This window comes from Marinomonas sp. BSi20584, assembly GCF_002792415.1.
Classification (GTDB): domain Bacteria; phylum Pseudomonadota; class Gammaproteobacteria; order Pseudomonadales; family Marinomonadaceae; genus Marinomonas; species Marinomonas polaris.
Genome location: NZ_KZ454890.1, coordinates 1 through 57,671, shown reverse-complemented (window position 1 = coordinate 57,671; position 57,671 = coordinate 1). Strand labels below are relative to the sequence as shown.

Annotated in this window: 52 protein-coding genes and 2 tRNA genes (1 of these 54 running past the window's edge); 36 read left to right on the top strand and 18 right to left on the bottom strand. The window is 42.1% G+C overall.

Features of this window, described 5'->3' with window-relative positions; translation table 11 throughout:
* From ylqF to TY87_RS18095, 5 genes are all read left to right on the top strand, one after another.
* Window positions 1–38, top strand: the 3' portion of a protein-coding gene (ylqF, locus tag TY87_RS18115) for a ribosome biogenesis GTPase YlqF (protein ID WP_100188151.1). The gene continues 991 nt to the left of window position 1, outside the view; 38 of the gene's 1,029 nt are visible here — the last part of the coding sequence; its start codon lies beyond the left edge, outside the window; the stop codon is at window positions 36–38.
* 11 nt (window positions 39–49) lie between these two features.
* Window positions 50–430 carry a YacL family protein gene (locus tag TY87_RS18110; protein WP_100188150.1) on the top strand — a complete coding sequence of 127 codons (381 nt, stop codon included), beginning with the start codon at window positions 50–52 and terminating at the stop codon, window positions 428–430.
* An 87-nt stretch (window positions 431–517) separates the two neighbouring features.
* The gene (locus TY87_RS18105) at window positions 518–1,117 is read left to right on the top strand and encodes a hypothetical protein (protein WP_072837999.1); all 600 of its coding nucleotides are present in this window, start codon (window positions 518–520) and stop codon (window positions 1,115–1,117) included.
* Window positions 1,118–1,327: 210 nt separating this feature from the next.
* Window positions 1,328–3,697 (top strand): fatty acid cis/trans isomerase, encoded by a 2,370-nt coding sequence (locus TY87_RS18100; protein ID WP_100188149.1) that lies wholly within the window; start codon window positions 1,328–1,330, stop codon window positions 3,695–3,697.
* Window positions 3,698–3,908: 211 nt separating this feature from the next.
* A complete protein-coding gene (locus TY87_RS18095) occupies window positions 3,909–4,892 on the top strand; it encodes an LLM class flavin-dependent oxidoreductase (RefSeq protein WP_198432131.1) in 984 nt (327 codons plus the stop codon).
* 87 nt (window positions 4,893–4,979) lie between these two features.
* Here the strand turns inward: TY87_RS18095 and TY87_RS18090 are convergent, their stop codons facing one another.
* Window positions 4,980–5,906: a lysophospholipid acyltransferase family protein gene (locus TY87_RS18090; protein WP_100188147.1), complete on the bottom strand. Its 927-nt coding sequence runs from the start codon at window positions 5,904–5,906 to the stop codon at window positions 4,980–4,982.
* The gene (locus TY87_RS18085; RefSeq protein ID WP_100188146.1) at window positions 5,899–6,609 is read right to left on the bottom strand and encodes a 3-deoxy-D-manno-octulosonic acid kinase; all 711 of its coding nucleotides are present in this window, start codon (window positions 6,607–6,609) and stop codon (window positions 5,899–5,901) included. The genes TY87_RS18090 and TY87_RS18085 overlap by 8 nt, the downstream gene beginning before the upstream one ends.
* Before the next feature lie 107 nt (window positions 6,610–6,716).
* Here TY87_RS18085 and TY87_RS18080 point away from each other — a divergent pair, with 107 nt between their 5' ends.
* Complete coding sequence (locus TY87_RS18080) at window positions 6,717–7,727, top strand: glycosyltransferase family 9 protein (protein WP_100188145.1); 1,011 nt, start codon at window positions 6,717–6,719, stop codon at window positions 7,725–7,727.
* A gap of 18 nt (window positions 7,728–7,745) precedes the next feature.
* Here TY87_RS18080 and TY87_RS18075 read toward each other — a convergent pair whose 3' ends face one another.
* Complete coding sequence (locus TY87_RS18075; protein WP_100188144.1) at window positions 7,746–8,705, bottom strand: methylenetetrahydrofolate reductase; 960 nt, start codon at window positions 8,703–8,705, stop codon at window positions 7,746–7,748.
* A 163-nt stretch (window positions 8,706–8,868) separates the two neighbouring features.
* Here TY87_RS18075 and TY87_RS18070 point away from each other — a divergent pair, with 163 nt between their 5' ends.
* The 4 genes from TY87_RS18070 to ppnP all read left to right on the top strand — a co-directional run bounded on the left by TY87_RS18070 (window position 8,869) and on the right by ppnP (window position 12,281).
* Window positions 8,869–9,414, top strand: a complete 546-nt coding sequence (locus tag TY87_RS18070) for a DUF1285 domain-containing protein (RefSeq protein WP_100188143.1) — start codon at window positions 8,869–8,871, stop codon at window positions 9,412–9,414.
* A gap of 86 nt (window positions 9,415–9,500) precedes the next feature.
* Complete coding sequence (locus TY87_RS18065) at window positions 9,501–10,847, top strand: DEAD/DEAH box helicase (protein ID WP_100188142.1); 1,347 nt, start codon at window positions 9,501–9,503, stop codon at window positions 10,845–10,847.
* 182 nt (window positions 10,848–11,029) lie between these two features.
* A complete protein-coding gene (gene gcvA, locus TY87_RS18060; protein WP_332835625.1) occupies window positions 11,030–11,941 on the top strand; it encodes a transcriptional regulator GcvA in 912 nt (303 codons plus the stop codon).
* 49 nt (window positions 11,942–11,990) lie between these two features.
* Window positions 11,991–12,281 (top strand): pyrimidine/purine nucleoside phosphorylase, encoded by a 291-nt coding sequence (ppnP, locus tag TY87_RS18055; protein WP_100188141.1) that lies wholly within the window; start codon window positions 11,991–11,993, stop codon window positions 12,279–12,281.
* A gap of 84 nt (window positions 12,282–12,365) precedes the next feature.
* Here ppnP and TY87_RS18050 read toward each other — a convergent pair whose 3' ends face one another.
* Window positions 12,366–14,012 (bottom strand): lytic transglycosylase, encoded by a 1,647-nt coding sequence (locus TY87_RS18050; protein ID WP_100188140.1) that lies wholly within the window; start codon window positions 14,010–14,012, stop codon window positions 12,366–12,368.
* A gap of 54 nt (window positions 14,013–14,066) precedes the next feature.
* On the bottom strand, window positions 14,067–14,840 hold the full coding sequence (gene gloB / locus TY87_RS18045; protein WP_100188139.1) for a hydroxyacylglutathione hydrolase: 774 nt from the start codon (window positions 14,838–14,840) through the stop codon (window positions 14,067–14,069).
* A gap of 99 nt (window positions 14,841–14,939) precedes the next feature.
* Here gloB and TY87_RS18040 point away from each other — a divergent pair, with 99 nt between their 5' ends.
* The 3 genes from TY87_RS18040 to dnaQ are packed head-to-tail and all read left to right on the top strand — an operon-like array spanning window position 14,940 to window position 16,830.
* On the top strand, window positions 14,940–15,680 hold the full coding sequence (locus tag TY87_RS18040) for a class I SAM-dependent methyltransferase (protein ID WP_072838011.1): 741 nt from the start codon (window positions 14,940–14,942) through the stop codon (window positions 15,678–15,680).
* Window positions 15,677–16,120, top strand: coding sequence for a ribonuclease HI (rnhA, locus tag TY87_RS18035; RefSeq protein WP_232617181.1), 444 nt, complete (start codon window positions 15,677–15,679; stop codon window positions 16,118–16,120). The genes TY87_RS18040 and rnhA overlap by 4 nt, the downstream gene beginning before the upstream one ends.
* Window positions 16,117–16,830 (top strand): DNA polymerase III subunit epsilon, encoded by a 714-nt coding sequence (dnaQ, locus tag TY87_RS18030; protein WP_072838013.1) that lies wholly within the window; start codon window positions 16,117–16,119, stop codon window positions 16,828–16,830. Before rnhA ends, dnaQ begins: the two co-directional genes overlap by 4 nt.
* A gap of 94 nt (window positions 16,831–16,924) precedes the next feature.
* Here dnaQ and nhaB read toward each other — a convergent pair whose 3' ends face one another.
* Window positions 16,925–18,427 (bottom strand): sodium/proton antiporter NhaB, encoded by a 1,503-nt coding sequence (gene nhaB / locus TY87_RS18025; protein WP_100188138.1) that lies wholly within the window; start codon window positions 18,425–18,427, stop codon window positions 16,925–16,927.
* Between the two features lie 176 nt (window positions 18,428–18,603).
* Between nhaB and sohB the strand changes: the two genes are divergently transcribed.
* Complete coding sequence (gene sohB, locus TY87_RS18020) at window positions 18,604–19,647, top strand: protease SohB (RefSeq protein WP_100188137.1); 1,044 nt, start codon at window positions 18,604–18,606, stop codon at window positions 19,645–19,647.
* A 111-nt stretch (window positions 19,648–19,758) separates the two neighbouring features.
* Here sohB and TY87_RS18015 read toward each other — a convergent pair whose 3' ends face one another.
* Genes TY87_RS18015 through folX form a run of 3 tightly spaced genes read right to left on the bottom strand, consistent with a single transcriptional unit; the run spans window position 19,759 to window position 24,330 of the window.
* Window positions 19,759–20,529: a CsiV family protein gene (locus tag TY87_RS18015; protein ID WP_100188136.1), complete on the bottom strand. Its 771-nt coding sequence runs from the start codon at window positions 20,527–20,529 to the stop codon at window positions 19,759–19,761.
* A complete protein-coding gene (gene mfd, locus TY87_RS18010; protein ID WP_100188135.1) occupies window positions 20,526–23,954 on the bottom strand; it encodes a transcription-repair coupling factor in 3,429 nt (1,142 codons plus the stop codon). The genes TY87_RS18015 and mfd overlap by 4 nt, the downstream gene beginning before the upstream one ends.
* A 7-nt stretch (window positions 23,955–23,961) precedes the next feature.
* Window positions 23,962–24,330, bottom strand: a complete 369-nt coding sequence (gene folX, locus TY87_RS18005) for a dihydroneopterin triphosphate 2'-epimerase (protein ID WP_072838017.1) — start codon at window positions 24,328–24,330, stop codon at window positions 23,962–23,964.
* Window positions 24,331–24,772: 442 nt separating this feature from the next.
* On the opposite strand from folX, the gene TY87_RS18000 reads away from it, so the two are divergent.
* The 9 genes from TY87_RS18000 to sthA all read left to right on the top strand — a co-directional run bounded on the left by TY87_RS18000 (window position 24,773) and on the right by sthA (window position 33,408).
* Window positions 24,773–26,110: a Na(+)-translocating NADH-quinone reductase subunit A gene (locus TY87_RS18000; RefSeq protein ID WP_072838018.1), complete on the top strand. Its 1,338-nt coding sequence runs from the start codon at window positions 24,773–24,775 to the stop codon at window positions 26,108–26,110.
* Window positions 26,111–26,113: 3 nt separating this feature from the next.
* On the top strand, window positions 26,114–27,310 hold the full coding sequence (locus TY87_RS17995; protein WP_100188134.1) for an NADH:ubiquinone reductase (Na(+)-transporting) subunit B: 1,197 nt from the start codon (window positions 26,114–26,116) through the stop codon (window positions 27,308–27,310).
* Entirely contained in the window at window positions 27,303–28,103 is an 801-nt protein-coding gene (locus TY87_RS17990) for a Na(+)-translocating NADH-quinone reductase subunit C (RefSeq protein WP_100188133.1), read from the top strand. The genes TY87_RS17995 and TY87_RS17990 overlap by 8 nt, the downstream gene beginning before the upstream one ends.
* Entirely contained in the window at window positions 28,103–28,765 is a 663-nt protein-coding gene (locus TY87_RS17985; protein ID WP_072838021.1) for an NADH:ubiquinone reductase (Na(+)-transporting) subunit D, read from the top strand. Before TY87_RS17990 ends, TY87_RS17985 begins: the two co-directional genes overlap by 1 nt.
* Window positions 28,766–29,374, top strand: coding sequence for an NADH:ubiquinone reductase (Na(+)-transporting) subunit E (gene nqrE, locus TY87_RS17980; RefSeq protein WP_072838022.1), 609 nt, complete (start codon window positions 28,766–28,768; stop codon window positions 29,372–29,374). It abuts the gene before it with no gap.
* 42 nt (window positions 29,375–29,416) lie between these two features.
* Window positions 29,417–30,643 (top strand): NADH:ubiquinone reductase (Na(+)-transporting) subunit F, encoded by a 1,227-nt coding sequence (nqrF, locus tag TY87_RS17975; protein WP_072838023.1) that lies wholly within the window; start codon window positions 29,417–29,419, stop codon window positions 30,641–30,643.
* Window positions 30,644–30,706: 63 nt separating this feature from the next.
* Window positions 30,707–31,720, top strand: a complete 1,014-nt coding sequence (locus TY87_RS17970) for an FAD:protein FMN transferase (protein ID WP_100188132.1) — start codon at window positions 30,707–30,709, stop codon at window positions 31,718–31,720.
* 38 nt (window positions 31,721–31,758) lie between these two features.
* Complete coding sequence (gene nqrM / locus TY87_RS17965) at window positions 31,759–31,992, top strand: (Na+)-NQR maturation NqrM (protein WP_072838025.1); 234 nt, start codon at window positions 31,759–31,761, stop codon at window positions 31,990–31,992.
* A gap of 21 nt (window positions 31,993–32,013) precedes the next feature.
* Window positions 32,014–33,408 (top strand): Si-specific NAD(P)(+) transhydrogenase, encoded by a 1,395-nt coding sequence (gene sthA / locus TY87_RS17960; RefSeq protein WP_072838026.1) that lies wholly within the window; start codon window positions 32,014–32,016, stop codon window positions 33,406–33,408.
* Between the two features lie 69 nt (window positions 33,409–33,477).
* Here the strand turns inward: sthA and TY87_RS17955 are convergent, their stop codons facing one another.
* Together TY87_RS17955 and TY87_RS17950 are read right to left on the bottom strand one after the other, a co-directional pair.
* A complete protein-coding gene (locus tag TY87_RS17955; protein WP_100188131.1) occupies window positions 33,478–34,029 on the bottom strand; it encodes a hypoxanthine-guanine phosphoribosyltransferase in 552 nt (183 codons plus the stop codon).
* 37 nt (window positions 34,030–34,066) lie between these two features.
* The gene (locus TY87_RS17950) at window positions 34,067–34,927 is read right to left on the bottom strand and encodes a YihY family inner membrane protein (protein ID WP_072838088.1); all 861 of its coding nucleotides are present in this window, start codon (window positions 34,925–34,927) and stop codon (window positions 34,067–34,069) included.
* 330 nt (window positions 34,928–35,257) lie between these two features.
* Here TY87_RS17950 and TY87_RS17945 point away from each other — a divergent pair.
* From TY87_RS17945 to TY87_RS17910, 8 genes are all read left to right on the top strand, one after another.
* A tRNA-Arg gene (locus TY87_RS17945) sits at window positions 35,258–35,334 on the top strand.
* A 119-nt stretch (window positions 35,335–35,453) separates the two neighbouring features.
* Window positions 35,454–36,779, top strand: coding sequence for a trigger factor (tig, locus tag TY87_RS17940; protein ID WP_100188130.1), 1,326 nt, complete (start codon window positions 35,454–35,456; stop codon window positions 36,777–36,779).
* Between the two features lie 74 nt (window positions 36,780–36,853).
* Window positions 36,854–37,486 carry an ATP-dependent Clp endopeptidase proteolytic subunit ClpP gene (gene clpP, locus TY87_RS17935; protein ID WP_072838029.1) on the top strand — a complete coding sequence of 211 codons (633 nt, stop codon included), beginning with the start codon at window positions 36,854–36,856 and terminating at the stop codon, window positions 37,484–37,486.
* 16 nt (window positions 37,487–37,502) lie between these two features.
* Window positions 37,503–38,783: an ATP-dependent protease ATP-binding subunit ClpX gene (gene clpX, locus TY87_RS17930; RefSeq protein WP_072838030.1), complete on the top strand. Its 1,281-nt coding sequence runs from the start codon at window positions 37,503–37,505 to the stop codon at window positions 38,781–38,783.
* 214 nt (window positions 38,784–38,997) lie between these two features.
* Window positions 38,998–41,391, top strand: coding sequence for an endopeptidase La (gene lon, locus TY87_RS17925; protein ID WP_072838031.1), 2,394 nt, complete (start codon window positions 38,998–39,000; stop codon window positions 41,389–41,391).
* Window positions 41,392–41,517: 126 nt separating this feature from the next.
* Complete coding sequence (locus TY87_RS17920) at window positions 41,518–41,790, top strand: HU family DNA-binding protein (protein WP_012069435.1); 273 nt, start codon at window positions 41,518–41,520, stop codon at window positions 41,788–41,790.
* A 7-nt stretch (window positions 41,791–41,797) separates the two neighbouring features.
* Window positions 41,798–41,874: transfer RNA gene (locus TY87_RS17915), tRNA-Asp, on the top strand.
* Between the two features lie 76 nt (window positions 41,875–41,950).
* A complete protein-coding gene (locus TY87_RS17910; RefSeq protein ID WP_072838032.1) occupies window positions 41,951–43,774 on the top strand; it encodes a SurA N-terminal domain-containing protein in 1,824 nt (607 codons plus the stop codon).
* A gap of 79 nt (window positions 43,775–43,853) precedes the next feature.
* On the opposite strand, the gene TY87_RS17905 is transcribed toward TY87_RS17910, so the two are convergent.
* From TY87_RS17905 to TY87_RS17875, 7 genes are read right to left on the bottom strand one after another with little or no spacing between them, the layout of a single operon-like run.
* On the bottom strand, window positions 43,854–44,780 hold the full coding sequence (locus TY87_RS17905) for a Dyp-type peroxidase (protein ID WP_100188129.1): 927 nt from the start codon (window positions 44,778–44,780) through the stop codon (window positions 43,854–43,856).
* A 27-nt stretch (window positions 44,781–44,807) separates the two neighbouring features.
* The gene (locus tag TY87_RS17900; RefSeq protein ID WP_100188128.1) at window positions 44,808–46,643 is read right to left on the bottom strand and encodes a BatD family protein; all 1,836 of its coding nucleotides are present in this window, start codon (window positions 46,641–46,643) and stop codon (window positions 44,808–44,810) included.
* The gene (locus TY87_RS17895; protein ID WP_100188127.1) at window positions 46,637–48,400 is read right to left on the bottom strand and encodes a VWA domain-containing protein; all 1,764 of its coding nucleotides are present in this window, start codon (window positions 48,398–48,400) and stop codon (window positions 46,637–46,639) included. The genes TY87_RS17900 and TY87_RS17895 overlap by 7 nt, the downstream gene beginning before the upstream one ends.
* Complete coding sequence (locus TY87_RS17890) at window positions 48,397–49,425, bottom strand: VWA domain-containing protein (protein ID WP_100188126.1); 1,029 nt, start codon at window positions 49,423–49,425, stop codon at window positions 48,397–48,399. Before TY87_RS17890 ends, TY87_RS17895 begins: the two co-directional genes overlap by 4 nt.
* Complete coding sequence (locus TY87_RS17885; RefSeq protein ID WP_100188125.1) at window positions 49,418–49,915, bottom strand: DUF4381 domain-containing protein; 498 nt, start codon at window positions 49,913–49,915, stop codon at window positions 49,418–49,420. Before TY87_RS17885 ends, TY87_RS17890 begins: the two co-directional genes overlap by 8 nt.
* Window positions 49,915–50,826, bottom strand: coding sequence for a DUF58 domain-containing protein (locus TY87_RS17880; protein WP_100188124.1), 912 nt, complete (start codon window positions 50,824–50,826; stop codon window positions 49,915–49,917). The genes TY87_RS17885 and TY87_RS17880 overlap by 1 nt, the downstream gene beginning before the upstream one ends.
* A gap of 33 nt (window positions 50,827–50,859) precedes the next feature.
* Window positions 50,860–51,828, bottom strand: coding sequence for an AAA family ATPase (locus TY87_RS17875; RefSeq protein WP_100188123.1), 969 nt, complete (start codon window positions 51,826–51,828; stop codon window positions 50,860–50,862).
* Between the two features lie 273 nt (window positions 51,829–52,101).
* On the opposite strand from TY87_RS17875, the gene TY87_RS17870 reads away from it, so the two are divergent.
* The 5 genes from TY87_RS17870 to TY87_RS17850 all read left to right on the top strand — a co-directional run bounded on the left by TY87_RS17870 (window position 52,102) and on the right by TY87_RS17850 (window position 57,271).
* On the top strand, window positions 52,102–52,329 hold the full coding sequence (locus TY87_RS17870; protein ID WP_100188122.1) for a DUF2835 domain-containing protein: 228 nt from the start codon (window positions 52,102–52,104) through the stop codon (window positions 52,327–52,329).
* 107 nt (window positions 52,330–52,436) lie between these two features.
* Window positions 52,437–53,477: a quinone-dependent dihydroorotate dehydrogenase gene (locus tag TY87_RS17865; protein ID WP_100188121.1), complete on the top strand. Its 1,041-nt coding sequence runs from the start codon at window positions 52,437–52,439 to the stop codon at window positions 53,475–53,477.
* Between the two features lie 124 nt (window positions 53,478–53,601).
* Window positions 53,602–55,767, top strand: a complete 2,166-nt coding sequence (gene rlmKL, locus TY87_RS17860; protein WP_100188120.1) for a bifunctional 23S rRNA (guanine(2069)-N(7))-methyltransferase RlmK/23S rRNA (guanine(2445)-N(2))-methyltransferase RlmL — start codon at window positions 53,602–53,604, stop codon at window positions 55,765–55,767.
* A gap of 136 nt (window positions 55,768–55,903) precedes the next feature.
* On the top strand, window positions 55,904–56,764 hold the full coding sequence (purU, locus tag TY87_RS17855; RefSeq protein ID WP_100188119.1) for a formyltetrahydrofolate deformylase: 861 nt from the start codon (window positions 55,904–55,906) through the stop codon (window positions 56,762–56,764).
* Between the two features lie 246 nt (window positions 56,765–57,010).
* Entirely contained in the window at window positions 57,011–57,271 is a 261-nt protein-coding gene (locus TY87_RS17850) for a hypothetical protein (protein WP_012069448.1), read from the top strand.
* Window positions 57,272–57,671: the final 400 nt, after the last annotated feature.

The window sequence follows — 57,671 nt, the reverse complement described above, 5'->3', positions numbered from 1 at the left end:
CTATTCAGCAAGATGAGAGCACAGATGACAAGCAGTGAGGTTCACGGTCATGGATTATGAAATTGCCTTTGATCAGGACGAAAATGTTTATCGCATTTATACAGGGTACGAGTTTGCTGCAATTGGCGAATGGGTCTCTGAATACGTGCGGGATTTGGAAAGTATTCAGCGAGTACTAATGGCGGCTCGTTTGGCAGAAACTGAGAAAGAAACCACGGAGTTCAAACATGGTCCTTTTGATGTTGTTTTGAGCGAAGAGGGCGTGTCTGTATCTCGACAAGTAGATCTCGACTCAGCAGAAGAAGAAATAAAAGCGATGTTTGATACTCAGGAAAGTTTTTATCAGACCTCGACAGATGGTATTCAAGCAGAATGTGGCTTAGAAGATCTAATTAATATGATCGAAAATTGGCACGAAGTGTTGCAGTGATTCTAACGTGTTATGATGGTTGTTCCTTGCGCTGGCTGGGTTTAAACTAGCGCTTGTTTATTTTTTACGTTTTTTTAGGGAGCCGATATGCTCATCGAATTGGAAAAAGCCCGCACTCGAAATAATGTTGTTCGCATTTTTCGTGAAGAATTGGATGGACCAGATGGCTGGACTGACGGTTTTGTTGTGGATGCCAACGAAGAAATGGTTTTGCTCCAATTGGTGGATGATAGTGTTCGTCTTAATGGTTATCAAATTCTCTTTTTAGAGGACATTAGTGACTTCGCTCATCCGGCTCCCTTTAATGATTTCCAGAAAAAAGTACTAGCGCTTCGTGGTGAAGAAGTTGTTGACCCTGAAGTGGTGCTTGACGATTTAGCTGTATTGTTAATTGATATAAGTGAAGAGTTCGGTTTGGTCACACTTCATCGTGAAGAGATTGAACCGGATAGCTGTGAAATCGGTCGTGTTGTTCGTGCTGACGCCGTTACTTATGAGTTAGAAGAAATTGGTTCAGATGCGCGTTGGTTTGATGATACGTTCGAATATGATTTGTATGATATTACCCGTATTGAGTTTGGTGGCGCTTATGAAGATGCTTTGCTACTAGCAAATGATGACATGGGTGATGATGCTTATGAGTTGTCTGATGATTATCCAGATGATGGGGTTGTAGACGACGAATAATAGTGAATTGAGCCTTAGCTTTTTTTACGCTTTAATAAAAAACGCCTTATTGGGCGTTTTTTTATTTATATTAATGCCTTTATGAAATTATTTATTTTGTAAAGGTAGAATTGTTTTATTAAGTCTGCTTCTGTCTGGCAGTGATCTTGCAGAATTATAAGCATAAAGTGCTTTGCGAATAAGATGAAATGGAAAATGAGGAACCTTTTTATGTCTCGGTGGCTGACCCTTTTTTGTTCGCTATTGCTGATTTCTGGCTGCGCGGCTTATGCAACACATCAATTTGATAACGTTTTTGGGGCGCAAGATCCAGCGAATCGTGTTAGTGACATTAGTGATGAAGATAGTGCGTTTTATAATGAGCAAGTAAGACCTATTTTAGACAGTCGCTGTGTTTCTTGTCACGCTTGTTATGATGCGCCTTGTCAATTGAAGTTTACCGCTTCTGATGGTATTGAGCGAGGAGGATCAAAAGAGCTTGTTTATGATGGTACTCGTCTTTTAGCTTCTTCCCCAACACGTTTGTTTATTGATGCTAAAAGCACTGATGAATGGCGATCGAAAGGCTTTCATCCCGTTTTAAATGAGCGAGAGCAGTCACCTTCGGCTAATCTGCAGGGCAGTTTATTGTACCGAGCGATTGCGCTGCGTAAAACGCAAGGTGATTTCACTCAGCCTGTTTTACCGGACAGCTATGATTTCTCACTTGCTCGAGATCAACAGTGCGTTAGCATTGAAGAGTATCGGCAATTTGAGCAGGATTATCCTAATTGGGGTATGCCTTATGGTCTTCCTGCCCTTAGTGCCGATGAGTATGATGTATTGACGCGTTGGTTGGCGAAAGGTGGCAAGATGCCAGAAGCTAAGCCTTTACCTGTTAAGCTACAGCAGCAAGTGGCTTTGTGGGAATCGCGATTAAATGGAGATGACCTAAAAGGGCAGTTGGTTTCTCGTTATATCTACGAACACCTTTATTTATATAGTCTTTACTTGGGTGATAGAGAGTTTGATGACGGTAAAGAGATTCGCTTCCAGTTAGTTCGCTCTAAAACACCGCCAGGTGAGCCTATTGATCGTATTGCCACGCGTCGCCCTTATGACCCACCAGGTGTAGATCGTGTTTATTATCGACTCTGGGCTGACCCAGAAGTCAAAGTTCAAAAAAATCATATTCCTATGCAGTTGAATGAAGCGAGATATGTTCGCTGGCAGTCTTATTTTTATACTGATGATTATGAAGTAACAAGAGATCCTGGATATGCTCCTGAGGTCGCAACGAATCCTTTTAAGGCATTCCGTGAGATACCAGCTCACGGGCGTTACCGTTTCTTACTAGACCATTCGCAAAAAACGATTATGTCATTTATTAAAGGTCCGGTTTGTCGTGGACAGGTTGCTGTTAATGTGATTAATGAGCAATTTTGGGTGTACTTTATTGATCCAGAATTAATTTATAACAAAGGTTCTGCTGATTACTTAGAGGATCAAGCTCAGAATTTGGATTTACCTGCTATAGGGTCTAGTAATACTTTATCACCGACCTCTTGGGTTACCTTTTCTGATCAGCAAAAGTCATATTTGTCGGCGAAAGCGGCGTTAATTGAAAAAGAAGTTGGAGTTGGTGGCAAGGTTCCTTTGGATTTAAGTTTAATTTGGGATGGTGATGGCAACAATGATAATGCTGCGTTAACTATTTTTCGCCATTTTGATAATGCGTCGGTAGTGAAGGGGATGGTGGGTCAACATCCCAAAACTGCTTGGGTGATTGATTATCCATTACTGGAGCGTATTCATTATTTACTGGTGGCAGGGTTTGATGTGTACGGTAATGTTGGCCATCAGCTGGTAACCCGTTTATACATGGACTTTTTAAGAATGGAAGGGGAGATGAATTTTTTGCTTTTACTCCCTAAAGAAGATCGAGAGACAGTCCGAAAGTATTGGTATCGAGATGCGAATCAAACAATTAAAGATTATATTTTTAGTGACTATATAAAAGTTAATCGTCAAACCCAGATTGATTATGTGACGGACGATCATCAGTCTGAGTTATATGAAAAACTTCGAGAGAAGTTAGCTGCTGTACTAGATCATGGCTATGATTTGGAGCAAAGCAAGTTAACTGCTAAGCAGCGTAAGGCCTTGTATAAGCTTCAAGCGGTGCGCGGAGGCGGGTTGGTTTATTTGCCGGATGTTGCAACCATATTAGTGACTCAGCAAGGTGTGCCGCTGGAAGTCATTAGTTTGATTCATAATAAAGCCCACGCAAATATTTCCAGTTTATTGGATGAAGAAGCTGCGCGTTTGCCAGACGAAGATGGTGTGACTTTGGTGAAGGGGGTCTTGGGTGATTACCCTAATGTGCTGATGCAGGTCGAAGAAAGTGAGTTGATAGATTGGGCCGATCAAGTCGGGAGTCTTAAGACAAAAGAAGATTATTCGGCTCTTTTAGATAGCTTTGGGATACGAAGAACTCACCCTAATTTTTGGTTTGTTAGCGATGCGATTGGAAACCTAAATAAGCTGGATCGCCCAAGAGAAAGTGGGATTCTTGATTATAATCGTTTAGAAAATAGATAGCTGCTTTTTAAATGGAAAGTGGCTTTGGAAATGGATAGTGGTTTTAGCACGAGTATTATACTCGTGCTAAATAGTACAAAAGTATCAATAAGCTAATTACCTTTATAAATGACATGATGGACGCTTCTGCATTTAGTGCATGATTGAGTGCTTGTAACTGGCGACGATCAGTCTTAAATAGAGGGTATATTAGTTTTATTGGATGAATGTTATGGTTCCACTTTCGATACTTGATCTTGCTCCTATTGCTGAAGGCTGTTCGGTTGCGGACTCATTGGCGATGAGTCGTCGAATGGTTGTTGCGGCAGAAGAGCTTAATTACGCGCGTTTTTGGTTGGCGGAACATCATGGGATGGCTGGCGTTGCGAGTTCTGCAACTTCTGTTGTGTTATCTCATCTTGGTGCTGCTACATCCAAAATTCGCATTGGTTCTGGTGGTGTAATGCTACCGAATCATTCACCTTTAGTTATCGCTGAGCAGTTTGGTACTTTAGCTGAACTCTATCCTGGTCGTATTGACTTGGGGTTAGGTAGAGCGCCAGGGACCGATATGCAAACGGCAAGGGCATTACGACGTAATATGGATGCTTCTGTGGATAGTTACCCAGACGATATCTTAGAGTTGCAGCGTCTGCTTGGTGGTGGTAATCAGGGTGTTATGGCTGTTCCTGGTCGCAATACTTATATTCCTTTATGGATGTTGGGGTCTAGTTTATATAGCTCTCAAGTTGCAGCTGAATTTGGTTTGCCATATTCCTTTGCCTCTCATTTTGCTCCAGATCAATTAATTCAAGCGCTTACTGTTTATCGTCGTAATTTCAAAGCCTCCGAACAACTCTCCAAACCACACACAATGGCTGGTGTAATGGCTGTTGTTGCTGATACAGATGAAGAGGCGAAATATTTATTTACCTCTGCTCAGCAACAGTTTGTGAATTTACGTCGTAGCCGAAATCTTCCTTTTGCGAGACCTGTTGATAGTATGGATGGGATCTGGTCACCGAGCGAGAAGCATATGGTTGAGCATATGTTGCAATATGCTATCGTGGGTTCAAAAGAGTCTGTTGCCTTTCAATTATCTAGCTTTATTGATTTGACAAAAGTGGATGAGTTGATTATTTCTATGCCTATCCATGATTCTGAAGCAAGGCTGAAGTCATTGCGTTTGATGGCTGAGGTTAGAGATAGCCTGTAATCAGAAAATGTTATCTTCTTAAAAAAGAGCTACTGATAGTTTGAAGTGACCCCCAATAGTTGGACTGCCAATATTGGGGGTTCTTTTTTATTTATCGTAAGGTGAAGGGTCACCATGTATTGGTTGCGTTTTAAATCGACGATGCGTCCAATAATATTGTTCTTTTTTAGGCTCTATAACCTTTTCCATTAATTCATTAATTCTAGTCGCATTTTCAACATCATCTTGGCTTGGATAGTTTTCGACTTCTGTTAATTTTAGGAGGTAGCCGTTTTTTGTTCTGCCATAGTCGTAAAGCACAACTGGCGCATTGGTCATATTTGCGATGCGTCCAATGTGAGCAATAGTTGCGCATTGGTGGCCGTAAAAAGGAGCGAAGACAGAGTTTTTCCGTCCATAATCTTGATCGACAGCGTACCAGACAGCTTTGTTTTGCTTTAGCGATTTCAAAACTTCTCGCATATTAGTGCGTTCGATGGTTTTGGAAAAAATTGCTTTGCGTTGACGCTCCATTACCCAGTTCATCACCGGGTTGGTTTGTAATTTATAAATGGGATGAGCATCTATAAAGCGCGGCATTTGGCTTCCGCAAAAGTCGAGGGAAGAGAAATGGCCACTAATAAGAATGCAGCCTCGCCCTTTAGCTAATACTTTATCAACTACATCTTGTCCTTCAAAAGTGATTCGTGACTGAAACTTTTTCTGGCTTTGAAACCAAGAAGAAAATGTTTCAATTGTGCCTTTTCCCATGCTTTCAAAGTGTGCCTTTGTGAGGTTCTTTCGTTCAGTATCACTCATTTCTGGGTAACAAATTTTTAAGTTTACATCGCATATATGTCGACGTCTTTTGGCAATAGCGTGTAGTGTACGGCCAAGATACTTGCCTAGAACTTGTTGTAACGACCAAGGTAAAAAACTTAACACATAGGCGATTCCCATAGCGAACCAGCTTAGCCAATGTTTCGGTCCCATAAATTTGAAGATACTTTTATTTAATGTACTTTGTTTAGCCATGGTAACCCTCCAAAAAAGCCTGCCACTGCTCTTCAGATACATGAAAGTTTGAATATTTATTGGACTCTTTAGTTATCGAGCGTTTAAGGCGGTCAATGTTAGACCGCATCCAGTCTTGGTGAGGCTCTTTTTGTTCGCATTTGTCAAAATCAATGACCCAAACTTTGTGCTGATTATCTATCATAATGTTATGGCAATTTAGGTCGGAGTGATAAATGCCGTTGTTATGAAAACGTTTTATTACAGTGCCTATTTCATTCCAGTCAATCTCAGGTGATCGATGACTTTTGATAATATCAAATAAATCCTGTGCGTCTTTGATTGTCTCGGTCAATAGTTCAGCTTGATAGAAACCGTATTTAACCGCGAGAGCGCCGCCAATAGGTCGGGGGACAGGAAGAGATAGATTATTCATTTTTTCTAGTAAGCTAAGTTCAAGCCAAGGGCGTGTTTTTTCTAATCCAGTGAATAGAAATCGGCTTTTATTAAATTTTGCGATAAGTCCACCTCGACGATAACGTCGAATGACAAACTGTCCAAATTGACTGTTGATAAACCAGACAGCACCACGGCCATTTCCGGTACCGTGCAATGCTTGTTGTGACTGCCAGAATTCTGGGTCAAACCAAGCTGCTGATAGCGGTAATGTTTGGTCGCTTTTTAATAGTGTCGTATCAGGTGATATGTTGATGGTTTGTGGCATGTTACTCGCTTTATCAAGGTGTTCTTTGTAATGTCTACAAATTTGGACACATTCAAGGGTGTCTATTCTATAATACTTGCTGAGTTTAAGCAGCCCTAGAGGAAGACATGCAACAAGAGAATATTCAACATTTGGCCGTGGTTCGATTATCAGCATTGGGTGACGTGTGTCACGCAATGGCAGTAGTGCAGTCTATTATGAAGCGTTATCCATCTATCCAAGTGACTTGGATAACTTCTCCGTTAGAGGCAAATTTAGTGCGTTTGCTCGATGGTGTGCAAGTGGTTGTATATGATAAAAAAAGCGGTTTTTCTGGATTGTTGGCGCTGCGTTCTCTATTAAGTAGTCAAAAGTTTGATGTGTTGCTGCATTTTCAGTGGTCTTTTAGGGCGAGTGTAGTTTCTCGTCTGATTAAAGCAAAAAGACGCATTGGTTTTGCTTTGTCTCATTCTCGTGAAAAACAACATTGGTTTGTTAATGAGTACGCGCCTGAGCCTAAAGGTGAGCACGTTCTCGATTCTTTTTTATCTATTGCCAGTGTGTTGGGGGTTTCAGAGCCTACATTGCCTTGTGAGTTAATCTTGCCAGAACCAGACCTTGGTCTGCCGGATCATTATGTGGTTATTAACCCATCGGCTTCCAAGGAGGATCGTAACTGGACGGTTGAGGGCTATCAGGCGATCATTGAACGATTGTTAGTGAAGGGTATATGTCCTGTTATCACTGGCGGCCCTTCAGATAGAGAGGTGGCTTTTGCAAAGCAAATTATTGCAAACCGAGCTGAGCAGGTTATTAATCTGGTGGGGAAGACCCAGCTGAATGTAATGTTGGCTGTTTTAAAGGGGGCGTCGCTGGTAATTAGTCCTGATACTGGGCCTGCTCATATGGCAACTCTAGTTGGCACGCCTGTTCTTGGTTTGTACGCTCATTCGAATCCGCAGAGAACAGGGCCATATCGTGATTTAGATAAAGTGCAGAGTGTGTACGAGGAGCTAGTTGTGAAGGAGTATCAAAAGCCTGTCGCAGAGCTGCCTTGGTCAACACGTGTGCATGACCCTAAGGCCATGCAGCACATCCGTGTTGAATCGGTTTTAGCTATGCTGGATACGCTTATTTAGCGAGTCTATTTAGAATGACTATTTAGACAAAGACTGCTCAGCAAGCTTAAGATCTAGCGTCGCCTTTAACAGCTTGTAAAGCTGGATAGAGGCGTCAATTTCTTCTTTTCGGTTAGTTAAACTTTCGATGTTTAAACCAAGCGGAACGCCAAGAGGTAGCGCGGTTTCAATAATTTGTTCTAACGCATTACGGCAGATTTTAATGGACTCTTCTAGTGGTGCTTTAGCATCTAAAATGCGGTGCTTTGTTGCATCCGGCACGGAAATTCCCAACCACTCCATGAACTCAAGTGTTTTTGCACTGCCACATGGTGTGAATGTTAAAATAATGCGCTTAGGTGTTTCGCCCTTTTCTTTGCAAGTTCTCGCGTAGCGGCTGATTAAGTCAGCGGTCGCTTGGTGGTTGTAAACGGCTTGTGAAATAAAGAACTCACAACCTGATTCAGATTTTTTTAATAGGCGTAAATGCTCGTCGCCTTTTTTTGCATGACGTTCTGCAATGGTCACGCCGCCAAGATTAAAATCATGAGGTGATGCTTTTAGGGTTTCATAAGCTTGCGGCAATGGTAGCTTGATATCACCATTTGAAGAAGGTGAGCCAACCAATACTAAATCACGAATACCGTACTGTTCCCACGCCTCAGTTAGCCAGCCTGAAAACTCCTCTGAGCTACGGGATGAAACAGATTTGTAGGTAATTACCGGCTTGCCTGATTGCTGATGAAGGCGCTTTGACCAAGCTCGTGGGTCGTGAGTTTCCATGAAAGGAAAAGGGCGTGGCTTGTCAATTCGGCTAGTTTCGTCTTGAATGTCATAAACGATTAAACCATCGACGTCGATATTATCAAGGCGCTCAAGCAGTTTTTGGCTTACTTGTTCTAGCTGTACTTCTTCAAGAGAGGATTTTGGTGGTGTTGTACCAATGAAGTAAACACCTCGACTAGGATCTTGAAACTTTGTTGCTAATTCCGATTTCATAATGTCACACTCTAATTAGACGAGGCAGATAATGTCGGTCTGCGTCTCGGGATGTTTGTTAGTTGGTGTTATTCTAACAGTGAAATGTATTCAAGGCTTTGTGTTGAAGGTGAATAATATTATTGATGAAGTGAGGGGCGCTAATCTTATAGTGAGATAAATTATGTCAAATATAGAATTAAAAGGCCTTTCTGAGGTGGCGTCTTCTAGCCTGCCACCAGTCCATAATTGGAAACCGCCATTTTGTGGTGATATGGATATGGTGATTAAAGCGAACGGTGAGTGGTTTCATGAAGGCGGTAAGATTAAACGCTCTGCAATGGTGGCCATGTTTAGCCGAATATTGTGGTTTGAAAATGGCGAGCACTTTTTAATGACGCCTGTTGAGAAAGTTAGAATTCAAGTTGAAGATGCTCCTTTTCTTATTACTCGTTGGCAATGGATAGAGACAGAACGTGGTAGAGCGATAGAATTTGCAACGTTAACTGACGATGTTCTGGTGCTTGGTGTTGATTGCGATCTTTGGATGGACTGGTATAAGGAAGAAGAGCGGCCTTATGTTTCAATGCGTTATGGTATGAAGGCTTTGGTAGGACGAAATGTGTTTTATGGTATTGCCGAAAGCCTTGAGCAGGTCGAGGCACCGAAAGGCATTGGTATGGGGATAATAAGTGCCGGTAAAAGCTATCTTTTAATGCAAGATGCATAACGAATTTGAGCCTGTCTAGGTTATAATGCGCGAATTAGACGTGACGCTTTGTTTGCGTAGTATTTTAGTTTTGAAGGGGTGTTTGTTTGTTATTCGAAGAATTTGGTTTTGATAATCGCATTTTAAAGTCCATTGGCCACTTGGGGTTTGATGAGGCAACTGAGATTCAAGCTCGTGCTATTCCAGAAGCAATGGCTGGTAGAGATTTGTTAGCGTCGTCAAAAACAGGTTCGGGAAAAACACTTGCCTATCTTTTGCCTGCGTTGCATCGAGTTTACAAGAAAAAAGCCTTGTCTAAGCGTGATCCGCGAGTGGTGATTTTGGTGCCAACTCGCGAATTGGCAAAACAGGTTTTTGGTCAACTGCGTCTTTTGTTGGCGGCTAGCCGTTTTACCTCAATTCTTATTCAAGGCGGCGAGAACTTTAACGATCAACATAAATCTTTGCAAAAAGATCCACATTTTATCGTGGCAACACCGGGTCGTTTAGTTGACCACTTAAAGCAGCGTCATGTTTTTCTTGAAGGGCTTGAGCTGCTTATTTTGGATGAAGCTGATCGTATGTTGGATTTAGGCTTTGCTGATGCCATGCGAGCTATTAACTCGGCAGCAAGCCATCGTCAGCGCCAAACTTTATTCTTTTCCGCGACGCTTGATAATACCGAAATCAGCGAAATTGCTGGCGAGCTATTGCGAGAACCTTCGCGAGTCGCTATTGGTCAAGGTTTTGATGAGCACACAGATATTTCTCAGCATGTTTTGCTTTGTGATCATCTGGATCATAAAGAAGCCCTGCTGAAACACTTATTAGTGGGGCAAACCATTAAACAAGCCATTGTTTTTACGGCAACGAAAAGTGACACGGTGCGTTTATCTGAGATTATTGCGGGTTGGGGATTAAGCACTCAAGCTTTGAACGGTAACTTGTCTCAAAGCGCTCGTAATAAAACCATGGAAAGCTTCGCGAAAGGGCTGTTTGATGTATTGGTAAGTACAGATGTTGCTTCTCGTGGCTTGGATATTGCTAGCGTGTCCCATGTTTTTAACTTTGATTTACCAAAGCAAGCGGAAGAATTTGTGCATCGAACGGGTCGTACTGGCCGCGCTGGTTTTAAAGGTGATGCTTATTCTTTGGTTGGCCCGAAAGACTGGGTGAACTTCAAAGCGATAGAGGTATTTTTACAAAAGACATTTACAACAGAATCTATTGAAGGGCTTGAACCGAAGTTTAAAGGTCTGCTTCCTCCTAAACCTGCTCGTCAAGAAACTAAAAAAGGCAGCACGAAAGCACCAACTAAGGCGCCTAAGAAGACAAATAAAAAGCCGGCAGGTAAAGCACGTTTCCATGACAATCAACAAGATGGCTTTGATGCGTTTAAATTGCCGCCTAAGCGTTTTGTTACGCCAGATAATGTTGGCGATGAAGATGAGTAGTAGCAGCTAGTTTTTTGTTAATTTATCCAAAGAGTTAGATTTTATTAATTGACAGATGAGCTATATTCACGATATTGATTAAGTAAGGTGCAAATTGGTCTTTTATTAAGTCTCAGTCTTTCAAAAAATTGTAAGGTGAGTCGTGACTTTGAAGGAATGTACCTTCATTTACTTTCTTATCTATTGGAGATGAGCTTATTAATCGTTTACCCCCATTAAATTCATTAAAGTGTTTTGAGTCTGCCGCTCGTCATGGCAGCTTCAATAAAGCAGCCAAGGAATTGTCTGTAACACCTTCTGCGATTAGTCATCAAATCAAAGGTCTGGAAAGCTTTCTAGGCCTTGAATTGTTTCGCCGTACTAAACGTAAAGTGATCTTAACGGAAGCTGGGGAGTCTTATCTAAAGCCAATAAAAAGTATTTTTGAGCAATTAGAAAATGCGACTTCAGAGCTTAAGAGCAAGCAAAAATCAGGTTCGCTTCGTTTGGCCGTTGCTCCAGCTTTCCTGACTCGCTGGCTAATGCCAAGAATGGAGCGTTTCCAAGAGCGCTATCCTGATATTCAGATTGAAATCAGCTCTTCAACGGGTTTAATTGATTTTTCCGCCAATGATATAGATATGGCCGTATATTTTGGTAGCGGAGATTGGGATGATGTTGAAGCATATTATTTGCGTCCTGCCCGACTTGCTCCAGTATGTAATCCTCGTTTGATTAAGCCAGAGCAGCCTATTGTTAAGCCTGAAGATATGCGTTTTTACCCGTTATTACATGTTACTAAGCGAAAAGATGAGTGGCATGACTGGTTGCAGCAACATGATCTTGATCCTAAGTTATTCCGTCGTGGTTTGATGTTTTCTAGTGGCTCACTTACTGCGGGTGCGGCCGCTCAAGGTTTGGGTATTTCATTAACCGATCCGGAGCTTATTATGCCTGAGATAGAAGCTGGCACGCTGAAAGTTTTATTCAATCAGCATTTGATTACCAATCGGTCTTTTTACTTGGTTTATGAAAAGCGCCGTTCTGTAACCTCTGCAATGTCTGCCTTTAAAGAATGGATAATTGAAGAAATGGTTGGCAATAAAAATACCTAGATGTATTTTGAGCTAAAAAATTGTTAAAAACATAAATGAGAACTTGTATATGAGTACAGCGTTAACGGTAAATAGCTATTTTAATGATCAAGTGAAATCCATTGCATTGAATAATACGGAAGGGACATCAACCGTTGGTGTTATGGCGGTTGGTGAGTACGAGTTTGGCACGAGTCAGCGAGAGTATATGACGGTTGTGTCTGGTGCTTTAACTGTTAAGTTGCCTACAGAAGATGATTGGAAAACCTTCGTTAAAGGCGATACTTTCATTGTTGAAGCGAACCAGACTTTCCAATTGAAAGTAGCTGAAATGACTGCTTACCTTTGTCGTTACGAGTGATATTGCAGTCTTAAAATTGTGGTATGCGAATTATAAAAAAAGGGCTGAATTTCAGCCCTTTTTTGTTGGATCTAATCTAATTATTTATCCGCCGACTACGTTGACGAGTAGGGTGACTTTATCTCCAGGTTGAACGTATTTCTTACCACCAACCTTTGGATTCCAATCTCGAATATCATTCACCGATACATTGAATTTATTAGCAACGACGGCTAGAGACTCACCAGAGCGAATAGTGTAGACCACTTTTTTCATTACGCTTCGGGTGCTGTTTTCTGACTGCTTAGGTTCTAACCATACAACCAGCTTCTTGCCTGGAATCAGCGGGTCTGCAAGTCCCATATTGTTCCATCGGGCTAATGTCTTACTGTCCGTACCGTATTTATTTGAGATTAACCATAAACTGTCGCCAGAATTAACTGTGTAGTTTATTTTTATACGGTTACGGTTTGGTGCATGAGACTGTTTGGCTAATAAGCGCTGATGAGAGCTTAGTGTGTAGCTTTCTATATCATTGCCAGCAACTGGGATCATTAACTCTTGTCCAACACGAATCATGGTCGAGGATATTTTATTTACGTCCTGTAGGACATTGACCGTGGTGTTGTGCTGTTTTGCAACAAGAAGTAAGTTGTCGCCAGCTTTTACTGTGTAACGAACCCAAGTAACTCGTTCTTTGCTAGGAATCTCTGCTAGTTTTGTTCTAAATAGTTTTGCTTTAGAGACGGGCATAAGTAATCTGTGCGGCCCATCTGGTGAAGTTGCCCACTGGTTGAAGCCTGGGTTTAGTAAATAGACTTCATCAATGCTCACATTAGCCATTTCCGCTGCTTGGGCTAGATCGAGTTGTCCGCCGATATTGACAACATCGAAATATGGTTTGTTAGGAATGAAGTAGGTTGAGTAATTATATTTTTCAGGATTTTTGATTATTTTTGCTAGGGCAATCAATTTCGGAACGTAAGCTCGAGTTTCTTTAGGGAGGTCTAAAGACCAAAAATCCGTCGGTTTGCCAGCTTTTTTGTTTTTTCTGATGGCTCTTAGTACTGTCCCTTCTCCAGAGTTATAAGATGCTAGCGCGTGAAGCCAATCGCCATCGAACATTTTATGCAGTCGAGTTAAGTAAGCAATAGCTGCTTGTGTTGAGCCAATAATGTCTCGGCGACCGTCATACCACCATGTTTGGTCTAGTCCATACATTTGTCCAGTAGAGGGGATGAACTGCCAAGGGCCAGAGGCGCGGCCATGGCTGTAACCAAAAGGATCAAAGCCACTTTCGACGATGGGTAATAACGCGATTTCAGTTGGTATTCCTGCTTTTTCTAGCTCATCGACAATGTAATATAAGTAGCGTTCACCGCGTTTTGATACTCTGTCGAGGTACGAAGGGTGAGAGCTAAACCAGCGTAACTGAGAAGACAGTCGTGGTCTGTCTATGTCTAGGTCTAATTGAAATCCTGTGCGGACTCTTTCCCAGATATCTTCTGGTGCTTTTGGCTTGCTTGTCGCTATAAGGGGTTCTTCTGTGGGAGCTGTGTCTTCCGTTGCAGAGTCAACTGGAGGAACTGTGTCAATGAAGCCTAGTTGTTCGGTATCTGCTTCAACAATATCAGTATCTTCCGTCGATTCTATTAGATCTGAGGAAGTGTTGTTCCTTTCTACTTTCGAAGCGGTTTGGCATGCACTTAGTGCTAGGCTGGCGAGGCAAACCCATAAAAATTTATATATCATGTAGGTCACAAAATTGAGTAAAGTTTCGACATTTTAAGGTTGTAGCGCAATAGGTCAACTAAAACTATCTTTGGCGCGTCTCACTTGGCTGAATGCAGCAATAGAATTCTCTGCTGGAATTTCGTTAAGTTGTTGTGCTGCTTGAACTTTAATGGCCTCTATATGGCTTCTTAAGAATGGGTTAGTTTTTTTCTCTAAGCTGAGTTTTGTTGGCAAGGTTGGCTTTTCTTCTGCGCGTAGTTTTTGACACGTATTATTGCTTTCTATTAGGTCTTTGTTATTGGGTTCAACAGAAAGTGCAAAGCGGTAGTTGGCTAGAGTGTATTCGTGGGTGCCATAAATTAGCGTATCATCTGGCAAGTCTGAGATCTTTGTCATAGCCGTTAGCATTTGTTCAGGTGTGCCTTCCATTATGCGACCACATCCACCTTTAAATAGCGTGTCGCCGCTAAACAAAATGGGCGTTTCTTGTTTTGAAAAATAACACAAATGATCAAGAGTGTGCCCTGGTGTTGCTATGACTGTAAATATTTTTGAAAAGATTTGAACTTGGTCATTATCATCGACAGGATGAGTGACGAGTTCTGTAAGGTGCTCAGGTCCATGTACGGGGCAATTTGAGTGCTGTTTTAGTTCAGCGACTCCGCCCGTGTGATCTTTATGGTGGTGAGTAATTAAAATGCCTGTTAAGGTCTTTTTGTATTCGCGGCAGTAGTTCAAAACAACATCTGCTTTACCTGGGTCCACAGCCCAAATACCCGAACTATCTTTATCTTGGATTATCCAGATATAATTGTCATTAAAGGCGGGAAGCGGAAAGATAGTCATAAAGTGTCTACTTTTAAAGGGTTATTGTGTTTTATATGACGCGCCAAGAAAAATAATAAAAAGACACAGTCATACCGTTTTAAATAGAGAATTCATTGTATGTTGGATGATCAATCAAGACAATTTTTTCAAAATTGGTACAAAAGTAACCTAGGCGATAGCCTGTTGCAATTAGAGTTGAGTGAGATAACCTCTGAGCTTGATTCTGCAGTAGGTTATTATTTAGTGAGTCAGTCGCCTCTTAGAGATTTTTCTCTGAAGAATCATCGTTTACGCGAAAGTATTTTAATTGCGCCTGTTTTAGAGTTTGGTGCTCCTGGTAATACTATTGTCGCTAGGGCAAGTGAGCTACCTTTCGAGGCGGATGGTGTGGATGTGCATGTTTTTCATCACACGTTAGATATATCTGCCACACCCCATGACGACCTAAGGGAGGCTGCAAGGACTTTATTACCAAGTGGGAAGCTAGTTATTATTGGCTTTAACCCTTGGAGCTTGTGGGGGTGTCGTCGCCTATTTTCTAAGAAAGTTAAAGCGCCTTGGTGTGGGCATTTTATTGCTCATCAGCGTTTAGAAGACTGGCTAAAAGTAGCTGGTTTAACATTAGAATCAAAACGTTTTGTTTTTTATGAACCGCCGCTTCAGAGTAGTAAGTGGCGTTCGCGCTTTGCCTGGATTGATAAAATGTTTAGGCCTCTCAAGCTGCCATTTAGTGGTGTGTATGTGATGACTGCAACCAAACAAGTAAGGCGTTTTATTCCATTAAAACCTCGTTGGTCAGGGGCTCGAGTTAGAGTGCCGCCATTATCAAAGCCAACAGCAAAAGAGATGAAAGAGTGAAGAAGGTAATAATGTACACAGATGGTGCTTGTAAGGGTAATCCTGGCATCGGTGGTTGGGGAGCTTGGCTTACTTTTGGAGAGCATGAGAAGCACTTATGCGGTGGGGAGCATGATACAACCAACAATCGAATGGAGCTTATGGGGGCTATAGAAGGCCTTCGAGCGTTGAAAGAAAAATGCTCAGTAACACTCTATACCGATTCCTCTTATGTACAGAAGGGGATTACTGAGTGGTTAGCAGGTTGGAAGCGAAAAGGTTGGATGACGGCATCTAAGCAGCCTGTAAAAAATAAAGACCTCTGGCAAGCTTTAGATGAGCAGTGTCAGCATCATGAAGTCACTTGGAAGTGGGTGAAAGGCCACGCTGGCATAGAAGGTAACGAAATTGCTGACCAATTGGCGAATAAAGGTATTGATGAATTAAGGGCTGCATCATGAGACAGGTAGTGCTTGATACGGAAACAACGGGTATTGATCCAAAGCAAGGCCATCGTATTATTGAGATTGGTTGCGTGGAGATGATTGGTCGTAAGCTAACTAAGCGACATTTTCATGTTTACATCAATCCTGATAGAGAAGTGGAAGAAGAAGCCTTTCGGGTTCACGGAATCAGTAATGAGTTTCTGGCAGATAAACCACGTTTCCATGAAATTGCCCAAGAGTTTTTCGATTTTATAAAAGGCGCCGAACTAATTATTCACAACGCGCCTTTTGATATTGGCTTTATGGATCATGAGTTTGCCCGTATTGGCGGTTATCCGAAAACGGCAGAGGTTTGTGGTGTTTTTGATAGTTTGGTTTATGCCCGTAAAAAGCATCCAGGGCAGAAGAATAACCTAGATATTTTGTGTAGACGTTATGGTATTGATAACTCACACCGTGAATTGCACGGCGCTCTTTTAGACTCAGAAATTCTTGCTGACGTTTATTTGTTGATGACGGGTGGGCAGACCAGCCTTGGCTTGGCTAATAACTCTGATTCAGAGTCCAAAGAGGAAGGTGGGGTTGAAGAAATCCGCCGATTCTCTAAAGATCGTCCAGCATTGAAGGTTATTAGGGCGAGTGAAGATGAACTAAAAGTCCATGAGGAGCGCTTGGATTTGATTGATAAAAAATCAGGTCAGTCGTTGTGGCGGATTAAGCATTAGTTTAGCAATATTAATACGACGAATTTATAAAGTAATAAGCAAAAAAATGCCCTCCTAGAAGAGGGCATTTTTATGTGTATTGAGTAGTCGTGTCTTATAAGAAGTAGGTGACACAAAGCCCGCCGACAACGCTAAGTACAACTGTATAAGGTAAGGCCATCCAAACCATCTTGCCGTAAGACAGGCGCAACAGAGGGGCGATCGCAGAAGTTAGCAAGAATAAAAATGCAGCTTGTCCATTTGGTGTTGCTACACTTGGCAGGTTTGTGCCCGTGTTGATAGCAACTGCAAGCGTATTAAAATGTTCACGGGTAATAGTGCCTGCATCAAGCGCTGCTTTTACTTCACTAATATAAACGGTTGCAACAAATACGTTATCGCTGATTGCGGATAAAATACCGTTAGCAATAAAGAACATAATGGGCTGAGAGTCTGTTGGCATATGCAGCACAATATCAATAATTGGCTGGAATAGGTGTTGCTCATGTATCACAGACACAATGGTGAAAAACACAACTAGTAATGCTGTAAAAGGCAGAGCTTCTTCAAATGCGTGGCCTATTTGGTGCTCATCAGTAATGCCGTTGAACGCAGTTAGTAGAACAATAACCATAAGCCCAACTAAACCAACTTCAGCAATATGGAATGCCAAAGATAAGATGAGCACAACAGCAACAATGCCTTGAATGATTAATTTAGCTTTATGTTTGTTGGTTTGTTTTTGGCTCTCTTCTTTTTCGAAATTATTCAGAATGTCTCGTACTGTATCAGGTAGTTGTGCGCCATAGTCAAACCACGCTGTTTTTTCTAGTATTACGACGGTTAATAAACCACAGGCTAAAACGGGCATTGATACAGGAGCGACATAGAGGAAGAACTCAATAAAATCCCAGCCTGCTACTTTGGCGATTAATAAGTTTTGTGGTTCGCCAACCAGTGTCGATACACCACCAAGAGCAGTACCTACAGCGCCATGCATTAACAAATCTCGTAAAAACGAGCGAAACTCATTTAGATCTTCGGTATTTATCGGCAGGATAGAGTCGTCTTTTGCATGGTCGTGGTTTTTATTAGAACTTTGGCCAGAAGCTGCTTTGTGGTAAACCGAATAAAACCCAACTCCAACACTTATCAGAACGGCAGTGACAGTTAAAGCATCCAAAAAGGCGGAAAGTAGAGCAGCAGAAAAACTAAAAATTAATGAAATGACTATTTTAGATTTTACTCTGACTAATAGCTTGTTAAAAATAAACAGTAGCATATCTTTCATAAAGTATATGCCAGCGACCATAAACATAAGCAGTAAAATCACATCGAAATTTTTATTTACTTCATGATAAACACCATCTGAGCTGGTCAGTCCTAGTAGGACGGCCTGAATAGCAATTAACCCACCGGGTTGAAGGGGGTAACATTTCAGAGCCATAGCGAGGGTGAATATGAATTCAATGATAAACAACCAACCAGTAATAAAAGGTCCTAACGTAATCACGGCAATAGGGTTGATGATAAGAAATGCGATCACGGCTTGTTTGTACCAGAGGGGGGATGCCCCAAGGAAATTGTTGCCAAGCGCATGTGATAAAGAGGTTTTCATTTATTGCTCCTTTCGGGAAAGCATTAACTTGTTGGCAAGGTATTACGATGTTTTTAAGTTAGACGATAATAAGGGATAAAGAAAACAGTATCTATAGTGATTAATGAGTTATAGATATTGCTATTTATAAAAATAGCCCCACTATCTCAAGAAGTTATGATTATTTAGAGGAAGAGATGTTGGAATTTTTAACTGATTACGTGGGTTTTTTATTAAAATTAGTAAGTGTTGCCTTGGTTATAGGTTTTCTTTTAGCGGCTTTATCTAGTGGAAAGCGCAAATCGCAGCCAGGTAGTTTGTCTGTTACTAAGTTAAATGAAAGCTATGATGCTATGAAAGCTCAGCTAGATCATCAATTGTTGGATAAAAAAGTTCTAAAGAGTTTGGCAAAAGAAAAAAAGAAAAAAGAAAAGCTAGAAAAAAAAGCGTTGAAAAAAACGCCTAAGGAAACCGAGGAAGTTGCTAAAAAGCGTCTTTATGTCTTGGATTTTGATGGTGATATAAAAGCTTCTGCAGTTGAAACGATGCGAGAAGAAATTACGGCAATTTTAAGCGTTGCTAAACCGCAGGATGAAGTGGTTGTTCGTCTGGAAAGTGGTGGCGGTGTAGTGCATGGTTATGGTTTGGCTGCTTCTCAGTTGCAGCGTATTCGTGAAGCAAATATCCCATTAACAATTTGTGTAGATAAAGTTGCTGCCAGTGGTGGTTACATGATGGCGTGTGTCGCTGATAAAATTATTGCAGCACCGTTTGCGATTCTTGGTTCGATTGGTGTGGTTGCGCAAGTTCCTAACGTACATAGATTGCTTGATAAGAGTTTGATTGATGTTGAGCTGCATACCGCAGGGAAATATAAGCGCACCTTAACTATGTTGGGTGTAAATACCGATGAAGGACGTGAAAAATTTAAACAAGATTTAGAAGACACACACGGTTTGTTTAAACGCTTTGTGTCTAGCCAGCGCCCGCAATTGGATATCGAAGATATTGCTACTGGTGACACTTGGTATGGGTCAGAAGCCATAGAGAATAAGTTGATTGATGTGGTGATGACCAGTGATGCTTATTTGGTTTCTCATTATGAAAATGCAGACGTAATACAAGTGACTTATAAGCAACCAAAAGGTATGGCTGAACGTCTTGGTCTGTCATTCTTTTCGGCTTTGGAACAAAAGGCTGTATCCTGGGTTGGAAAAATAACGCAGTCTCGTGGTTATTAATTAGTAATCTTGAAAAGCTACTTTGTCATAAAAAAGAAAGCTTTTTAAAAAATTGAAAAAGAAAAAAGAGTGGTATGCGGTGCATGCCACTCTTTTTTTGTGTTTGCTGCTCTACCTGTTTGTTAGTTCGTTTGTGCTTTGCAGAGAATCGTAAGTTAGGCTTTTCCCTGTTTCGGGTGCTACTGATTGTGTAGCAATTTTCTCTATTGCGTCTTCTAACTCAATTGGCTCGAAATATATTAATGTGCCAATCGTGGGATGGTCTAGATAGTTCACTTTTTTGCTGGCTGTTTTATTACTTTGATTTAGCTTCAATACCAATGCAGGCTCGAACTCTTTGAAATCAGGTTGGTTTCTTGTCTGTGAAAATATTGATGAGCTTCCATCATGTTTGCTGTTTTGAATGGGATCAGGTTGAGTGAAACTGTCAAATAGGTAGTGTTTATATTGGATGTCTGACTCTAAGTAACGCCCAAGTTTAATGGCGATGTTGCCAGTTAGTTCTGGGTAGCCATCTTTCTCTTGTTCACTATAGAAGGATTTCCTGATGGTGTCTCCTGGGTATCTGAAAATGAGAGTCCATTTTTTGTTGGCTAATATTGTGACGTTTTTGCCTAACCTTGCTTCGACGTTTCCGAAAGGTGTGGATTGCGCATTGTTGTTGTCTGTGCTTTTTTCATCACCTATTAGGCGAATAAGGTTGTCTGTCGAAAGAATGCTTTTGTAATTTACTTGCTCGCTAGTTAGAGCGTCTGGCCATTGGAATGTCACCATGTAGCCTTCATAGGCTCTAGCTGTATCGGGGTTGATTTGCTCATCAGCAGCAAAAATTTGAGTGCTGAGTAGGTTTAGGGATAAAAAAATAGCAATCAGGGATTTCAATGTAATAATTCCAAAGTCATTGTCGTTTGTTGGAAGCGCTCTTCTGCGCTATTCATTGGAGCTAAAAATTTCAACGTATCAGAGCCAACCAGTTTGTAGGTATCGGGTTTCGTTTGGATGAGTCGAATAAGCTTCATCGGGTCGACTGGTGTTTTGCTGTTAAAGAAGATTTTACCTTCTTTTGCATTGGCTTCAATTTTATTAATACCAAGGCTTTCCGCTTTAAGTTTTAGTTCTGTTTGACGGAATAAGTTTTTCGTTGCGTCAGGCAGTAGTCCAAAGCGGTCAATCATTTCCACTTGAAGATCTTTTAGTTCGTCGCTGCTTTTTGCGCTGGCAATACGTTTATACAGAATCAAGCGTGAATGTACATCACCTAAGTAATCTTCTGGAATAAGTGCGGGTACTCGCAAGTTTACTTCGGTTTGCGCAGGAGACGTAATATCTATATCGGGAGACTCACCATTTTTGAGGGATTTTACTGCTCTGTCTAGCATGTCCATAAATAGCGAGAAACCAACGTGTTCAATGTGTCCACTTTGACCGTCGCCTAATAGTTCGCCGGTGCCACGGATTTCTAAATCGTGAGTTGCTAACGTGAATCCTGCGCCAAGTTTGTCAGCAAGCATGATGGCTTCAAGGCGTTTTTCTGCATCGCCTGTGACTTTACGATCATTTGGAGTCAGTAAATATGCATAAGCCTGATGGTGAGATCGACCAACACGGCCTCGCAATTGGTGTAGTTGTGCTAAACCAAATTTATCGGCTCGCTCAATGATAATCGTGTTGGCGTTTGGTATGTCGATGCCAGTTTCTATAATGGTAGAGCAGACGAGTACGTTGGCTCTTTTGTGGTAAAAGTCAGACATGACTTGTTCCAGCTCTCTTTCGCGCATCTGACCGTGACCAACAATAACGCGAGCTTCTGGGATTAATTCCTCCAACTCTTCCGCCGCTTTTTGGATGGTTTGTACTTCATTATGTAAGTAATAAACCTGCCCGCCACGATGCAGCTCGCGCAAAATGGCTTCTTTGATTTGATGCTCGTCTTTTTGTTTTACAAAGGTTTTTACAGATAAGCGTTTGGCTGGTGGTGTGGCAATAATGGATAAATCACGAATACCAGACAAAGACATGTTTAGTGTTCGAGGAATTGGTGTGGCGGTTAAAGTTAATATATCAACTTCTGCTCGTAGGGCTTTAAATTGCTCTTTTTGCTTCACACCAAAACGATGCTCTTCATCGATAATAACCAGTCCCAAATTGGCAAACTTAACATCACTTTGGATGAGTTTATGGGTGCCAACAACAATGTCTGCTTTGCCAGATTCTAGTCGATCGATTGATGTATTGGATTGTTTGCCTGAGCGGAAACGAGATAATAGTTCGATCTCTACTGGCCAGTCGGCAAAACGGTCGCAAAAATTTTCATAGTGCTGTTGAGCGAGTAGTGTGGTTGGGACAAGAACGGCCACTTGTTTTCCGTCTTGAACGGCTAGGAAGGCTGCTCTCATGGCGACTTCTGTTTTGCCAAATCCCACATCGCCACAGACCAAGCGATCCATTGGCTTTTTAGTAGACATATCGGCCATGACTGCATCGATTGCCATTTGCTGATCGGGTGTTTCTTCAAACGGGAAGCCAGCGGAGAATAGCTCGTATTGATCATCTGGCTTGGCGAAAGCATAACCAACTCGTGCCTCGCGTTGCGCGTATATTTCTAGTAGTTCTGCCGCTGTGTCGCGGGCTTTTTCTGCTGCTTTTTGTTTGGCGACACTCCATTTGTCAGTACCAAGTTTATGCAGTGGTGCGGTATCTTCATCTGCGCCTGTGTAACGAGAAATTAATTGTAATGATGAAACAGGGACATAAAGTTTTGCGTCATTGGCATAGCCTAGCGTTAGAAGTTCTGTCTCTTGTCCATCTATTTCTAAATTGGTTAGTCCAAGGTAGCGACCGACGCCGTGATCGATGTGGACAACAGGAGCATTTAATCTCAGTTCGGTGAGATTGCGGATGATCGCGTCTTCACTAATATTGCTTTGTTTATTGCGTCGACGATGCTGAGAAACGCGCTCGCCTAATATTTCACTTTCAGGAATTAGGGCTAGCTCATCATTAATGATGAAGCCGCGACCAATATTACCTTCGGTGATGGCGAGCGCCTTTGTTGATTTGGTGAAAGCTTCCCAGCCGTCCACTTGCTTAGGTTTAATGTCGTATTTTTTTAGCAGATCAAGCAGTGCTTCTCGGCGGCCCGCAGACTCTGCGACGATAAGAACTCTAGCGGTTGTTTTTGCGAGGAAGTCTTGTAGTTTGCCAAGGGGGCGCGCTGCTTTCGAATCAATTTTAACAACATCAAGGGCTTTATATGCTGGGTGATCTCCCGCTGTCGAAAAAATGATGTTTGTAAATCGATTAAGTTGTGCAAAAAGCTCATCTTCTCGTAGACAAATTTCATCGGGCTTTAAAATAGGGCGCTCGATGTTGTAATTAAGTGATTCGTGGCGACTACGGAAATCAAGTTGAATGCTGGCAAACTGATCATTAAAGTTGTCTGAGCGAATGATGAGAGTATTGTCAGGTAGATAATCAAATATACTGGCGGTTTGTTCAAAGAACAAAGGTAAATAGTATTCTATGCCTGCCGGAATCAGGCCGCTGGAAATATCTTGGTAAATCGGGCTTGAAAGCGGGTTTGTCTCAAAGCGTTCTCTAAAAGCTTGGCGAAACTGCTGAATGCCCTGTGATGTGGTTGGGAATTCTTTTGCTGGAAGCATTTTGATTTCTGAAACTTTGCTTATGCTGCGTTGTGTTTCAGGGTCGAACCATCGAATGGACTCAATTTCATTGTCAAACCAGTCAATCCTAATGGGGTTTTCTGCGCCCATCGGGTAGACATCCATCAAGGCGCCACGAATCGCGTATTCACCATGTTCGCGGACGACACTCACATTTGAGGAGCCGACATTTAAGTAGCCCGCGTTTGTTAGTTTTCTTGATAGCTGTTCAAGAGGTAGCTCCAGCCCTTCTTCTAAATGAAAACGTTGAGCATCAAGATGCTGTTTTGGGCAAAGTCGTGTTAGGCAAGAAGCAACCGTTGTTAGTACGATCGGGTTTTTCGTTTCGGAAAGTTTGGCCAGTGTTTCCAAACGCTGAGAAATGATGTCTTGGTGCGGTGAAAAGGCATCATATGGCAATGTTTCCCAGTCGCTAAATCTCAATATTTCTCTTTTGTTTTGATTTAGAAACTGTATTTCATCTTCAAGCTCATTTAATTCGGCAACAGTATTGGCCATGTAAAGAGTTGGCTGTTTATGTTGAGAGGCTATTGCTAGCAGCTGTAATGCTTTTCTGCTGCCGTCTAGGCCACTAATTAAATTCTTGAAGCCTGGCTTTAGTGTGATTGATACGGTTTCTGACATGTTGGGCTTATTGTTCTCTAGTTGCGGATAGCGTCAAGGATACAGAGTCTGCAAAACGTAATGCGTGTGGTTTTGCAACTTCAACTTTTGCAAAGGTAACATTATTTGACGTCATGCAAAGTTCCAGCAAGTCTGCGGTTAGCTTTTCGAGTAAAAGAAAGCGATTGCTTTCGGTGTGGGCTATCATTTCTTTACAGATAGTTCGGTAGTTTACCGCATTTTCAACATTATCTGTGTCATAGGCTTGAGAGGCTGGGTAATGTATCCAAGCGTTAATAACAACATCTTGTTTGTTTTGTTTTTCAGACTCATTGAATCCAATATAGGTTCTTAGACGTAAATTTTTAATATGAATTTGAGCTTCTGGTTTGATCATAGTTGTGCTTCCGTGTTTTTGAGCCTATTCATTTATTAGGCGATATTGTGTCGTTTTCAATCATGTATGGCAACTAACTAAAGTACGTTGGATTGCACTGTTTGGATTGCCTTGCTTCATTTTAATTAATCTAACTGGCGTTGATTGGCAATGTTGCGTCGAAGCGTGTAATAAAATAACAAAAAAAAGTATTTTTTACGGCTTTACATCATGGAATAAGGATGAAGTAGTGCTTTTAAGTAAAAGTTGGTGCTTAAAGACCGCCTCATGAGCTGGTCAATGGGGGGAATGATCTTTATAATACGTCGGTTTTTTGGTGAAGTGAGTTTGCGTTTTACAATTACCTTAAGGTTAGTTGTTCGTTCATGCATGTTTTCCCGGAGGGGGGTGTGAACATTACGCATTACGCTTTTTGTGTTCAATTTATTGTTGGGCAGAACATATGTATAAAATTACAAAAGGCCTAGATCTACCGATCTCAGGTGCTCCCAATCAAGTGATTGAGACGGCTGCTGCTGCTAAAACAGTTGCTGTGATTGGTCCAGACTTTCATGGAATGAAACCCACCATGCTTGTCAAGGAAGGGGACAAAGTCAAAAAAGGTCAGGTTGTCTTTACAGACAAGAAAACGGAGGGTGTTAACTATACTTCTCCTGCTTCTGGAACTGTAGCTGCTATTAACCGTGGCGCACGACGTGTATTTCAGTCGCTTGTTATTAGTGTTGAAGGTAATGAGTCCGAAACCTTCGCTGCTTATTCTGGCTCTGAACTAAAATCTTTAGAACGTAGTAAGGTTGTAGATAATCTGGTGAATTCTGGATTGTGGACATCATTCCGTACGCGTCCGTTCTCGAAAGTGCCTGAAATTGCTTCAGTGCCGAATTCCATTTTTGTTACCGCAATTGATACTAATCCGTTGGCTGCTTCTCCTGAAGTCGTGCTTGCTGATCAGGCGGAAGCATTTGCAGATGGTCTTACCGTGTTAACTCGTTTGACTGAAGGTAAGGTTTTTCTATGTAAAGCGCCTGGTGCGAAAATTCCTACAACGTCTGATGTGACAGTTGAAGAGTTCTCTGGTGTGCACCCTGCCGGTCTAGCTGGTACGCACATTCATTTCCTTGATCCAGTCAGCGACAAGAAAACAGTTTGGTCTATTAATTACCAAGATGTTGTTGCTATCGGCAAACTTTTTGTTACTGGTGAGCTTAGTGTTGAGCGTGTTATCGCTGTGGCTGGCCCACAGGTTAAAAAGCCTCGCTTAGTTCGTACTCAAGTTGGTGCAAGCTTAGATGATCTGTTGGCAGGTGAATTAGCAGAAGGTGATAACCGAGTTATCTCTGGTTCTGTTCTTTCTGGTCGTAACGCTTTTGGGCCTTTTGCTTTCTTGGGTCGCTATCACAATCAAGTATCTGTATTGCTTGAAGGTCGTGAGCGTCAAATGATGCATTATCTTCGTGCTGGTGTAGAAAAACATTCTATTATGAATGTGTTCTTGTCCAAGCTGACTGGTAAGAAATCATTTGATATGACAACTACGACGAATGGTAGTGATCGTACCATGTTGCCTCTTGGTAATTTTGAGCGCGTTATGCCGCTTGATATTTTGCCAACACAATTGCTACGTGCGTTGGTTGTGAATGATACGGAGCAAGCTCAAAAGCTTGGTGCACTTGAGTTGGATGATGAAGATTTGGCTTTGTGTACTTACAGTTGCTCAGGTAAGTTCGAATATGGCCCGATCCTTCGGGATTGCCTAACTCTAATAGAGAAAGAGGGTTAATTCATGGGGCTTAGAAAAGTACTCGATAAAATGGAACCTGAGTTTCACTCAGGTGGAAAATACGAAAAGTGGTATGCGCTTTACGAAGCTGTAGATACTATTTTTTACCGCCCAAGTTCTGTGACCAAAAATGGCTCTCATGTTCGTGATGCTGTGGATATGAAGCGCATCATGATTTTGGTGTGGATGTGTACATTCCCTGCTATGTTCTTTGGCATGTATAACATTGGCTTGCAAGCCAATACGGCTATGGAGGCAATGGGTGTTGCACCTGCTGACTCTTGGCGTCATGCCATTATTGGTAGTCTGACTAGCTATAATGCCTCAAGCATTTGGGACAATATGATTTACGGCGCAATGTACTTTTTGCCTGTTTATCTTGTTACCTTTGTTGTGGGTGGTTTTTGGGAAGTATTGTTTTCTTCTGTGCGTAAGCATGAGATAAACGAAGGCTTCTTTGTTACTTCCATTCTTTTTGCGTTGTCATTACCTGCAACCGTTCCTTTATGGCAAGTTGCCTTAGGGATTAGTTTTGGTGTTGTGTTGGCGAAAGAAGTGTTTGGTGGTACAGGTAAAAACTTCCTGAACCCTGCATTGGCTGGTCGTGCTTTCCTATTCTTTGCTTACCCAGCTTCTATGTCTGGTGATGCAGTTTGGACAGCGGTTGATGGGTTTTCTGGTGCAACAGCACTAAGTCAGCTTTCAGCTGATGGTGTTGCTGGTTTAACCGTTGCTTGGTCTGATGCATTCTTTGGCTTTATTCAAGGTTCAATGGGCGAGACTTCTACTTTAGCGATCCTAATTGGTGGTTGTGCATTGTTAGTAATGCGAATTGCTGCTTGGCGAATCGTCGCTGGCGTTATGCTGGGTATGGTACTAACCTCTGCGTTGTTTAACGTAATTGGTTCTGACACTAATCCTATGTTCGCTACGCCTTGGTATTGGCATCTTGTTTTAGGTGGTTTTGCCTTCGGTATGATGTACATGGCGACTGATCCAGTATCTGCATCAATGACGAATCGTGGTAAGTGGTTTTATGGCGCTCTGATTGGTTTGATGGTTGTACTGATTCGTGTTGTTAACCCTGCATACCCAGAGGGTATGATGTTAGCAATTCTATTCGCGAATTTGTTTGCGCCATTTATTGATCACTTTGTTGTTCAGGCGAACATTAAACGGAGGATTGCACGCAATGGCTAGTAGTAACGATAGTATTAAAAAGACCATTATAGTTGCTTTATCTTTGTGTTTGGTTTGTTCTATTTTTGTTGCAGCGGCAGCGGTAGGCCTTAAGCCTATTCAGAACACCAATAAAGATTTAGACCGTAAACGTAATATTTTATCAGCAGCTGGCATGCTTGAATCCGGTAAGTCGGTTGATGAGATTTTCGAATCGGTTGAATCTCGTGTTGTTAATTTACAAACTGGTAAATTTGCAACGCAGGAAGAGCTGCAAGCAGCAGGTATTAAAGCTGCTACCTTTGACCAAAAGTCTGCCGCGAAAGATCCTAAGCTATCTATTGCCCTTAAGGGTGAACAAGATCCAGCGGGTATTAAGCGTCGCTCAAACTTCTCAGTTGTTTATCTTGTGAAGTCTGGTGATAGAATTGATCGAATCATTCTTCCTGTGCATGGCTATGGTTTATGGTCAACTATGTATGGTTTTATGGCTTTGCAAAATGACTTCAATACAGTGATTGGTTTTGGTTTCTATGACCAAGGCGAAACACCTGGATTGGGTGGTGAAGTAGACAACCCTAATTGGAAAGCGTTGTGGAAAGGTAAAGAAATTTACAATGAGCAAGGCGAAGCTGTTATCCATCTTGTAAAAGGTGGTGTTGATAGTTCAGACCCTAAAGCTGCTTATAAAGTAGATGGTTTATCTGGAGCAACACTAACAAGTCGTGGTGTTACTCATCTTGTTCAATACTGGTTAGGTCAAGAAGGTTTTGGACCATTCTTATCGCAACTGCGTAGCGAAGGAGTTCAATAATGTCTGATGTGAAAAAAGTCCTTTTTGGGCCAATTCTTGCTAATAACCCAATTGCTTTGCAAATTTTGGGTATTTGTTCTGCATTGGCTGTAACAAGTAGTCTGAAGGTTAGTTTGGTTATGGCAATAGCCTTGACCTTAGTAACGGCTTTTTCGAGCTTCTTTATTGCGATTATTCGTAACCATATTCCAAACAGCATTCGTATCATTGTTCAGATGATTATCATTGCTTCGTTGGTAATTGTGGTTGATCAGATTTTGAAAGCGTTTGCTTTTGAAATTAGTAAGCAGCTTTCTGTATTCGTTGGTCTTATTATTACGAACTGTATCGTAATGGGGCGTGCAGAAGCGTTTGCGATGAAGAATGGTCCTGTGATGAGCTTTGTCGATGGTATTGGTAACGGTTTGGGCTACAGCGCGATGTTGATCGTTGTTGCTTTTTTCCGTGAATTGCTAGGCGCCGGTAAATTATTTGGTTTTGAGATCTTTGCCACTGTACAGAATGGTGGTTGGTACCAACCTAATGGTTTGATGTTGCTTCCACCAAGTGCGTTCTTTGTTATTGGCTTGGTTATTTGGGCTTTGCGCTCTTATAAGAAAGAGCAAGTAGAAGAGCCTGAGTTTAAGATCGCAGCGAATTCTCGTTCTCAGGAGGCGCTATAAATGGAACATTTAATAAGTCTATTTGTTAAGGCTGTTTTCGTTGAAAACATGGCGTTGGCTTTTTTCCTTGGTATGTGTACTTTTCTGGCTTTGTCCAAAAAAGTAGAAACAGCGATAGGTTTGGGTATTGCCGTTGTTGTTGTGTTGGCGATTACTGTTCCACTTAACAACTTGTTGTACCAGAATCTATTGATCGATGGTGCACTTGAGTGGGCAGGCTTGCCTGGTGTTGATCTTAGCTTCCTAGGTTTGTTGAGCTACATTGGTGTTATCGCTGCTGTCGTTCAAATTTTGGAAATGGCTTTAGATAAATACATGCCTGCGTTATACAACGCGTTGGGTGTATTTTTACCACTTATCACAGTGAACTGTGCCATCATGGGTGCTTCTTTGTTCATGGTTGAGCGTGACTATAACTTTAGTGAAAGTCTTGTTTACGGTGTAGGTGCTGGTGTTGGTTGGGCGTTAGCAATTGCTGCGCTAGCTGGTATTCGGGAGAAGCTTAAGTATTCAGATGTTCCTGCAGGTCTTCGTGGTCTTGGTATCACGTTTATTACTGTTGGTCTAATGAGCTTAGGTTTTATGTCATTTTCTGGTGTGCAGCTTTAATTGGCTGCCCATTTAGACAACCAAGAATAAGGTTTAACTAACATGGTCAACTTAGAAATTATTCTAGGTGTGGTGATGTTCACAGCTATCGTGCTTGCGTTAGTGGCAATTATCCTTGCTGCTCGTGCGCGCTTGGTAAGTACTGGGGACGTTACAATTCGCATCAATGGTGAAAAGGAAGTAACTGCACCTGCTGGTGGCAAGTTGCTTCAAACTTTGGCGAACAGTGGCATTTTTCTATCATCTGCTTGTGGCGGTGGTGGTACTTGTGCTCAGTGTAAATGTAAAGTGACTAGTGGTGGCGGTTCTATGCTTTCTACTGAGCAGTCTCACTTTACTCGTCGTGATGAAAAAGAAGGTTATCGCTTATCTTGTCAAGTTTCTGTGAAGCAAGATATGGATGTAGAGGTACCTGAAGAAGTGTTTGGTGTTAAAGCGTGGGAATGTACTGTTGAGTCAAACCCTAACTTAGCGACCTTCATTAAAGAGTTGACGTTAAAATTGCCTGAAGGCGAAAACGTTGATTTCCGTGCGGGTGGTTATGTTCAGCTTGAAGCGCCAGCGCATACTGTGTATTACAAAGATTTTGATATTGAAGAAGAGTACCGTGGTGACTGGGATAAATTTAACCTTTGGAAGTTCGTATCCAAGGTAGATGAAACTGTTATTCGTGCTTACTCAATGGCGAACTATCCTGAAGAAAAAGGCATTGTGAAGTTTAATATCCGTATTGCTTCACCGCCTCCAGGTAAAGATGATTTACCGCCAGGTCAGATGTCTTCTTATGTGTTCAGTCTTAAGCCTGGCGATAAGATAAAAGTATACGGTCCATTTGGTGAGTTCTTTGCCAAAGATACTGATGCTGAAATGGTGTTTGTTGGTGGTGGTGCTGGTATGGCGCCAATGCGTTCACACATCTTTGATCAGCTTAAGCGTTTGAATTCGAAACGTAAGATTTCATTCTGGTACGGTGCTCGTAGCGTACGTGAAGCCTTCTATTCTGAGGAATACGATAAGCTTCAAGAAGAGAATGACAACTTCGAATGGCATTTGGCGCTTTCTGATCCTCAGCCTGAAGATAACTGGGAAGGTAAAACTGGCTTTATTCATAACGTTCTTTATGAAAGTTATCTAAAAGACCATCCTGCTCCAGAAGATTGTGAGTTCTACATGTGTGGACCTCCAATGATGAACGCATCTGTAATTAAGATGTTAGAAGATCTAGGTGTAGAAAAAGAAAACATCCTACTTGATGATTTCGGTGGCTAGCACCTGAATAAAGACCCACCTTTAGGTGGGTCTTTATTTTATTGGCGACTAAAAAGACCTTATATGCGTAAAAAAATACTATTTTCAGCCTTCCTGCTTATCGCTATTGCGGTCGTGTACCGTCTTTCTGTTTTCACTCCTGAATTAGCTAGTTTCTCTGGCCCTACAATGGGCACAACCTATACAGTGAAGTTTTTTACTACAAAAGACGTTAATAATTCTTCGGATTTGAAGGATGATGTTGATGCTGCGCTGGTTAGAGTTAATAAACTCATGTCGACTTACGATCCTAATTCAGAGCTTTCGCTTTTTAACAAGCTGCCTGAAGGCCAATCTGCTAATGTTAGTGAAGATATGGCTTATGTTATCGATAAGGCGTTGCTTATTAGTGAAATGAGTGGCGGTGAATACGATGTTACTATCGGGCCTTTGGTTAACCTATGGGGGTTCGGACCAGGGAAGCGTGAAGATAAAGTGCCTAGTCAAGAATTGATTGATGAGGCGAAGTCGCGAGTGGGTTATCACTATTTAAAGCTTGATGGCCGTCGTTTGACCAAAGAAAAAGACATCTATGTAGATTTGTCCTCTATTGCTAAGGGGTATGGCGTTGATGTAGTGGCACGAGTGCTTCAAGATAGAGGGATAGAGAGCTATTTGGTTGAAGTGGGAGGTGAAATAATATCCAAAGGTTTAAAGCCCGATGGAGCTCCTTGGAAAATAGCGATCGAAAGTCCTGCAGGTGGGCATGATATTGCAGAGCGTATTATATCTGTGACTGATTTTGCTGTTGCTACATCTGGAGATTACAGAAATTATTTTGAAAAAAATGGTGTGCGTTACTCTCATACTATTAACCCTGTTACGGGGCGGCCAATTACGCACAGGCTAGTTTCTGTTACTGTAGTAGATAAAACGACAACAATGGCTGATGGTCTTGCTACAGCAATTACTGTGCTTGGTCCTGAAAAGGGTTTTGAGTTTGCTCAACAAAATGGTATTGCGGCTTATTTGTTGGTGAAAACAGATTTTGGTTTTGAAGAGCATCCATCTGATGCTTTTAAATCTTATTTAGAGTAATTGAACTTTATATATTTTTATTTTTTAGGAGAAATCATATGTTGACGATTATTTTGGCATTTGTCCTTATGCTTTTATTGGTTACTGCTATGTCTGTCGGTGTGTTGATGGGTAGAAAACCTATTTCTGGTTCTTGTGGTGGCATGAGCGCTTTAGGAATGGAAGTTGCCTGCGATATTTGTGGTGGAGACAAGGGTAAGTGCGAGAAAGAAACGAAAAAAGGTATGGCGGCAACAGTCTCTGATGACACGTTTTACGACGCATCTAAATAATTGAACAGTGAAGAGGGTATTATGACGACGAGACATTATGATGTGGTGGTGTTAGGCACGGGTCCTGCCGGAGAAGGTGCTGCAATGAGTGCTGCGAAGGCTGGCAAAAGAGTGGCTGTTATTGAGGCGAGTTCGCAAGTAGGCGGAAGTTGTACGCATTTAGGGACCATTCCATCAAAGGCATTGCGTCACGCTGTTAAGGAAATTATTGCCTTCAATACTAACCCAATGTTCCGTGATATCGGTGAGCCTCGTTGGTTTTCATTTCCAAAAGTTTTGGATCGTGCGAATCGAGTAATTGATAAACAGGTCATGGGTCGTACGGAATATTATGCACGTAACCGAATTGATATTTACTTTGGTAGAGGTAAGTTCAAAGATGCGAATACGATAGAAGTAAATACCTATGAGAAAGGGCCAGAGCTTCTAGAGGCAAAGAAAGTCGTGATTGCAACTGGTTCGCGTCCATACCGTCCAGCCAATATCGATTTTTCGCATCCTCGTATTTATTGTTCTGATACCATCTTAAGTTTAAGTCATACTCCGCGCTCTTTGATTATCTATGGTGCGGGTGTAATTGGTTGTGAGTATGCATCTATTTTTTGTGGTTTGGGTGTACGTGTTGAACTAATCAATCCAGCCAAAAAATTATTGAGCTTTCTTGATGATGAGATTACAGATGCGTTGAGTTATCACTTGCGTGATGGTGGTGTTTTGATTCGTCACAATGAAACGTATGATTCTGTTGAAACCACAGAGCGTGGCGTAGTGATGCATATGGCGTCAGGTAAAAAATTACGCGCAGATGCTTTGTTGTTCTGTAATGGTCGATCCGGTAATACCGATAATTTGGGTCTAGAGTCAATTAACTTAGAGGTTAATAGTCGCGGGCAATTAGCGGTAAATGATACCTATCAAACGCAGGTTGAGAACGTCTATGCTGCAGGTGATGTTATCGGTTGGCCAAGTTTAGCCAGTGCGGCGTATGATCAAGGTCGTGCTGCTGCTGCTAATATGTTTGGTTCTCCTGGTGGTGAGTTCATTAGTGAAGTGCCGACAGGTATCTATACAATTCCTGAAATAAGTTCAGTAGGCAAAACGGAAGCTGAATTGACGGCTGAAAAAGTGCCTTACGAAGTAGGTCGTGCTTTCTTTAAAAACACTGCTCGCGCACAAATCACAGGTGAGGCGGTTGGAATGTTGAAGATTTTGTTTCACCGCGAGTCGCTAGAGTTGCTGGGGATTCACTGTTTCGGTGACCAAGCGTCAGAGATTGTTCACATTGGTCAAGCGATTATGAAGCAGCCTGGTAAACAGAACACATTGAAGTACTTTTTAAATACGACTTTTAACTACCCAACTATGGCGGAAGCCTATCGAGTTGCGGCGCTCAATGGTTTTAATCGAGTGTTCTAGTTTTAGTTTGTTATAAAAATACCCACTTTATTGAAGTGGGTATTTTTTTGTCTGCCATTTGATGTTGAATTAACTGTCTTTAATAGCGTAGATGCCTTTTAGGTTTCTGAAGAAGCCTTTGTAATCCATTCCGTAGCCGAATAAAAACCTGTCAGCAACATCTGTTCCGACATAATCTGGAGTCATGTTTGTTTTGCGGTCGTGTAATTTATTAATAACGGTCGCAGTGTATACGCCGCTTGTTTCTTGGTTTTCTAGCCATTTAGCAATCGCTTGTAAGGTGTGTCCTTGATCAAAAATATCGTCTACAACGAGGACGTGCCTGTTTTTAAGGCTCGTTTGTGGGTAGCTTAGCCAATTAAGTGAGGCACCTTCTGTTTCCATTCCGTATCGAGTGGCATGAATGTAGTCGAGTTCTAATGGAAAGTTTAAGCGTTCTATCAAAGCGGCTGTTGGAATTAATCCGCCATTCATAACACAAAGAACAAGAGGGAGCTTATCTGCTAGGTCTGCCGTTATTTGTGTTGCCATCTTATCAAGGGCTTCGTTAAGTTTTGCTTCGTCAACTAAGCAATCCGCCTCATCTAAAATTTTGTTTAGGTCGTTGATTGTATTCGTCATGGTAAGCCCTATTGTGGAAAATTTGCGGGATTTTACATTAATCCTGACCGGATGCTAAGTTTTTCTGCAGAGTTGTGTTTTTTATGTTGTGCAGTGTGGCGCAAAGGCAAATCGATGCGAGCACTACTAACCATGAGCTTTGCAGCCAGATAAGAAAGATAGGGATGGCTGCGAACGCGCCATAAACTACTTGGTAGCTGCTGAAAAATTGTGCAAATGAGCTGAATATCGTATTTAAGATGAAGAGGCCGATGCTACCTGCAAGAGCAGATATTGAAGCCCACTTTAATGAAACTTCAGCATTTGGTGTTAAATAATTCAGTGTCAATAACATTAAGAAATACAATGTAATGCCGCCAAGTTCTAATAGATTGTCAAACCATGCATTTGTTTGTGTACCTTGTATTTGCATTGATATAAGCGTGCCGTATAGGCTTAGTGATGTTGCAAAAATGATTGGGCCTAAGGTTAGTATGGCCCAGTATATTAGTAACCGCTCTCTAATTTTTCTGGCCTTTTTGATTTCCCAGATGGATTGGACGCTACTTTCAAAGCTATTTAGTAGTAATAGTGCGGTTAAAACAAGAGCAACAAGTCCTGCCGCTGGAAGATTTTTAGTCTGCGCAGAAAACTTAATTAAATAAGGCATCATTATGTCACTAGAGCCGGGTGCTAGATGCTGTTCAATGAGTTGGAATAGTTGTGCTTGCATTGCTTCTAATGCTGGCGTGAAGCTTAGTATTCCAACAATAATAGTTATGATAGGGACAGCGGCTAGCAGGCTCGATAGAGTGAGTTGTGCTGCTTTTTGTGAAAGGTTGCTATGTTTGAATCTTGTTATTGTTAAGTATCCATAACGTTTGAAGACAAGAAAAAAATAAATTAGACGTTCTGGCATGGTGATCAAGCTCTGTTTAAGTTGGCTACTACAATAACATAGGCTTAAATATTTTATTAAAAACTTCTTTTTAATGCACATTGCACAAACACGGTGCAACGTGGCGCCTTTTGGCGCATGTGCCTTGTTTTTTAGGGTGGCTGCTTGTATTATTTATCTCGTTCCTTTTGTGATATTTGTGCTGCGGAGTAGTGAATTTTAACTATTCTCGGTTCCATAGCTTCAAATAGTCATTTTTAGCCCAGTTTTACTGGGCTTTTTTATGTCTATTGGTTGACGATTGCTATTCCATCCCTATAATAGCCCACCAAATGAAATGTAATGATCTTTGTTCCGTTAGCTCAGTTGGATAGAGCAACCGCCTTCTAAGCGGTAGGTCACTGGTTCGAATCCAGTACGGAGCACCATTTTCAGTCCATTACTTTAATTAAATTATTATTTAGGTTTTGTTGGCTGTAATTGAATAGATGTCTTGTTAATAACGAGATTGCCAACAAATTAAAGCAGGTTCCCGAGAGGAAGTTTTATGCAAGTTTCTGTAGAGACAACGTCTCCAATTGAGCGCGTTCTAACAATTAGTGTTCCAGCTGCTCGTGTTGACGAAAAAGTAAATTCTGAAGTGGCTAAAACAGCGAAAACAATTCGTATTGATGGTTTTCGTAAAGGCAAAGTGCCTGTTAGTGTTGTGAAAAAACGTTACGGTCAAGGTATTCGTCTTGATGCTGTAGAACAAATTATGCGTGATGCTTACGTTGAAGCGATTCAAAAAGAATCTATTCAGCCTGCAGGCATGCCTTCAATTGAACCTAAGAACTTTGCCGAAGGCGCTGATCTTGAGTTTGTTGTTAAAGTAGAAGTTTATCCAGAAGTTACCTTGGCTGATAACGTTACGATTAAAGTTGATCGCGTTGTATCTGAAGTAACTGATACAGACGTTGATGTAATGTTGGAAACTTTGCGTAAGCAAAATTCTGAATGGTCTGCTGTTGAGCGCGCATCTGCGGACGGCGATCAAGTAACAATCGATTTTGTTGGTTATCTAGGTGATGAGGCTTTCGACGGCGGCGCTGCTGAAGGTCATAAATTAGTTTTGGGTTCTAATACAATGATCCCAGGTTTTGAATCTGGTATCCTAGGTGCTAAAGCTGGCGAAGAGCGCTCTATTGCAGTGACTTTTCCAGAAGATTACCAAGCTGAAAACTTGAAAGGTAAAGAAGCTACTTTCAAAATTACTGTTTCTGAAGTTGCAGAACAAATCCTTCCAGAGCTAAATGATGCTTTTGTTGAGAAATTTGGTCTAGAAGAAGCGACTGTTGCTGCTTTGCGTGCAGAAGTGCGCAAGAATATGGAGCGTGAGCTAAATCAAGCAATTAAGTCAAAACTTAAAAACGCTTTGTTTGAAGGTTTGTCTTCAATCAATGAGGTGGAAGTTCCTTCAGCTCTTGTTGATCAAGAAGTTGACGCACTTCGCAAACAAGCTGCTCAGCAGTTTGGCGGTCAAGGTTTTGATGCATCTCAGTTACCTGCTGAATTGTTCCAAGAAGAAGCGAAAAAACGCGCTAAGCTAGGTTTGTTGATTTCTGAAGTTATCAAGAAAGATGACATGAAAGTTGATAACGACCGTGTTCGTTCTTTCTTAGAAGACATGGCTCAAGCTTACCAAGAGCCACAACAAGTTATTGATTTCTACCTAAAGAACAAAGAACAACTAGCTCAAGTTCAATCTGCTGTACTTGAAGAGCAAGTTGTTGATAAACTGTTAGAATCTGCTCAGGTTACTGAAGTAACTCTGGGATATGAAGACGCTATCAAGCCAAATGCCCAAGCTGAAGAGGCTGGGGAAGAAGCATAAGACAAGTCTTATCTTTTTTAATAAGGTCGACATAGCGTTTGCTATGTCGACTTTTTTGTTTTAAGGAATGCGATATGAATTTGATGAACCCGACTACCGGTCCTGTTGCAATCACAAGTAATGGTCTTGTCCCAATGGTTATTGAGCAGACCGCTCGTGGAGAAAGGTCATTTGATATTTACTCGCGCTTACTTAAGGAGCGAGTGATCTTTTTGGTTGGTCAAGTTGAAGATCACATGGCCAACTTGGTTGTAGCGCAGTTATTGTTTTTAGAGTCAGAAAATCCGGATAAAGACATTCATTTGTATATTAACTCTCCGGGTGGCTCTGTTACTGCTGGCATGTCTATTTATGATACGATGCAATTCATTAAGCCAGATGTTAGTACAATGTGTATTGGTCAGGCAGCGAGTATGGGTGCTTTGTTGTTAACAGCTGGTGCTGCTGGTAAACGTTATTGTTTGCCAAATTCGCGAGTTATGATTCATCAGCCTTTAGGTGGTTATCAGGGGCAAGCCTCTGATATTGAGATTCATACACGTGAAATTTTAAGTATCAAACATAAATTGAATGAAATTATTTCTTTTCATACTGGTAAGCCAATTGAGCAAGTTGCTATTGATACGGACCGTGATAACTTCATGAATCCACAAACAGCAAAAGACTACGGTTTGATTGATGATATCTTGCAGAAACGAATAGTTTAAGAAAAGGGTGGAATAAATGTCGGATGATAAATTTAGCCGTGGCGACCACTCCGATCGGTTATTGTATTGCTCTTTTTGTGGAAAGAGCCAAGACGAAGTAAAAAAACTTATTGCAGGGCCTTCAGTCTATATTTGTAATGAGTGTGTGGATCTTTGCAATAACATCATTACGCAGGAGCTGTCTCAGATTACTGAGGATGGTGAGTCTGCAGATGAGTTGCCAACGCCATCTAAACTAAGTGCGGCGCTTGATGATTATGTTATTGGCCAAGACAAAGCTAAGCGTGTTTTGGCGGTGGCAGTTTATAATCATTATAAGCGTTTGCGTCATCAGGGAAAATCGGACACTAGTATTGAGCTAGGTAAGAGTAACATCTTGCTAATTGGTCCAACAGGTAGTGGTAAAACGCTTCTTGCTCAGACTCTTGCTCGTGTTCTAGATGTACCTTTTACTATTGCTGATGCGACTACATTGACGGAAGCAGGATATGTTGGTGAAGATGTTGAAAACATCATTCAAAAGCTATTGCAGAACTGTGATTACGATGTAGAAAAAGCTCAGCGTGGTATTGTTTATATTGATGAAATAGACAAAATTTCAAGAAAGTCTGATAATCCTTCTATTACACGCGATGTGTCTGGCGAAGGTGTTCAGCAGGCTTTGCTAAAACTAATTGAAGGTACTGTTGCTTCTGTTCCTCCGCAAGGTGGTCGTAAGCATCCTCAGCAAGAGTTTTTGCAAGTCGATACATCCAATATTTTGTTTATTTGTGGTGGTGCGTTCGCAGGTTTAGAGCGTGTTATCAGCGATAGAACAGAAAAAAGTAGTATTGGCTTTTCTGCAACCGTGAAAAGTAAAGAAGAGGGTAGATCCTTTTCTGAAGCGGTTCACCGTGTAGAGACAGAAGATTTAGTTAAATTCGGTTTGATTCCAGAGTTTGTTGGTCGTTTGCCTGTTGTGGCGACACTTTCAGAATTGGATGAAGAGGCGTTGATGACGATCTTAAGTCAGCCTAAAAATGCTCTTGTTAAACAGTATCAGCATTTGTTTGAGTTAGAAGGTGTTGAGCTGGAATTTACACCTGAGTCTTTGCGTGAAGCGGCTAAATTGGCTTTGGAGCGTAAAACTGGTGCTCGTGGCTTGCGTAGTATTTTAGAGTCAGCTCTATTGGATAGCATGTATGAGCTTCCTACTCGTAATGATGTGGTAAAAGTTGTTATGGATGCCACTTCAATTCGTGGAGAGACTGCACCTTTGATGGTGTTGGAAAAAGAAGAGTTGGCTAAAAACGCATAATTCTTTAAAGTTTGATGATCTAATAAAAAAGCCGAGTTTAAGTTTTATTGCTTGAATTCGGCTTTTTTTATGATATTTCGCTTTAAAGTGTTGTGTAGACTAAATTCAAATGGTGATAGTGCTTGTAATTTCGGGCTTCGTCCCTATCTCTTTCCTAATCAATGTTGAAATATAAAAGTGCGCTTTTCTTTATGTGCCCGGATTGGAAAAAAATATGACAGATTCTTTGCTACTGCCAATGTTGCCACTTCGTGATGTGGTCGTGTATCCCCATATGGTGTTGCCGTTATTTGTTGGTCGCGCTAAATCCATAGCAGCATTAGAGTCTGCGATGGAAAATGATAAACATGTATTTCTTGTTGCTCAGCAGGATGCCTCTAAAGATGATCCAGTTTTAGAGGATCTTTATTCTATTGGTACGACAGCGAAAGTAATGCAATTGCTGCGACTACCTGATGGAACAGTTAAGGTTCTTGTTGAAGGTAGCAAGCGTGCTCGTCTCGAAAAAATAGAAGAGGCGGATGGTTTTGTCTTAGGTCGCATTGTTGAGCTTGATCTACAAGAAGAGGATCAAACAGAGCATGGTGTTATTCGTAATGCTTTGCTTAAGCAGCTAGACGAATACGTAGCGGGAAGTAAACGTATTCCTGCGGAGGTGGTCGCTTCTTTAAAGTCTATCGATGATCTTGCCAAGCTTATCGATAATATTACGGGCCATATGAGCCTCAAGCTTGAAGATAAGCAAAAAGTATTGGAAATAGACTCTTTAACGGGTCGTGGAGAATATTTGATTGGCTTGATGGATGGCGAGCTTGATATCGCTCATCTTGAAAAAAGTATTCGCAGCCGTGTTAAAAAGCAAATGGAAAAAAGTCAGCGCGAGTACTATTTGAATGAGCAAATGAAAGCCATTCAGAAAGAGCTTGGAGATATGGAAGATGGCAGTAATGAATTAGATCAGCTGCAAGAAAAAATTGCTGAAGTTGGAATGTCCGATGAGGCAAAAGAAAAAGCCGAAGGTGAGTTGAAAAAGCTGCGCATGATGTCACCTATGTCAGCTGAGGCTGCAGTGGTTCGAGGCTATATCGATTGGCTAACATCTTTACCTTGGAAAAAACGCAGTAAAGTTCGTAATGATTTAGCTTACGCTGAAAAAGTGTTGAACCAAGATCATTATGGTCTTCAGGATGTCAAAGAGCGCATTCTAGAATTTCTTGCTGTGCAGCAGCGAGTGAAAAAAGTAAAAGGTCCTGTACTTTGTTTGGTTGGGCCTCCAGGTGTAGGTAAAACCTCGCTGGGTCAATCGATTGCGAAAGCGGTTAATCGTCAGTACGTACGTATGGCGCTTGGTGGTGTTCGTGACGAAGCTGAGATACGAGGGCATCGTCGTACTTATATCGGTTCTATGCCAGGTAAGTTGTTGCAAAAATTGGCGAAAGTGAAAGTTAAGAATCCGCTGTTTTTGTTGGATGAAATTGACAAAATGGGTATGGATCAGCGAGGTGACCCTGCCTCTGCGCTGCTAGAAGTGCTTGATCCAGAGCAAAACCACACTTTCAATGATCATTATCTTGAAGTGGACTTCGACCTTTCTGATGTCATGTTTATTTGTACATCGAATAGTATGAATATCCCTGGTCCTCTTTTGGATCGTATGGAAGTTATTCGCATTCCGGGTTACACCGAAGATGAGAAGTTGAATATCGCAAAACGCTATTTACTACCTAAGCAAATCAAGTTGTCAGGCCTTAAAGAAAGTGAAATTAAGGTGACAGATGATGCCTTGATGGATGTGATTCGTTACTACACTAAAGAGGCTGGTGTTCGTGGTTTAGAGCGCGAGCTAAGTAAAATTTGCCGTCGTGTTGTCAAAAAACAGGCGTTAAGTAGTAATAAAGAATCAAAAGCGGTTGAAGTAATAAGTGCTAATTTGGAAGATTTTTCCGGTGTGCATAAATTTAGTTATGGAAAAGCGGAAGAAAAAAATCAAATCGGTCAGGTGACAGGTTTGGCTTGGACGTCTGTAGGTGGTGAATTATTGACCATTGAGGCGGCTGGTGTACCGGGTAAAGGTCGTCATGTTAAGACTGGTTCACTTGGTGATGTTATGCAGGAATCCATTCAAGCGGCTTTGACAGTGGTTAGAAGTCGAGCAACTGGTCTTGGTATTGATGAAGATTTCCATGAAAAAACAGACCTTCATTTGCATGTTCCAGAAGGTGCCACGCCTAAGGATGGTCCAAGTGCTGGTGTTGCTATGTGTACAGCCATCGTATCTGTGTTAACTAAGATACCTGTAAAGGCCTCTGTGGCCATGACTGGTGAGATTACGCTGCGTGGGGAAGTGTTACCCATAGGTGGGCTGAAAGAGAAGCTTCTGGCGGCTCACAGGGGAGGAATAAAAACTGTGATTATTCCTCAAGAAAATGCTCGTGATCTAAAGGAAATTCCTGATAATATCAAGGCAGACATTGAAGTCATCCCTGTCAAATGGATTGATGAAGTGCTTGATATTGCTTTGGAGTACATTCCTTCACCAAAAAAGGTAGAAACATTGCCTTCAAGTGAAAAAACTGTTGATGAACAAGAAACTGTAAGTCATCATTAAAGGCATAACCTGTGTTGACAGGGGATAGGCTGGGCTTGTATAACTGCTGGCTCGGCCTTGTCGGTAGTCATTTATACTGCGCCGAAAAAACACTAAGGAACCAAGAAAATACTGAAGGGGTACAACGTGAACAAATCTGAATTGATTGATGCTATTGCAGCGTCTGCTGATTTATCTAAAGCTTCTGCTAGCAATGCACTTGATGCTACTTTGAAAGCAATTGAAGCTGCTTTGGCAAAAGGTGACCAGGTTACACTAGTTGGTTTTGGTACTTTTGCAGTTAAAGAACGTGCGGCGCGTACAGGCCGTAATCCTCAAACTGGTGAGGAAATCCAAATTAAAGCAGCGAAGGTTCCTGGCTTTAAAGCCGGTAAAGGTCTTAAAGACGCTGTAAACTAATGTTTTTGGAGCAGTAGTTCAGTTGGTTAGAATACCTGCCTGTCACGCAGGGGGTCGCGGGTTCGAGTCCCGTCTGTTCCGCCATTAGACACAAAAGGTGTATTCCAAGCGGAATACACCTTTTTTATTTGTCATTTAATTAACTCATTTGGAGGCAGTAATGCTCCAGGATATCAGAGATAAGTCACAAGGCATTGTGGTAAAGATCATAGTTGGTTTTATCGTTGTGACTTTTGCTCTATTTGGCGTAGACGCCTTGGTTACTAGCTTTAATTCGTCAGATACCGTAGCAGAAGTGGATGGTGTAGATATTACCCGTACGCAAATGCTGCAAGGTGCTGAAACTCAACGCCGTCAATTAATTTCAATGATGGGTGGGCAAGTTAATCCTGCATTACTGGAAGATAACTTATTGCAGCGTCGTGCTTTAGATGAGTTGGTTCAGCGTGTTGTATTAGCTAATCAGGCAAAAGGCTTGGGTTTGGGGGTTTCAGATGCTCAAGTAAATACTTATTTGCTGCAAGCTGAACAGTTCCAAACGAATGGTCAATTTGATCAAAATAAATATCTTAACTTTATTCGTTCTCTTGGTTTCACTCCGTTGGCCTTTAAAGAGCGTATTAAACAAGATGTTTTGATCCAGCAGCCTCGTAATGCTATTGCTGGCTCAGAGTTTGTTTTGCCTTATCAAGTAGACAGTGTTTCTAAACTACAGTCTCAAGAAAGAACATACGATTATGTGTCTTTTTCTTTGGCTGATGAGTCAGAAAATACTAGTGTGTCAGACGATGAGCTAAAAGCGTATTACGAAGCAAATAAAGAAAACTTCAAAACGCCAGAGCAAGTTAAGGTAAATTATGTTGTGATTTCGAGCTCTGATTTTTACGGTAAAGTAAAAATTACAGATGCTGAGTTGCAAGATGCTTATCAGGCTTCTATTTCTGTTTTGGCGCAAGAAGAAAGATCCGCGTCACATATCCTTATTGAAACATCTGATCGTAGCGATGACGAAGCTAAAAAACGTCTTGAAGAAGTAGAGGCTAAACTTAAAGCAGGTGCTAAGTTTGCTGATTTGGCTGCTAAATATTCAGATGATATTGGTTCGAATAAAGATGGCGGTAATTTGGGTTATGTCGAAAAAGGCATTATGGGTTCTGCTTTTGACGATACGCTTTTCTCTATGAAAAAAGGCGAAGTTAAATCGGTTAAAGGTCAGTATGGATACCATCTAATCAAACTGGATGATATTTCAAAACCTGATGTACCAAGCTTTGCTTCCAAAAAAGAAGAGTTGCAGCAAAAGTTACGTGAAGACAAAGCAAGAGATGCTTTGCTGACGGCTCATGAAGATATTACTGATTTGGCTTATGCGAGTGATAAGTTAGACGCTATTGCAAAAGAATACGGTGTTGATGTACTTCAAAGTGCGTATTTTGGTCGTGATGGCGGCTCTGATGAGGTCACTAGTAATCCTGCAGTTATTGCTGCTGCGTTTGGCGCGCCTGTTTTAGAAGATGGTCAGAACAGCAACTTGGTTGAGCTGAGCGATGATCAGGTGGTTGTGCTGCATTTAAATGATCACAAGCCAGAAGCTTTCCAGTCTTATGAAGAAACGAAAGAGCAGGTTGCTTCTATCGTGGTGCAAAACAAAGCGGTAGAGTCACTGCGCGCTAAAGCAGAAAAAGCGAAGAGTGCAAGCAATACCAAGTGGACTTCTGTAAAAGATGCTAAGCGTGGTCAAGATGAAATGACATCATTGGCTTTCTCTTTGCCTCATCCAGATGGCAAGCCTGTTATTGAAGTGAAAGGTTTATCTAATGGTGATTTGGCTTTGATTCGCTTAAATAAGGTTGATGCTGGTAATGCGACGGTTCCTGATGATCAGAAGCTAGCTTATGAGCGTTACTTGAATCAGACTCAAGCGACTCTTAGCACTCAAGGTCAGCAAGACTACCTAAAAAATAAAGCAAAAATAGAAAGATAAACAACAGTTTTTGCAAAAAAAGCCACTCAAATTTGAGTGGCTTTTTTATTTTCTTGAAATTTCTAATGGGTGAATTTTTTTACTTGCTGTTAGAAAGAGACATTAACCATTGGTTTGAAGGTATAAAGAATGCTTGTCCTGTTGTGGCGCGAGTGTACTTCATTAGGTGGTCTGTGTTGCCGTTCTCGTCACCTTTCACCATGCTTTCCAGCATGAGATTAAAAATCACTGGCGTCTTGCTGTAGCTAGCAAACATAAGACCTTTTTCCGTTAAAGTGGCGAATGGCATGCTGTGGCGCAAGATTTCCATCGAGTTGCCATTTTCATCTTTTAGTGAGGTGCGCTTGGTATGAGCGTGAACGGATTTTTCTGCTGAAGGGTATTCTTGGTTGGTGTGCTTAGTTCGTCCAAATATATCTTCTTGAGTTTTTATATCTTCTTTTTCCCATTTTTCTAAGTCATGAACGAAACGCATTAAATTGAAGTATGAGCCATGTTCAAACCTTGGGTCTTCATCGCCGACTAGAGCCACTGCCTTGCGTTGTTCGCCAGCTGGGTTTTCAGTGCCATCCACAAAACCAGTCAAATCACGATTATCTAAATACTTAAAGCAACTGACTTCGTCGACTAACGTGACGCTATTTCCAAAGGCTTTAAAAAGAACGCTAGCTAACTGGTATGTTGCATCATGGCGAGATGAGCGTATATGAAGAACAAGATCAACATCTGTTGGTGTGAATTCAATATCTTTGCCGGTGATATGAGGGAAAGTGGCAAGAAGTTGTGGGCGCGTAGTGTCTAGTTTATCCCAAATTAGATCGCTAAGGCCTATAGCAGCGTGTAGCTCTGCTGCTGGGAATTGTGCTTGGAGTTCTTCAATAAGCGCAGGAGCGGCTGCTAAGGCGTTTTTAAGGGTGTTGATTTCTGATCTATTTACATTGAATGTAATAAAAAGGGCGTCACTTGAGGCTTCGGCAATAATGCCTGTTTGAAATGGTGTCATCATGTTGGTCCTTTTTTGCAATAGCATTCATTAAAAGTTTGGATAAAGTGTTTTTAGCTGACTAGCCTGCGAAGGTTTGGCGTGTCCGCTTGTGTACTCTTCAAGTGCAATGGCAAGAGGTTCTCCTTGCCATTCATGTGCTGGATTGTTTGAGTACAGCATTAATTCCGCTTCCATTAGAAGTTGAGTCACTTGAACGGATGTTAGGCGTTTTATGTCATCTACACTGCGAATTTCATTGTCTCCCCAGCGATGGCGGGCCCACTCTAAAAGTTTTGGTCTTAAAGATTGGAGGCTGTTTTGCTGGCAGCATTCAATTAGCGCGTTGTAGGCACTTTGTTCGTCAGAAGTGCTGAGTGGTGCAAATTCTTGCAATGTAGGGACTTGGTAAATGTCATCTGGCTGTGTTTTTTTGCGCTTGAACCAAATAATAGCCCATATAGTTAGCATGGACACTGCCAAGAAAAGTAATCCAGCAATTAGGTAATGACGCAGTGAAAAGCCATCTTCAGTTTGTAGTACTTCTAGATCTAATCCATTTTCAGGTGTTGACTGAGTCGGTTGCGTGGTTTTTTCTATGGTTTTTTTGGCCAAAGATATTGGGGCAACCGAGCGAGTTTGTGCTGGTAATGGTTCACTGATTGTTTGTTTGTTTGCTGTGGCGTCATTTGCCTTGCTTGAAGTACTTGGTAATGGCGCTATTTCAATGCTTTTTGTTGAGGCGCTGGCCGTACTGATTGTTCTTGTTTCAGTGTCCCAATAGGTGATATTGATGTCTGGTAGTGTAAGGGGGCCTTGTTCTGTTGGCACCACTTCAACCGTGATGCTTTGGCTGCCAGTCACACCGTTGGCCGTTTTTTGGTTATCAAACTTTGGTGGTTTTGGATAGAGTTTGTATTTGCGAGTACTGTTAAAATCTAGTGTTGGAATCTGTTCTGGCAGCGCACCTTTAGCACTGATGTTAATGGTCCAAATAAGTGTGTCGCCCACTCTTGGGGCATCATTCGACTTATCAAGAGAGGTCGATACAGTTACCTTGCTGCTAGGTAACCAAGCATCACCCGTGTAGCTGGCTGGGATAGGAGTCACTTGCAGGTTGAGAGGTTCGCTTTGAACCTTAATCATTCTTCTGCCAGTTGATGTATTGATCATTGCTTGAATGCTTTGAGGTGGTATCGTTAATAGACCGCTACGCTGTGGAAACGCTAAATAGTCCCGCGTAATCACCTGATACTGCGTGCCATTAACCGTTTGATAATTCATCTGGTCGTCAGCAAGTCTTTCAATGACAAGATCAGGATGCGAAGGAACTGATCGGTTCGCATTCTGAAGTGCAACTGACGTATAAAGTTTGACGCTCAATATGACTTCTTGCTGAAGGTATGGCTCTATTTCAGAGACTTCCGTTTTTAGCATGACAGGCGGATTACCATTGCCGTCCAAGAGCTGTGGAGAGCTTTTTATGGTCAGTCTAATTGGTTGGGATTCATGATCGCCTATTTTAATCGGTGGAATTTCAACCGTGCCGACAGATTTTGGCATCAAGGTGACAACCCAGAAGTTTAAAGCAGTGCTGGTGCCTAAGTTGAAGCTAAATTGGCTATTTTGGCTTTTACCTAAAATATCAAAATCGCGTTCTAAGGGGGTTAGATCTGGCCCGTTCCCGGTGTCTGAAAAATCAGCACGTAAAGTCAGTTGGACGACTTCGTTCTCGGTTGAAACGTTTTTATTGAGAGTTGCAGTAACGCTGGCGGCATGAATAGAGCTTGATAATGTAATAAAAAGCAGGGTCGTCATTAGTGAGAAAAACAAGCGACTTGGCTTGTTTTGCGATATTAATGAAAGGAAGTATTGCTTTATTACCATGGGTTTTGCCCATCCTCTTGCGAAAATCGATTTTCATTGCGCTTTTCTTGGTGTAAATACCAGAGCTTGCGTTGCAGTAGTAATCCTGGGTCGTCTTGGATTTGTCTTAGCCACTGGTTCAGCGCTTGTGTTTTTTCTTTGTCTAACTGTGTGTTTTCAGGCTTTTTCTGTTTTTGTTCGTCTGAGTTTTCATCTTGCTTATTATCCTCAGGTGTTTTGTTTTTGTCTTGTTTTTCGTTCTTTTTATTATCTTTTTTTGAGTCAGACTGATCTTTTGAGTCGTTTTTATCCTCAGGATCGCTTTTATTATCTGCATCAGACTGGTTGGGTTGTTTGTTTTGATTCTTCTCTTTGTCTTGTTGTTTAGGTTTTTCCTGTTCTTTTTTCTGTTGGTCTTTCTTTTGTTGTTCTTGTTGCTGTTTTTTTAAGTAATCGAGATTGTCTTTGGCGGCTTTTAGTGAAGGGTCCTGTTCCAATGCTTTTTCATAGGCTCGAATAGCCTGTTCAGTATCGCCTGATAATGCCAACGCATTACCCAAATTATAATTTTCTGCCGAATTTCTATTTAGGTTTTCTAGCTGCTGAATTGTTTCAGGATAATTTTCTAAAGCGTACGATGAGGCTGCTTTCCACTCTGGTTGCTGAAAGTATTGATCAGCAGCTTGCCAATTGCCCTGATCCACAGCTTGTTGACCTTTTTGATCTGGCGTCAAAAACCAATCAAGAGGTGAAGCTTGTAGCTTCTCTGAAGGCAAATAAATGACACTAACCAGCAGCATAAAAAGCATGCCTTTGCGAAACTGAAATGCCAGCCAAAATAGAAAGGGTAAAGCAAGCCATTGGCCTTGTTCTATCCAGTGTATGCTTTTATTTTGTGCTTTTTGGGTTTGCTGATTATCCAATGCGGTATTGGTGATCTGCGCGAGCTCTTGAGAGCTTAAGCGTCCTTGGTGAAATGTCCCGTCAAGCGATGTTGTGAGGGCTTTTAAGTCTTTGATCGGTGTGATCGACGAGACATTCCTGCCATTCTTTTTCAGAATTTGGCCGTCAGGTAGTTTGATTGGTGATGTATTGGTTGTGCCAACAGCCACTAAATCTAACTGTATGTTTTTGCCTTTAAATAACGTAGGGATTGCCGTCTTATCCTGTTCGCTAAGGTCGTCGGTTAACACAATAAGATGCAGTGGCGTGGCGTCATCTTTGCTAAGAGATAATGCGGTTTCAATACCACTGGTCAGGTTGCTGCCATACGTCGGCATGATGATCGGATCTAATGCGAGCAAAAAATGGGTGATGGTTTCTCTGTCTTGGCTAAAAGGGCTGATAACAAAGCCTTCACCAGCAAATGCGACCAGTGCAATATCTCCTTCTTTACTTTGAGCCAAGATATCTCGAATAGTTTGCTTTAACTGAGTTTGTCTATTGGGTTTAATATCGGTTGCGTACAATGACAATGATTGATCGACAACCAACACTGTTTTCTGGGTGTTTTCAAACATGGTGGTTGGTGCTTTCGTCCAGCTGATGCCAGCTAAGCCAATCCAACATAACGATATTGCTGCTAAACCGAACCATTTATTCACATTGCTGGATGTATTTTGATAAACCAAATGCTGCATCAAACGCTGATCAACCACTTTATCTAGCGTGCTTTTATTCGAACTTTTTCCTGTGATGAAATACGCCAGTAGTAAGGTTATCGGTAACAAAATAAGCCAATAGGGGCGTTCAAAATGAATCAAGTCAAAAAGCATCATGCTTGACCTCCTTTGCGCGAGATTCTTTTATGAAAAAAGTTACTATTCAATGTAAGTTGCTTGCTGGCGAGTAGTGCCAAACCTAGAAAAATAATCGAGCCAAGACCTAGCCAATGGAACAAACTGGTCAGTGGTCGTTGCCAAATATCTTCGGCAGGAGTTGGTTCTAACGCATCAAGTGTTTGATAAATAGCTTGTAGATCTTCGGTGCTTTTGGCGCGGAAGTATTCACCACCTGTTTGTGCGGCAATGTTTTTTAATAGCGTTTCGTCTAGATCGCTTGAAGGATTGATGGCTTTAGGGCCAAAGAAGCTTTGTACAATCATGCGGTCTGCGCCAATGCCTATGGTGTGGATTTTTACGTTTTGTGAGGCGGCAAAGGCGGCGGCTTGTTGTGGTTGTACTCGACCTGCGGTATTCGCGCCATCCGTCATTAGAATAAGCACTTTTTTATCGGAGGGTTTGTCTTCGAGTCTTTTTATTCCCAGTCCGATGGCATCGCCAATGGCCGTCTGTTCACCAGCAAAACCAATTTGAGCTTCTTGCACGAGCTGATTAATCGTCTTGGTATCAAAGCTTAGCGGTGCTTGAAGATAGGCTTTTGAGCCAAAAACGATAATACCAATACGATCACCGCGGCGTTCTTGAATAAAGTCAGACAAAACAGATTTTGCGGCTTCTAATCGGTTTGCAGGTTGGCCGTTGAGCGCCATGTCGGTAACTTGCATACTGCCAGATAAATCGAGAGCAATGAGCAAGTCTCGACCTGACGGAGTGACTTTTGTCGGTTCGCCTAACCAAACCGGTTGGGTCATCGCAAAGATCAGCAGAATCCAAGAAACCAATAGGCAGGCGTAACGCAAAGTTGGGCGTTTAGGTATCGCTTTGCCATCTTGGTGATTGACTAACTGTTCCGTATTACCCCACCAAATACCGTCGCCTTTGGGCTTGGCTTTTGGCAGAAAATACATAATAAAGGGCAAAGGTAAAAGAAGAAGGAACCAAGGCCAAGACAATTCAAGCATGGTGTTTCCTTATCCAATAACAAGTGTTTTTTATCATAGTGCTGCGTTGTTCTGTGGCTAGCTCAATCTGGCTTCTATAAGGACCATCGATAAACTCGCTGCCAAGAAAAGAAAATTGTCGTTTTGCTGGCATGGATTTGTCTAACGTTTCAAACAAGGTCTTGCTGGGCAAAGCGGCGGTTTCTGTTTTGCCTTCACTAATAAGGCAGCGTCGAACCATTTCGTGGCAAAGTAAAATGCAGTCTTTATCGCTAAGTTCGCTCGATGTATTGGTGACGGCAGACAAAGCTTCCCGTCGGTATGTGCGCTTTTTGTGGCGTCGATACCATAAGACGAGCAAGCCTATAATTAATAGAATAACAGCTGCAACAATAAGCCAGGTCCACCAAACTGGCGGCCACATAGGAACAGATTGGGGCAGCAGGTAAGCTTTGTGCGGTAAGTCTATTGCTTGTGTTGCTGGTTGTAGAGGTGCTTGTGCAGCAGGCATTAGTGTAACGCTCCTTGTGAAAGTAAATAACGAGCGATTTTTTCAGGTGATTCGGTGATATCAAATATTTGGTGGCGAATACCAAAAGAAGCCAGCTTTTTACGCATCAACGTATTTTGTGAGAGAAAATCGGCTTTCGCTTGTTGCATGCTGTTTTTGCTGATGGTAACGGGTTTAATGCCATTATTGTCGGCCATCTGATATTGGCCAGCAGGTAGATTAAAGACATTGCTATCGATGATTTGTATCCAGTGAACAGAATTGTGCTCGGCCAGCTTCATTAATGCGCTTTCTTCGTCATCATTCCAGCTTTGTTTGTCTGTCAGTATTATTACATCTTTATTGTGAGCTTTATTGGTAAGCAAGGTGTTCGACCAAATACTGGTCGCATTACTGCCATTGGCTCGGTTTTCTATCTTAGACGCGTCTTTTAAATAGTTCAAAAGCGTAGGCAGAGTGCCAGATTTATTGCTGGCATGTTCTTGGTTGCCGTAGGTGATTCGATAAGACAGAGTGTCGCCTTGCTGTTTGGAGCGCCACGCAATAATGCCTGCAAGCTGAATAAAGCGCGTGGCAATAAAGGTATGACGAGTTCCAAAATAAGCGCGGCTAGAAAGATCAAGCAATAACAGTCGTTGATGATCGTTTTCTTGCGCATAAAGTCGAGTATGAGCTTGGCCTGTTCGAGCCGTCACTCGCCAATCGATATGGCGCAAATCATCGCTGGCTTGATAAGCGCGAAGTTCGAGCATTTCCATGCCATGACCTTTTTGTCGTGAGCGACGCTCTCCTGAGTTGGTCGCAAAACGAATGGCTTTGGGCGCTCGTCCTAAATGCTTTGCATAACTTGCCAATAGAGCGAAATGGGCGTCATCCAGCTCAGGAGATTCGGGTGATAATAATGGACTCATCGTACTAATTGCCTTTTTCTGCGATTCCCTGAGTTACAGTGCAGGAACGTGACTAATCAATCGCTTCAATAGATCGTCAACAGATAATCCGGCGGCTTGTGCTTCAAACGTCGTAATGATGCGATGGCGCAACACAGGTAAGGCAATCTGGCGAACATCGTCTGGTGTGACAAAGTCTCTACCGTTTATCAGTGCATTGGCACGAGCGCAACGATCAAGAGCCAAGGTGCCACGAGGACTGGCGCCAAATTCAATCAGATTAGTTCCTTTACCTGCATCGCCTAAATAAAGTTCTGGTTGGCGGGTTGCCATGACGAGCTGCACTATGTATTGCTCGACACTTTCAGACATATACAAAGATAAGGCTTTATGCTGAAGTTCAAGAATTTCATGGGGTTTGCAAATTGGCTGTGGCTTGCTTGCAGAGGTTTTGTGCAAATCTTGCTGACGCACTAATCTCAGTACATCCAATTCGCTAGCAGCGCTTGGGTAACCGAGGTTTATCTTCATCATAAAACGATCAAGCTGCGCTTCAGGCAAAGGATAAGTGCCTTCTTGCTCGATTGGGTTTTGCGTGGCAATAACGAAAAACAGTGCAGACAGTGGATAGCTATGATTGCCAACGGTGACTTGTCTCTCGCCCATGGCTTCAAGCAGTGCAGATTGTACTTTGGCTGGCGCGCGGTTGATCTCGTCAGCTAGCACTATGTCGTTCATAATAGGGCCGGGGATAAAGCTGAACTTGCCCGTTTCTTGCTGATAAATATCGGAACCAGTCACATCGCCGGGTAACAAGTCTGGCGTAAATTGAATGCGTTGGAAGCGGCTATCGATGGCGCTAGCAAGAGCTTTTGCAGCAGTAGTTTTTGCTATGCCCGGTGGCCCTTCTAGAAGCACATGGCCATTAGCGATTAAAGCGACAAGTAATTCATGGGTTAAATCTGGTTGGCCAACAACGGCGTGATTTAGGTGATCTTTTAATTGCTCAATTACAGTTACCATCGAACCTAGGTTCCTTATACTTTTGTCAATAAAAGTGTCAACGCAAGATGAAACCCTTGCAAAACGACTGTGCTCACCAATACTTTGTTAAAACAGGCTTAAAGCGCTCATTTATAACCTATAAGCTCGGCTTTGGCGTCTGTTTTTGCCTCGTCTTGGCTTCGCTCGTGACTTCGTGCAAAGGTCTCCATATAATAGCCTTCATCTTATCGGATTCAAATCTTTACGCACAGGGTGATCTCTGTAAGGGTAACGTAAGTACAGGACGAAAAAATGGCGAAAATTGTATTAAATGTGGCTTTGCCTGCGTTTAAATATGAAGCTATGTATGCTGGTGCGGCGAAAAACCTAGTCGCGAGCAGTCTAGATGGGCGTAAAGTTCAGTTGCCTTTGTCGGCTTTTCAGCGTTTTGTTACTCATCAAGGGATTTACGGTTTTTTTGAAGTAGAATTTGATGACATGAATAAACTGATTGCCGTTACTAAAGTTAAAGAGTTTTAAATTAGATAGCCTAAAGTTAGATAGCACGAATTAGAAGATTAAATAAATTAGACAGCACCGACCAGATAAGGCATTTATCTGATTTTAACCGCCTAGGAGCCCTAACAATGTACCAACTTGCTCGCTCGTTACTTTTTAAATTGGACCCAGAAGTGTCTCATGAATTGTCATTGGATCTTCTTGCAGCAAGCAGTCGATTGGGTTTGAATAAATTTCTAGGTGAATTGCCATCGACTAAACCTATTGATGTGATGGGATTACGTTTTCCCAACGCGGTAGGTTTGGCGGCGGGCTTAGATAAAAATGCCGATGCGTTTGAAGCCTTGGGCGCATTAGGTTTTGGTTTTGTTGAAGTAGGAACTGTCACACCGAAAGGGCAGGCAGGGAATCCTAAGCCACGTTTGTTCCGTTTGCCAGAGCATGAAGCCATTATCAACCGTATGGGCTTTAATAACAAAGGCGTAGATCATTTGGTTTCACGGATTAAATCTCACCGCTATCCTGGTGTGTTGGGTGTCAATATTGGCAAAAACCTAACCACATCAGTAGAAGACGCGGCAGCAGATTATTTGGCGTGTTTAGAAAGCGTTATTCCTTACGCAGATTACATTACAGCAAACATCAGCTCGCCAAACACACCGGGACTTCGCAGTTTGCAGTTTGGCGAAAGCTTGGCTCAGTTAATTGCGCCATTGGTTGCGGCACGTGACCGTTATGAAGCAGAACAGGGTAAGCGTGTGCCATTAGCGGTAAAAATCGCCCCAGATATGACTGATGACGAAATTAAAATGGTTGCTGATACTCTAGCTGAGCAGGGTGTTGATGGTATTATTGCCACCAATACTACCTTGTCTCGCGATGCGGTTTTGGGCCATAAGTTTGAAAAAGAAGCGGGCGGATTGAGCGGCATGCCTGTTCGTGATGCGTCTACTCATGTAGTTAAAGTATTGGCTGAACATTTGAAAGACACCTTGCCTATTATTGGTGTTGGCGGTATTTCAAGTGGCGCCGATGCGGTAGAAAAACTGCAAGCTGGTGCGCGTTTAGTTCAGATATATTCGGGCTTTATTTATCACGGCCCAGAGTTAATTAAGGAAGCTATAGCAAGCACTGATGCTTATTACCGAGAGCTTGATCTCGGTATCTAAAGATCGAATTGAAAACAAGGTGCAGCGTATTTTTGTACCTTGTTTGAAAAAGAGGGCGGGACACAATCCTGCCCTCTTTATGCGTTTCGAAACATTCATTGAAATTTAAAAAAGTATTTTATAAATGAGCACGATATTACAGACAACTGATTCAGCAAGTCAGGTTTACGCATTAGAAATAACCTGTCCTCTTGGGTTAGAGAATGTCTTAGAAAAAGAGCTGCATGGCGAAGGCCTGACGCAAACTCGATTGGGTGAAGCGCAGGTTAAGCTGACAACAGACTTAGAAGGTATGTACAAAGCTTGCCTTTGGTCTCGCGTTGCAACTCGCGTTATGTTGCCGATTGCCAATTTCAAAATGGAATCTGCCGACGACTTATACGATGGCGTAAAAGCGATTCAGTGGTCCGACCACATGAGTGCAAGCAACACCATCGCAATTGATTGCCACGGTACCAACCACCATATTCGTAACACTCAGTTTGGTGCGGTTCGTGCGAAAGATGCGATTGCCGATTATTTTGTGGCCTTATCTGGCGAACGTCCTAACGTTGAAAAAGAACAGCCAGAAGTCCGCATTGCTTTGCGTATCAAACGTGAAGTGGTGACAGTGAGTATCGATTTATCCGGCGAAAGTATGCATCGCCGTGGTTACCGTCAACAAGGCGGCATGGCGCCTCTGAAAGAAAACTTAGCAGCCGGTCTTTTGCTACGCGCAGGTTGGGGAAGGGATTGCGGTTTGACGCAATTAATCGATCCTATGTGTGGTTCTGGTACTTTCCTGGTTGAAGCCGCGATGATGTCTTTGGATATCGCGCCGGGTTTACGTCGTCCATATTGGGGATTCAAAGGCTGGAAACAGCACGATCACCGTATGTGGCAGCAGTTAATGGATTTCGCTAAGAACCGTAAAAAAGACCCTGCAACCTTGGGTATTCGTTTTCAAGGTACGGATAGAGAGCAAAAAGCCATTGCTGCCGCGCGAGAAAACATCAAGCGCGCTGGGCTAACAGACGTTATTGATGTGACCATGTCGTCGTTCCAAGAACACGAATTCGATATCAACCCTGATGCTCCGGGGCTATTAATTACCAACCCACCTTATGGTGAGCGTATCGGTGATGAAATGGCCTTGATTGCCTTGTATCGTCAGTTAGGCGAATGGGTTGTGACTCACGTACGTGGCTGGCAGTTTATGATGCTAACCAGTAACGATCATCTGGCGCGTCAAATTCCAGCTAGACCAGAGAAAAGCACACGAGTGATAAACGGTGGCATCGAGTGTCGCGCTTATCAGTTCCCATTGTTGGCTGGCAGCATAAAAGAAGACGTCGTCGCGCAATCAGTCATGACGCCGGGCGCACAAATGTTTGCTAACCGTCTGCAAAAGAATGCTAAGAAATTGAAAAAATGGGTCGAGAAAAACAAGATCCAGTGTTACCGCATTTATGATGCTGATATGCCAGAATACTCTGTTGCTATTGATGTCTATGACAATTGGGCGCACGTTCAAGAATATCAGGCACCAAAAAGTGTTGATCCCGAAAAAGCCAAACAGCGTTTGTTTGAAGTAATGTCTGCCATTCCGACCGCGTTGAATATTTCAGAATCCAATGTGATCTTGAAACAGCGCCAAAGACAGACTGGCAAAGAGCAATATGAAAAATTCGATCAGACGAAACACGAAATGATTGTAGAAGAATACGGCTGTGAATTCATCGTTAATCTAAAAGATTACTTGGATACCGGCTTGTTCCTTGATCACCGTCCAGTACGTAAACTAATTCAAGACAAAGCCAATGGCGTACGCTTCTTAAACTTGTTCTGCTACACAGCGACCGCGTCGGTTCATGCTGGACAAGGTGGTGCGCGCAGTTCGTTGAGTGTCGATATGTCGAACACTTACACCGAATGGGCGCGTCGTAATATCGAATTGAATGAATTTTCAGATCGTCACCATCAGGTAGAGCGTGCCGACTGTATCGAATGGCTAAAGCAAAGCCGTGATAAGTTTGATTTGATCTTCATGGATCCGCCGACGTTTTCGAACTCGAAAAAAATGGCAGACATCCTAGATATTCAGCGTGATCATGGTGAGCTTGTACGTTTGGCAATGGCAAGACTGGCGAGAGGCGGGGAGCTTATCTTCTCTAATAATTATCGTCGTTTTGTGTTGGACGAAGCATTAGAGCAAGAATACGATGTGAAAAACATAACTCGCGAAACGCTCGACCCAGATTTTGATCGTAACGACAAAATTCACCAGTGCTACATTATTAAGAACAAGTAATTAAGCATAAGTAGTTAAGAATAAGTAGTTAAGAATAAGTAAGTGAATTCAGTATAATTCGCCGACGTTTTTAAGGCTAAACACGTTGTTTAGCCTTTGCGATTTTTAAAAGTTTTTAAGGTTTGTAAGTTTTATTATGAGAAAGAAAACATTTCGACTTGTGATTAGTTGTCCCGATAGAGTGGGGATTGTAGCGGCGGTGAGTCAGTTTTTAAACGAGCGTCAAGGCTCGATTATCGAAGCGAGTCATCACACAGATTTAGAGCAAAAATGGTTCTTCATGCGTCACGATATTGATGCAGAGAGCTTGGCTATTGATGTAGAAACATTCCGCAAAGAATTCGCGCCAATAGCAGCAGAATTCAACATGCGTTGGTATGTGAAAGACAGTGAAGATCGTCCTAAAGTTGTCTTATTGGCAACCAAAGAATCTCATTGCCTAAACGACATCATGCATCGCTGGCACACAGGCGAACTGAACTGTGAAATCGTTGGTGTTATCGCGAACCATGAAGACCTACGTTCTATGGTCGAATGGTACAAGATTCCATATTTCTGCATTCCAGTGCCGAAAGAAAACAAAATGCCAGCCTTCCAAGAGATCGAAGCCTGTATCGATTCTACACAAGCCGATACCATTGTATTAGCGCGTTACATGCAGATCTTCCCTGAATACTTGTGTGAGAAATACCGTCACAAGGTAATCAACATTCACCACAGCTTCTTGCCGTCTTTTATTGGTGCTAAGCCTTACCATCAGGCCGCTGTTCGTGGTGTGAAGCTGATTGGTGCGACCTGTCACTACGTCACAGCCGATTTAGACGCAGGCCCGATTATCGAACAAGACGTGATTCGTGTTCGCCACAGCCATGCGGCAGAAGACATGGTTCGCTTAGGCAAAGACATCGAAAAACTCGTACTGTCACGTGGCCTACGCTACCACTTGGAAGATCGTGTTTTAGTACACGGTAATAAAACCGTTGTGTTTGCTGAATAAAGCAACTACTGCAAGGTTTGTGAAAGGGAAGGCTTCATGCCTTCCCTTTTTTTTAGTTTTCTGAGACTGTTGATCAACGAGCTCAGCTCGTGACAGGGCGAAAAAGTTTCTTTTTTTATCTTTTTGTAATCTTAATGGTAGAAAATTACCCTTCTTGAAAAAAGTGTCTATAGTCTATAGTTAGCATGAACGATAAATGATCAATTGATTTAAATTTAAGAGACGGCAGGCAATGTGAGGTGAACAATGAAACTCAAGTTAACGCCAACTCAAAACTTATGTGTTGGGTATCTAGAATCTGGTTTTAAATTAATCCAATTGGGTGAGCAATTTTACTTTATCAAAGGCGAACGACGCCAGAAGGTATTGCCAAAAACCTTAGATGCACTAGTGAACCGCGGCGCACTGGCTCACACCGAGCAGGGCGACTACATGCTGAGTGACGAATTTGTCGAACACCGCAAACGCATGCGCGAAATGAACGAGCCAAAACAGACTCGTCATTGACAACCTATTTATATCTACCTTGGCCCCATTTTTTCTTCTCAGGTGAATGGGGCCTTTTTTATACGCCAACCTTTCTTCTCTGGCCTCCATTCAAACGCTTTGTATTCCCGACCTTTTTTCCGCTCTGCTGAGCGGGTAACTTTTTGCAAGCGCCCAAAAAGTAACCAAAAATTCGCTTTATCGGGCTATCGCCCAAACGTCTCATTCACTTTGTTTAAGGCAGCGTTTAGCAATACGATTTTTACCGTAAGGCATAGATTATTTATTCGATGGGAGATAACTCGTCAAACAATGACCCTGAAACCCCATAGGATCGCGCAACTTCGTGGCGTCGAACTGATAGCATTGCTAATGCTGGTTTTCGTAGGGCGGATGAGGGAGGTACGACCGTGATCCGCCG

Bases quoted from the DNA above. Each gene is read 5' to 3' on its own strand.
- TY87_RS18110 (WP_100188150.1), top strand. From the start codon at position 50: ATGGATTATGAAATTGCCTTTGATCAGGACGAAAATGTTTATCGCATT.
- TY87_RS18105 (WP_072837999.1), top strand. From the start codon at position 518: ATGCTCATCGAATTGGAAAAAGCCCGCACTCGAAATAATGTTGTTCGC.
- TY87_RS18100 (WP_100188149.1), top strand. From the start codon at position 1,328: ATGTCTCGGTGGCTGACCCTTTTTTGTTCGCTATTGCTGATTTCTGGC.
- TY87_RS18095 (WP_198432131.1), top strand. From the start codon at position 3,909: ATGGTTCCACTTTCGATACTTGATCTTGCTCCTATTGCTGAAGGCTGT.
- TY87_RS18090 (WP_100188147.1), bottom strand. From the start codon at position 5,906: ATGGCTAAACAAAGTACATTAAATAAAAGTATCTTCAAATTTATGGGA.
- TY87_RS18085 (WP_100188146.1), bottom strand. From the start codon at position 6,609: ATGCCACAAACCATCAACATATCACCTGATACGACACTATTAAAAAGC.
- TY87_RS18080 (WP_100188145.1), top strand. From the start codon at position 6,717: ATGCAACAAGAGAATATTCAACATTTGGCCGTGGTTCGATTATCAGCA.
- TY87_RS18075 (WP_100188144.1), bottom strand. From the start codon at position 8,705: ATGAAATCGGAATTAGCAACAAAGTTTCAAGATCCTAGTCGAGGTGTT.
- TY87_RS18070 (WP_100188143.1), top strand. From the start codon at position 8,869: ATGTCAAATATAGAATTAAAAGGCCTTTCTGAGGTGGCGTCTTCTAGC.
- ppnP (WP_100188141.1), top strand. From the start codon at position 11,991: ATGAGTACAGCGTTAACGGTAAATAGCTATTTTAATGATCAAGTGAAA.
- TY87_RS18050 (WP_100188140.1), bottom strand. From the start codon at position 14,012: ATGATATATAAATTTTTATGGGTTTGCCTCGCCAGCCTAGCACTAAGT.
- gloB (WP_100188139.1), bottom strand. From the start codon at position 14,840: ATGACTATCTTTCCGCTTCCCGCCTTTAATGACAATTATATCTGGATA.
- TY87_RS18040 (WP_072838011.1), top strand. From the start codon at position 14,940: ATGTTGGATGATCAATCAAGACAATTTTTTCAAAATTGGTACAAAAGT.
- dnaQ (WP_072838013.1), top strand. From the start codon at position 16,117: ATGAGACAGGTAGTGCTTGATACGGAAACAACGGGTATTGATCCAAAG.
- nhaB (WP_100188138.1), bottom strand. From the start codon at position 18,427: ATGAAAACCTCTTTATCACATGCGCTTGGCAACAATTTCCTTGGGGCA.
- sohB (WP_100188137.1), top strand. From the start codon at position 18,604: ATGTTGGAATTTTTAACTGATTACGTGGGTTTTTTATTAAAATTAGTA.
- mfd (WP_100188135.1), bottom strand. From the start codon at position 23,954: ATGTCAGAAACCGTATCAATCACACTAAAGCCAGGCTTCAAGAATTTA.
- folX (WP_072838017.1), bottom strand. From the start codon at position 24,330: ATGATCAAACCAGAAGCTCAAATTCATATTAAAAATTTACGTCTAAGA.
- TY87_RS18000 (WP_072838018.1), top strand. From the start codon at position 24,773: ATGTATAAAATTACAAAAGGCCTAGATCTACCGATCTCAGGTGCTCCC.
- TY87_RS17995 (WP_100188134.1), top strand. From the start codon at position 26,114: ATGGGGCTTAGAAAAGTACTCGATAAAATGGAACCTGAGTTTCACTCA.
- TY87_RS17990 (WP_100188133.1), top strand. From the start codon at position 27,303: ATGGCTAGTAGTAACGATAGTATTAAAAAGACCATTATAGTTGCTTTA.
- TY87_RS17985 (WP_072838021.1), top strand. From the start codon at position 28,103: ATGTCTGATGTGAAAAAAGTCCTTTTTGGGCCAATTCTTGCTAATAAC.
- nqrE (WP_072838022.1), top strand. From the start codon at position 28,766: ATGGAACATTTAATAAGTCTATTTGTTAAGGCTGTTTTCGTTGAAAAC.
- nqrF (WP_072838023.1), top strand. From the start codon at position 29,417: ATGGTCAACTTAGAAATTATTCTAGGTGTGGTGATGTTCACAGCTATC.
- TY87_RS17970 (WP_100188132.1), top strand. From the start codon at position 30,707: ATGCGTAAAAAAATACTATTTTCAGCCTTCCTGCTTATCGCTATTGCG.
- nqrM (WP_072838025.1), top strand. From the start codon at position 31,759: ATGTTGACGATTATTTTGGCATTTGTCCTTATGCTTTTATTGGTTACT.
- sthA (WP_072838026.1), top strand. From the start codon at position 32,014: ATGACGACGAGACATTATGATGTGGTGGTGTTAGGCACGGGTCCTGCC.
- TY87_RS17955 (WP_100188131.1), bottom strand. From the start codon at position 34,029: ATGACGAATACAATCAACGACCTAAACAAAATTTTAGATGAGGCGGAT.
- TY87_RS17950 (WP_072838088.1), bottom strand. From the start codon at position 34,927: ATGCCAGAACGTCTAATTTATTTTTTTCTTGTCTTCAAACGTTATGGA.
- tig (WP_100188130.1), top strand. From the start codon at position 35,454: ATGCAAGTTTCTGTAGAGACAACGTCTCCAATTGAGCGCGTTCTAACA.
- clpP (WP_072838029.1), top strand. From the start codon at position 36,854: ATGAATTTGATGAACCCGACTACCGGTCCTGTTGCAATCACAAGTAAT.
- clpX (WP_072838030.1), top strand. From the start codon at position 37,503: ATGTCGGATGATAAATTTAGCCGTGGCGACCACTCCGATCGGTTATTG.
- lon (WP_072838031.1), top strand. From the start codon at position 38,998: ATGACAGATTCTTTGCTACTGCCAATGTTGCCACTTCGTGATGTGGTC.
- TY87_RS17910 (WP_072838032.1), top strand. From the start codon at position 41,951: ATGCTCCAGGATATCAGAGATAAGTCACAAGGCATTGTGGTAAAGATC.
- TY87_RS17905 (WP_100188129.1), bottom strand. From the start codon at position 44,780: ATGATGACACCATTTCAAACAGGCATTATTGCCGAAGCCTCAAGTGAC.
- TY87_RS17900 (WP_100188128.1), bottom strand. From the start codon at position 46,643: ATGGTAATAAAGCAATACTTCCTTTCATTAATATCGCAAAACAAGCCA.
- TY87_RS17895 (WP_100188127.1), bottom strand. From the start codon at position 48,400: ATGATGCTTTTTGACTTGATTCATTTTGAACGCCCCTATTGGCTTATT.
- TY87_RS17890 (WP_100188126.1), bottom strand. From the start codon at position 49,425: ATGCTTGAATTGTCTTGGCCTTGGTTCCTTCTTCTTTTACCTTTGCCC.
- TY87_RS17885 (WP_100188125.1), bottom strand. From the start codon at position 49,915: ATGCCTGCTGCACAAGCACCTCTACAACCAGCAACACAAGCAATAGAC.
- TY87_RS17880 (WP_100188124.1), bottom strand. From the start codon at position 50,826: ATGAGTCCATTATTATCACCCGAATCTCCTGAGCTGGATGACGCCCAT.
- TY87_RS17875 (WP_100188123.1), bottom strand. From the start codon at position 51,828: ATGGTAACTGTAATTGAGCAATTAAAAGATCACCTAAATCACGCCGTT.
- TY87_RS17870 (WP_100188122.1), top strand. From the start codon at position 52,102: ATGGCGAAAATTGTATTAAATGTGGCTTTGCCTGCGTTTAAATATGAA.
- TY87_RS17865 (WP_100188121.1), top strand. From the start codon at position 52,437: ATGTACCAACTTGCTCGCTCGTTACTTTTTAAATTGGACCCAGAAGTG.
- rlmKL (WP_100188120.1), top strand. From the start codon at position 53,602: ATGAGCACGATATTACAGACAACTGATTCAGCAAGTCAGGTTTACGCA.
- purU (WP_100188119.1), top strand. From the start codon at position 55,904: ATGAGAAAGAAAACATTTCGACTTGTGATTAGTTGTCCCGATAGAGTG.
- TY87_RS17850 (WP_012069448.1), top strand. From the start codon at position 57,011: ATGAAACTCAAGTTAACGCCAACTCAAAACTTATGTGTTGGGTATCTA.